This window comes from Kitasatospora sp. NPDC001309, assembly GCF_042896295.1.
GTDB lineage: Bacteria > Actinomycetota > Actinomycetes > Streptomycetales > Streptomycetaceae > Kitasatospora.
Window position 1 is genome coordinate 1 of sequence record NZ_JBIAXC010000031.1, and the last position, 57671, is coordinate 57671.

The 57671-nt window shown below is 74.6% G+C and carries 40 protein-coding genes and 2 pseudogenes (1 of these 42 running past the window's edge); 27 read left to right on the forward strand and 15 right to left on the reverse strand.

Annotation, left to right across the window (positions count from 1 at the left end; all coding sequences use genetic code 11):
* Positions 1 to 129: 129 nt before the first annotated feature.
* Positions 130 to 7695 carry a LamG-like jellyroll fold domain-containing protein gene (locus ACFY2K_RS27615; protein ID WP_387714926.1) on the reverse strand — a complete coding sequence of 2522 codons (7566 nt, stop codon included), beginning with the start codon at positions 7693 to 7695 and terminating at the stop codon, positions 130 to 132.
* 710 nt (positions 7696 to 8405) lie between these two features.
* Here ACFY2K_RS27615 and ACFY2K_RS27620 point away from each other — a divergent pair.
* From ACFY2K_RS27620 to ACFY2K_RS27685, 14 genes are all read left to right on the forward strand, one after another.
* Complete coding sequence (locus tag ACFY2K_RS27620) at positions 8406 to 11117, forward strand: aldehyde dehydrogenase family protein (RefSeq protein WP_387714929.1); 2712 nt, start codon at positions 8406 to 8408, stop codon at positions 11115 to 11117.
* A 5-nt stretch (positions 11118 to 11122) separates the two neighbouring features.
* Positions 11123 to 12817 (forward strand): thiamine pyrophosphate-binding protein, encoded by a 1695-nt coding sequence (locus tag ACFY2K_RS27625; RefSeq protein WP_387714932.1) that lies wholly within the window; start codon positions 11123 to 11125, stop codon positions 12815 to 12817.
* Positions 12814 to 14091 (forward strand): beta-ketoacyl-ACP synthase II, encoded by a 1278-nt coding sequence (fabF, locus tag ACFY2K_RS27630; RefSeq protein ID WP_380531719.1) that lies wholly within the window; start codon positions 12814 to 12816, stop codon positions 14089 to 14091. Before ACFY2K_RS27625 ends, fabF begins: the two co-directional genes overlap by 4 nt.
* A gap of 9 nt (positions 14092 to 14100) precedes the next feature.
* The gene (locus ACFY2K_RS27635; RefSeq protein ID WP_387714935.1) at positions 14101 to 16194 is read left to right on the forward strand and encodes a condensation domain-containing protein; all 2094 of its coding nucleotides are present in this window, start codon (positions 14101 to 14103) and stop codon (positions 16192 to 16194) included.
* Positions 16191 to 17438 (forward strand): aminotransferase class I/II-fold pyridoxal phosphate-dependent enzyme, encoded by a 1248-nt coding sequence (locus tag ACFY2K_RS27640; protein ID WP_380523300.1) that lies wholly within the window; start codon positions 16191 to 16193, stop codon positions 17436 to 17438. The genes ACFY2K_RS27635 and ACFY2K_RS27640 overlap by 4 nt, the downstream gene beginning before the upstream one ends.
* Positions 17439 to 17476: 38 nt before the next feature.
* A complete protein-coding gene (locus ACFY2K_RS27645) occupies positions 17477 to 17719 on the forward strand; it encodes an acyl carrier protein (RefSeq protein WP_380523299.1) in 243 nt (80 codons plus the stop codon).
* A complete protein-coding gene (locus ACFY2K_RS27650; RefSeq protein ID WP_380523298.1) occupies positions 17716 to 18477 on the forward strand; it encodes an SDR family NAD(P)-dependent oxidoreductase in 762 nt (253 codons plus the stop codon). The genes ACFY2K_RS27645 and ACFY2K_RS27650 overlap by 4 nt, the downstream gene beginning before the upstream one ends.
* Positions 18478 to 18503: 26 nt before the next feature.
* Positions 18504 to 19733 carry an MFS transporter gene (locus ACFY2K_RS27655; protein ID WP_387714940.1) on the forward strand — a complete coding sequence of 410 codons (1230 nt, stop codon included), beginning with the start codon at positions 18504 to 18506 and terminating at the stop codon, positions 19731 to 19733.
* 155 nt (positions 19734 to 19888) lie between these two features.
* Positions 19889 to 20725 (forward strand): alpha/beta fold hydrolase, encoded by an 837-nt coding sequence (locus tag ACFY2K_RS27660; protein ID WP_387714943.1) that lies wholly within the window; start codon positions 19889 to 19891, stop codon positions 20723 to 20725.
* Positions 20726 to 21023: 298 nt separating this feature from the next.
* Positions 21024 to 22886 (forward strand): amidohydrolase, encoded by a 1863-nt coding sequence (locus ACFY2K_RS27665; RefSeq protein ID WP_387715073.1) that lies wholly within the window; start codon positions 21024 to 21026, stop codon positions 22884 to 22886.
* Positions 22887 to 22983: 97 nt separating this feature from the next.
* Positions 22984 to 23646, forward strand: a complete 663-nt coding sequence (locus ACFY2K_RS27670) for a hydrolase (protein ID WP_380523294.1) — start codon at positions 22984 to 22986, stop codon at positions 23644 to 23646.
* 58 nt (positions 23647 to 23704) lie between these two features.
* The gene (locus ACFY2K_RS27675) at positions 23705 to 24232 is read left to right on the forward strand and encodes a DoxX family protein (RefSeq protein WP_380642177.1); all 528 of its coding nucleotides are present in this window, start codon (positions 23705 to 23707) and stop codon (positions 24230 to 24232) included.
* Positions 24213 to 24950 (forward strand): YoaK family protein, encoded by a 738-nt coding sequence (locus ACFY2K_RS27680; protein ID WP_387714947.1) that lies wholly within the window; start codon positions 24213 to 24215, stop codon positions 24948 to 24950. The genes ACFY2K_RS27675 and ACFY2K_RS27680 overlap by 20 nt, the downstream gene beginning before the upstream one ends.
* A 43-nt stretch (positions 24951 to 24993) precedes the next feature.
* A complete protein-coding gene (locus ACFY2K_RS27685; RefSeq protein ID WP_380523291.1) occupies positions 24994 to 25917 on the forward strand; it encodes a VOC family protein in 924 nt (307 codons plus the stop codon).
* A 106-nt stretch (positions 25918 to 26023) separates the two neighbouring features.
* On the opposite strand, the gene ACFY2K_RS27690 is transcribed toward ACFY2K_RS27685, so the two are convergent.
* The gene (locus tag ACFY2K_RS27690; RefSeq protein ID WP_380642181.1) at positions 26024 to 28765 is read right to left on the reverse strand and encodes a BREX system ATP-binding domain-containing protein; all 2742 of its coding nucleotides are present in this window, start codon (positions 28763 to 28765) and stop codon (positions 26024 to 26026) included.
* A 343-nt stretch (positions 28766 to 29108) separates the two neighbouring features.
* On the opposite strand from ACFY2K_RS27690, the gene ACFY2K_RS27695 reads away from it, so the two are divergent.
* Positions 29109 to 29981, forward strand: a complete 873-nt coding sequence (locus tag ACFY2K_RS27695; RefSeq protein ID WP_387714951.1) for a hypothetical protein — start codon at positions 29109 to 29111, stop codon at positions 29979 to 29981.
* 71 nt (positions 29982 to 30052) lie between these two features.
* On the opposite strand, the gene ACFY2K_RS27700 is transcribed toward ACFY2K_RS27695, so the two are convergent.
* From ACFY2K_RS27700 to ACFY2K_RS27715, 4 genes are read right to left on the reverse strand one after another with little or no spacing between them, the layout of a single operon-like run.
* The gene (locus ACFY2K_RS27700) at positions 30053 to 31675 is read right to left on the reverse strand and encodes an ATP-binding cassette domain-containing protein (protein WP_380521810.1); all 1623 of its coding nucleotides are present in this window, start codon (positions 31673 to 31675) and stop codon (positions 30053 to 30055) included.
* A complete protein-coding gene (locus ACFY2K_RS27705; RefSeq protein WP_380642185.1) occupies positions 31672 to 33408 on the reverse strand; it encodes an ABC transporter ATP-binding protein/permease in 1737 nt (578 codons plus the stop codon). The genes ACFY2K_RS27700 and ACFY2K_RS27705 overlap by 4 nt, the downstream gene beginning before the upstream one ends.
* Entirely contained in the window at positions 33405 to 34706 is a 1302-nt protein-coding gene (locus tag ACFY2K_RS27710) for a cytochrome d ubiquinol oxidase subunit II (protein WP_387714955.1), read from the reverse strand. The genes ACFY2K_RS27705 and ACFY2K_RS27710 overlap by 4 nt, the downstream gene beginning before the upstream one ends.
* Entirely contained in the window at positions 34699 to 36069 is a 1371-nt protein-coding gene (locus tag ACFY2K_RS27715; protein ID WP_380642189.1) for a cytochrome ubiquinol oxidase subunit I, read from the reverse strand. The genes ACFY2K_RS27710 and ACFY2K_RS27715 overlap by 8 nt, the downstream gene beginning before the upstream one ends.
* 361 nt (positions 36070 to 36430) lie before the next feature.
* On the opposite strand from ACFY2K_RS27715, the gene ACFY2K_RS27720 reads away from it, so the two are divergent.
* Positions 36431 to 37855, forward strand: a complete 1425-nt coding sequence (locus ACFY2K_RS27720) for a dihydrolipoyl dehydrogenase family protein (protein ID WP_387714958.1) — start codon at positions 36431 to 36433, stop codon at positions 37853 to 37855.
* A 61-nt stretch (positions 37856 to 37916) separates the two neighbouring features.
* Here ACFY2K_RS27720 and ACFY2K_RS27725 read toward each other — a convergent pair whose 3' ends face one another.
* The 7 genes and pseudogenes from ACFY2K_RS27725 to ACFY2K_RS27755 all read right to left on the reverse strand — a co-directional run bounded on the left by ACFY2K_RS27725 (position 37917) and on the right by ACFY2K_RS27755 (position 45151).
* Entirely contained in the window at positions 37917 to 38471 is a 555-nt protein-coding gene (locus ACFY2K_RS27725) for a Dps family protein (RefSeq protein ID WP_380521801.1), read from the reverse strand.
* A 14-nt stretch (positions 38472 to 38485) separates the two neighbouring features.
* Positions 38486 to 39211 (reverse strand): alpha/beta fold hydrolase, encoded by a 726-nt coding sequence (locus ACFY2K_RS27730; protein ID WP_380521799.1) that lies wholly within the window; start codon positions 39209 to 39211, stop codon positions 38486 to 38488.
* Positions 39212 to 39385: 174 nt separating this feature from the next.
* Positions 39386 to 40366, reverse strand: coding sequence for a helix-turn-helix domain-containing protein (locus ACFY2K_RS27735; RefSeq protein WP_380591962.1), 981 nt, complete (start codon positions 40364 to 40366; stop codon positions 39386 to 39388).
* Positions 40367 to 40595: 229 nt separating this feature from the next.
* Positions 40596 to 41581: pseudogene (locus ACFY2K_RS27740) on the reverse strand (alpha/beta hydrolase).
* Between the two features lie 214 nt (positions 41582 to 41795).
* Positions 41796 to 42755 (reverse strand): helix-turn-helix domain-containing protein, encoded by a 960-nt coding sequence (locus tag ACFY2K_RS27745; protein WP_387714962.1) that lies wholly within the window; start codon positions 42753 to 42755, stop codon positions 41796 to 41798.
* 131 nt (positions 42756 to 42886) lie between these two features.
* Positions 42887 to 43822 (reverse strand): MBL fold metallo-hydrolase, encoded by a 936-nt coding sequence (locus ACFY2K_RS27750; protein ID WP_387714965.1) that lies wholly within the window; start codon positions 43820 to 43822, stop codon positions 42887 to 42889.
* Between the two features lie 51 nt (positions 43823 to 43873).
* Positions 43874 to 45151: an MFS transporter gene (locus ACFY2K_RS27755; protein ID WP_387714968.1), complete on the reverse strand. Its 1278-nt coding sequence runs from the start codon at positions 45149 to 45151 to the stop codon at positions 43874 to 43876.
* A gap of 138 nt (positions 45152 to 45289) precedes the next feature.
* Between ACFY2K_RS27755 and ACFY2K_RS27760 the strand changes: the two genes are divergently transcribed.
* The 6 genes from ACFY2K_RS27760 to ACFY2K_RS27785 all read left to right on the forward strand — a co-directional run bounded on the left by ACFY2K_RS27760 (position 45290) and on the right by ACFY2K_RS27785 (position 49334).
* The gene (locus ACFY2K_RS27760; RefSeq protein WP_387714971.1) at positions 45290 to 45550 is read left to right on the forward strand and encodes a hypothetical protein; all 261 of its coding nucleotides are present in this window, start codon (positions 45290 to 45292) and stop codon (positions 45548 to 45550) included.
* Positions 45537 to 46991 (forward strand): amidase, encoded by a 1455-nt coding sequence (locus ACFY2K_RS27765; RefSeq protein ID WP_387714974.1) that lies wholly within the window; start codon positions 45537 to 45539, stop codon positions 46989 to 46991. Before ACFY2K_RS27760 ends, ACFY2K_RS27765 begins: the two co-directional genes overlap by 14 nt.
* A 179-nt stretch (positions 46992 to 47170) precedes the next feature.
* Positions 47171 to 47413, forward strand: coding sequence for a hypothetical protein (locus ACFY2K_RS27770; RefSeq protein WP_387715076.1), 243 nt, complete (start codon positions 47171 to 47173; stop codon positions 47411 to 47413).
* Complete coding sequence (locus tag ACFY2K_RS27775; protein ID WP_380642201.1) at positions 47367 to 47630, forward strand: hypothetical protein; 264 nt, start codon at positions 47367 to 47369, stop codon at positions 47628 to 47630. Before ACFY2K_RS27770 ends, ACFY2K_RS27775 begins: the two co-directional genes overlap by 47 nt.
* 789 nt (positions 47631 to 48419) lie before the next feature.
* On the forward strand, positions 48420 to 48794 hold the full coding sequence (locus ACFY2K_RS27780) for a transposase (protein WP_380642203.1): 375 nt from the start codon (positions 48420 to 48422) through the stop codon (positions 48792 to 48794).
* Positions 48795 to 49052: 258 nt separating this feature from the next.
* Positions 49053 to 49334, forward strand: coding sequence for a hypothetical protein (locus ACFY2K_RS27785; RefSeq protein ID WP_375884166.1), 282 nt, complete (start codon positions 49053 to 49055; stop codon positions 49332 to 49334).
* 133 nt (positions 49335 to 49467) lie between these two features.
* Here ACFY2K_RS27785 and ACFY2K_RS27790 read toward each other — a convergent pair.
* Positions 49468 to 49582, reverse strand: a pseudogene (locus ACFY2K_RS27790) (IS5/IS1182 family transposase); the annotation flags it as partial.
* Positions 49583 to 49718: 136 nt separating this feature from the next.
* Here ACFY2K_RS27790 and ACFY2K_RS27795 point away from each other — a divergent pair.
* The 3 genes from ACFY2K_RS27795 (at position 49719) to ACFY2K_RS27805 (ending at position 52087) form a co-directional block, all read left to right on the forward strand.
* The gene (locus tag ACFY2K_RS27795; RefSeq protein ID WP_380521783.1) at positions 49719 to 50351 is read left to right on the forward strand and encodes a hypothetical protein; all 633 of its coding nucleotides are present in this window, start codon (positions 49719 to 49721) and stop codon (positions 50349 to 50351) included.
* Between the two features lie 147 nt (positions 50352 to 50498).
* Positions 50499 to 51068: a GNAT family N-acetyltransferase gene (locus ACFY2K_RS27800; protein ID WP_380521781.1), complete on the forward strand. Its 570-nt coding sequence runs from the start codon at positions 50499 to 50501 to the stop codon at positions 51066 to 51068.
* 458 nt (positions 51069 to 51526) lie between these two features.
* Positions 51527 to 52087 carry a TetR/AcrR family transcriptional regulator gene (locus tag ACFY2K_RS27805; protein WP_380521913.1) on the forward strand — a complete coding sequence of 187 codons (561 nt, stop codon included), beginning with the start codon at positions 51527 to 51529 and terminating at the stop codon, positions 52085 to 52087.
* A gap of 19 nt (positions 52088 to 52106) precedes the next feature.
* On the opposite strand, the gene ACFY2K_RS27810 is transcribed toward ACFY2K_RS27805, so the two are convergent.
* Complete coding sequence (locus tag ACFY2K_RS27810; RefSeq protein ID WP_380521779.1) at positions 52107 to 52562, reverse strand: tetratricopeptide repeat protein; 456 nt, start codon at positions 52560 to 52562, stop codon at positions 52107 to 52109.
* A gap of 332 nt (positions 52563 to 52894) precedes the next feature.
* On the opposite strand from ACFY2K_RS27810, the gene ACFY2K_RS27815 reads away from it, so the two are divergent.
* Positions 52895 to 54367, forward strand: a complete 1473-nt coding sequence (locus tag ACFY2K_RS27815; RefSeq protein WP_380592413.1) for a hypothetical protein — start codon at positions 52895 to 52897, stop codon at positions 54365 to 54367.
* Positions 54368 to 55004: 637 nt separating this feature from the next.
* Positions 55005 to 57671: the 5' portion of a hypothetical protein gene (locus tag ACFY2K_RS27820; protein ID WP_387714981.1), read on the forward strand. It continues 81 nt past the right edge of the window; the window shows 2667 of its 2748 coding nt (coding positions 1–2667); the start codon lies at positions 55005 to 55007; its stop codon lies off the right edge, out of view.

A 57671-nucleotide genomic window follows, 5' to 3' on the forward strand; every position in this document is an offset into this window, starting at 1 on the left:
CACCCATAAAAACACCCTCCCCCCCCCCCACCCCCGCCCGCCCGGGCCCACCCCTCCCGCCCCCCCCCCCCCCGGCCCCGGGGCGGCCCCCGGGGCGGGGCCGGCCCCGCCCGGGGCCCCCGACCGGGCTCAGGCGTCCACGCCGTAGTACTGGGCGAGGAAGCCGATCACGTCGGCGGCGTGCGGAAGCAGCTCCGGCAACTCCCGGGCCAGCGTCGCCCGGGTGGCCTCGGCCAGTTCGGGCAGGCCGGTGGCGGCGGACTTCACGTAGGGGTCGAGGCGGCGGACGAGTTCGTAGTTGCTCTCCACGTCCAGCTGCCGCATCGCCTTCTCCAGCGGGGGCGCGTCGGCCGGCGGGATGTCGGGCAGGACCCTGCTGACGAAAGTGACCCGGTGCAGCACCCGCCAGCACGGCGGCTTGCGGTCCGCCTGGCGGGCCTGGCGCAGCGCCGCCGCGTTGGGGTCGTTGCCGTTCTCCAGCCAGACCGGGTCGACGACCTTGTGGAAGAAGCTGTCGAAGTGCTCGCTGTCCTCGCCGAGGTAGAAGCTGAGGAAGCGGTAGGCGTCCACCTTGCCGGGCACCTTGACGGGGTTCCCGTCCCGGTCGAAGACCGGGTTGCGGTCGGTGTCGTAGCTCTGGAGGTTGCTGCTGGGGGCGACCTCCACCTCCAGTCCGAAGGAGCGGGTGGCCTCCTTGCCGCGGGCCCGGGTGGCGGTCATCCCGCCGCCGACGGAGGCGTCGAGCTGGGCGCCGATGCCGATGCCCGCGATCTGGAAGGAGGTGCCGATCGAGGTGCCGACCGAGCCGGAGAGCGAGTACGAGCCGGCCGTGGTCTCACTGACCACGTCGGTGGTCTCGGTGGTCTCGGCGAAGAAGCCGCCGGCGGCCGTCCAGACGTAGGTGTTGACCAGGTCCCGGCGGGAGAAGCCCTGTCCGGTGGCGCTGTCGGCGCTCTCCCGGCCGCGGGCCGGGGCGGCGTCCGCGCCGATCGCGCCGCCGAGCACCCGGCCGGCCTTCTGGGCGAGCGGGTCGGGGGCGTGGGTCTCGGTGGAGACGCTGTCGTAGTAGCTGTGCAGGCGCTGCTGGTCGCGCTGGATGCGGCGCTTGAGCGCGTACGCCTCGCGGGGCTTGAAGTAGCTGTACTCGCCCCGTTCCCGGCCGCCCCGGTAGTCGGGGTCGGCGACCTTGCCGCGTTCGTCGAAGCCGACGGTGCCGTCCAGGGTGCCCTGCTTGGTGTAGCGGGGGTTGATCGGGAACGGGACGACGTTCCAGTCCTTGGGGATGTCGGGGTTGGGCTGGATGCGGTAGGCGACCAGCGCGCAGCTGTGCGCCAGGCGCAGCGCGAAGACGTCGGCGGTCTGCGACTGCACGACGGCGAAGCCGGTGTTGGCCGGCACGTACCTGCGCCCGGCGGTGGGGTTGAGCAGTCGGCCCGGGTCCTCCCAGTGGCCGGTGAGCGAGACCTTGGTGGTCCGGGCGGTGTTCTCGCCCTGGGAGACGGAGGTGTCCTCGGCCCAGCTGTTGGAGAACTCCAGGTTGCCCCGCACGCTCGCCGAGACCCCGCCCTTGGCGATGGACTTGGCGATGCCGAATCCCAGCGGCGCGGTGATCATCCAGACGTCGACGTCCACCTCATGGGAGAGCGCGAAGCCGAAGGCGGCGTCCACGCTGCGCTCCTTGGCGGAGGACAGCGAGCGGACGACCTGTTCGGCCTCGGTGAGCTTGACCGTGGAGGCGCCCTCGAAGGTGTCGCTGCCCGGGTCGGTCAGGCCCGCGGTGAGGTTCTCCGAGGGGATCGGCGGGGCGCCCTCGACGTAGCCGATCAGCTGGGGGTCGAACTGGACCTGGCTGACCCACTCGCTGACCAGCTCGCCGACCTTGTAGCCGGTGACCAGGTGCCAGCGGCCGTCCTGGAGGTAGCTGTAGGCGCGCTTGAGGACGCCGAAGGCCTCACCGCGCGAGCCGTACTGCATGTCGGCGTACTCGGCGACCGCCGGGGCGGCCGAGACGCTCTGGTGGAACGCGTTGCGCAGGCCGGCCAGGGCGGAGCGGACCTGGGCGGCGTCGTTGGAGACCGGGGCGGTGGAGAGCACGGTGCGCGGGCGGGTGGCCTCCGGGCCGAACTCCAGGTGGTTGCCGCGCAGGCCCTCGTCGCGGACCTGGGCGGTGCCCGCCTCGGTGGAGTCCCGGTCGAACGGCCAGTAGGCGACCAGGTCCTCCTTCTCACCCTTGAGCCGGGTGAACAGGTTGTCCAGCAGCTGTTCGTGGGTGCGGGCGGTGCGCCAGATCCGCACCTCCTCCAGCACGCCTTCGAAGGCCTCGACGGGCTTGCCCCGCTTGAGCACCGCGCCCAGGGTCAGCTGGGCGTCACCGTTCTCGGCGAAGGCGGCGGTGTCGGGCAGGCCCGGCGTGCCGGCCGGGTCGCAGGCCACGGCGACGCCGTTGCGGTACAGCCGGAAGACGCTGCCGCGCGGGTCGGGGTTGCGGACCCAGCGGGCGCCGCGCAGCCGCGCCGGGTGCGAGCCGGTGGCGTCGGCGGCCGTGCTGCCCGCGTTCTCCTCGAAGCGCCAGTGCGCGACCAGGCCGCGGTCCCGGGCGGTGACGGCGCTGCCGAGCCGGGCGGCGTCCCGGGCGGCGCCCCAGATCCGGACCTCGGCGAGCACCCCGGCCAGCTGCTGGACGGTGACGCCCTCGCGGGCCCGGCCGAGCTCCAGCGGCGCGTCGTTGCCGCGCGGCCCGGCCCCCTCGTAGCGGCCGGCACCGATCTCCCGGCCGTCCAGGTGGAAGCGGATGTCCTGCCACTCGCGCACGGCCAGCGACTCGACCAGCTCGACGCTCTGGGTGACCGGCTTGCCGTCAGCGCCGGTCGCGGTGATCTGCCTGGTGCCCTTCTGCTCCTGCATCGAGCGGCCGCCCTTGCGGACCACGGCGATGCGGTGGAACTGCCCGGCCTTCACGCCCTCGGTGGAGGTGAAGCGCACGGCCCGGCCGTCGGGCTCCTCGAAGGCGAACTCCAGCCGCCCGTCCGGCAGGACGGCCAACCGGTAGGGCACGCTGCCGCCGACGCCGTCGGCGGTGCGGCCCTTGGAGAGCAGGCCCTGGGTCTCGCCGAGGCGGTCGACGCGGGCGAACACCTCCAGCGTCAGGTCGTCGGCGATGTCCAGCGCGTCGTCGTCCGGGACGTCGAGATAGGCGTCGCCGGTCAACTCGACCGCCCAGGACTGCTGGTAGGCCAGGGCGAGGTGGCTCCACTCGCGCAGCGGGAAGGTCTCCCGGCTGACCACGCGGCGGTCGCCGACGTACCCGACGACCCGGTGGCCGCCGTCGGCGATCGGCGAGCGGGCCGGGACGGGCTTCGGCATGCCGCGCAGTTCGGCGTGCCGGTTGTTCCCGGAGCGGTCGGTCAGGACGGCCTGCGCACCGGGTTCGGGCGCCGAGTACGTCCAGTAGCCGAGCAGCCCCGCCTCGTTGCCGCTCAGCCGCCGCCCCTGGCCGGCCCGCAGCTCCTCGCCGCCGCGTGCCTTGGACCAGAGCCGGACCTCGTCCAGCCGGACGGCGGCGAACTCGGTGGGCCAGCACAGCACGGTGCCCAGCGAGAGCCGGCCCTGCCCTCGGTACGGGGCGTCGGCGGTGCGCCGGGCGATCTCCTGCCCGTCCAGGTAGATCACCTGCTGGCGGGTCTCCCGCTGGAACACGCAGGCCCAGTGGTGCCACTTGGTGTCGGAGAACCGCTTGGTGGTGTCCAGGTCGTCGCCGTAGAAGGCGAAGGTGAAGAAGCCGTTCTTGCGGAAGCCGATGTGCAGGCTCTCGTTGGCGCGCCCCTCGGCACCGCTGTGCCCGAGCACCATGTGCGGCCGGCTGTCGACCTTGGTGCGCTGGGCCCAGAACTCCACCGTGAAGTCGCCGTCGCCGAAGCCGAAGGCGTCGGGCACCACGGCGGCGTCGTCCGTGCCGTCGAAGACCAGCCCGGAGGTCGCCTGGGTGCCGAGCAGGCCGAGGCCGTACGGGGTGTCCCCGGCGTTGGCGTGCAGCAGCCGCACCGGACCCTCGACCCGCTCCGGGTTGACCCAGGTCTCCAGGGTGAGGTCGCCCGGGGTCGCCGCCCGGGGCAGCTGCCCGGCGGGCAGGGCCAGGAAGCGGCCCTTGCCGTCGAAGGCGTAGGCCCGGCCCGGCATGTCGGCCCGCCAGCGCCCGCCGTGGCCGCGCGCCAGGCCGTCCGCACTGCCCAGGGGCAGTTCGGCCAGGCCCCCGGGGTCGACGGTGATCAGCCGGGAGCCCTCGGCGAGGGTGCTGCCGGGCTGCGAGGACTCGGACCAGCGGTGGTCGTAGCGCACCCGCTGCACGCTCATCCCGGGCTTCAGCAGGGCCGGCTCCGCACCCGCGCCGAGGCGCAGCGACTTCGACCCGGCGGGGTGGCTGCCCTCGAAGCGGAAGCCGTGGCCGCCGACGGTCACGAAGCCGGGGCCGGCCAGCGGGGCGAGGGTGCCCTCGGTGAACTGCACCACGTCGCCGTCGATCCGCAGGACCGAGCCGATCGTGACGGGCTGCTCGGCCGCGCCGTTGACCACGGCGGCGAAGTCCTCGGCCCGGCGGGGCAGGTGCGACCACTTCTCGGTCTGCCCGCCGTGCCGGATGGTGAGGGTGACCTGCGTCGGGCCGTCCCCGGCCTCGACGGTGATCCCGGTCCCGGTGAGGTCGGTGCCCGCGTCCCGGGCCGTGAAGGAGACCGTCCGCGCGCCGGCGGCCAGCTGCCGGGAGGAGCGCAGCACCTGGCTGTCGTAGTAGGCGGCGAAGAACTGGCCGTTGGAGCCCCGGAAGTAGAGCACGACGTTGCCGGTGGCGCTGTCCAGCAGGAAAGGGCGGTCGGCGGCGCGGGCGAAGCCCAGCAGCGCGCCGGAGCCGCTCAGGCCGGTGCGGTCGACGGTCAGCTGCGGCACCGGCAGGGCGATGTCGTCGGATCCGCGCACGCCGCCGGTGAGTCGGCCCAGTTCCTCCTGCTTGGCGGCGAGAGCGGCCTGCTGGGCGGTCAGGGCGCGGCGCTGCTGGGCGAGCCGGTCCTGCTTGGTGCCGAGGAGCTCCAGGCGCTCGGTGAGCTCGGAGATCTGCCGGCTGAGCCGGTCGGTGGTGGGGTTGGACTTCAGCGAGTTGTCGATCCGCTCCAGGATGAGGACGCCCTCGCCGGAGTCTTTCGCCGTCGCGTAGTCGTACTGGACGATGCGGTCGCCCTGGCTGTCCCGGGCCGCGACCAGCTGGTGGCTGTGCCGGGCCACCAGGCTGTAGCCGTTCCAGCCGTCGAGCGCGAAGTGGGTGGCGGCGTTGTCGGCCTCCCGGCGGTACTGGATCAGGGGGATGTCGTTGCCGGTCCGCCGGTTGTCGACGTTCATGTCGAGTCCGGAGTTGACGTTCTTGACGAAGCAGCAGGCGAAGCCGTTGATCGTGGTGCCGGTCGGCTCGAAGGTCCAGACCGTGGACGCGGCCTGCCGGTCGGCGGTGCGCACCAGCGGGGCGACGCTGTCCTTGCGGTCGCCCTGCACCGCGAGGTACTGGTCCTTGCCGTCCTTCTGCAGCTTGAACCGCAGCCGGTAGCGCCAGTAGGAGTAGTCGCTCTCCAACTCGGCGCGCACCTCGGCGCGTTGGCGCTCGACGTCGGGGATCTCGGCGGTCTCCAGCTGGAGTCGGGTGATCTCGGCCTCGGTGGCGGCGACGTCCCGGGCCAGTTTCGCCACCTGGGCGTCCACCTCCCCGGCCGCGTCGACCGTCCCGCTGGACTCCGGCGCGGCCAGCACCGGCAGCGCCAGCTCCTCCGGCACCTGGGCCAGCCGGCCGTCCCGGCCCACGCCGAGGTCCACGGTGGCGACGTAGGCCTCGTCGGTGGCCCGGCCGGTCACCGGGTCGGGCCCGCCGGTGGTGCAGGCGAGCAGCACCCTGGCCTGGCGCTTGACCGGCTTGGACGCCTGGTCGTAGCCGGCGGGCGCGGCCTCCTGCTGGTGGTGCAGCAGCGCGGACAGGCCGGAGACCACCCGGCGCCCGGTGAAGGCGAAGCTGCTGCGGCTCACCCCGGAGTCCTCGCCGACGGGGGCGTCCGAGGTGACCCAGGCGGGGCCGCCGCTCAGCGCGGCGTGCCGGGCGTGGTCGGTCTGGTCGTGCAGGGTGGTGCCGGAGCCCTCGTCGAAGCGGTAGTAGACGGCCAGCCCGGGTTCGTTGCCGATCAGCCGGCGGCCGCGGTCGGCGGCGATCTCCGCGCCGCCGCGCGGGCGGAGCCAGATCCGCACCTCGTCCAGCTCTCCGCGGCCGAAGGAGCGGGCACCGCGTCCCAGGGTGAGGCCGCCGAGGCCGGCGTACGGCATGTCCGTGGTGCGGCGGCCGACTTCGACGCCGTCGCGGTAGACGACCTGCTCGCGGGTGTCCCGGGTGAAGACGCAGGCCCAGTGGTGCCAGTCGGTGTCGGTGGTGCGCTGCGGGATGTCCAGGTCGTCGTGGAAGAAGGCGAAGGTGAAGGTGTCGTCCGGGCGGAAGCCGATGTGCAAGGTGCGCAGCCGGACGCCGCTGGAGGCGCCGTGGCCGATCAGGAAGTCCTCACGGCCGCCGGTGGCGGTGCGCCGGGCCCAGAACTCCACGGTGAAGTCGGAGTCGGCCAGGTCGAGGGCGCTGCTCGGCAGTTCGGCCAGGTCGTCGACGCCGTCGAAACGCAGCGCCGTCCCCGCCCGGCCGCCCCCGTCCTCGGCGGGGACCAGCGGACGGCCGGTGAACGGGCAGGTGCCGGGCGCGCTCTCATAGACGGCGTTCCGGTGGCGCGGGTCGGGGCTGGTCCAGGCCTGGGTGCCCCGGGTGTCGAAGAGGCCGTCCCGGCTGCGTTGGACGCTGAAGGCGTCGATCCGGCCGGTGGCGTCGTTGTGGGCGAAGACCTGCCAGCGCTCCCGGCCGTGCACGGCGGTGGGTACCAGCAGGGCGGCGAAGCGGCCCTCGGAGAGGTTGCGGACGAAGGACAGCTCCTGGGTCGGCTCGACGAACGGCCGCCCCTCCATGTCCTGGGTGCCGAGGCTGTCCTTGGCGGAGTCCGGGCGGCCCTTGTGCCGGCTCCGGCGGTAGCGGACCTCCAGCACCGGCTTCAACTCGCCGCCGGCCAGCACGAAGCGGTCGCACAACAGGGTCGCGTCGACCACCGCGACCTTGCGCCCGCCCTCCGTGGCCAGGTAGTCCGTGCGGGCGGGGTCGCCGGAGGAGCCGGTGCCGTCGGCGAGCCGGAACACCGCGTCCGGGTGGTCGGCCCGCACCGACTGGCGCAGCACGTAGACGTGGGTGCCGTCGGAGACGACGTGGAAGGGGGCGGCGGCGCCGAGCCGGGCGGTGCTGGACAGGAACCGGTCCAGCTCCTGCTCCTCCAGCCGCTCCGCCGCGTCCGCCTCCACCCGGCCTCCGCGCTTGACCACCGGCATCCGCACCGAGCCCGCCACCGCGTAGCCGACCCGGGCCACCTCGGCCGGGAAGCGCAGCGTCAGCGGGTCCTCCGACCAGTAGGCCGCGTCGGCCTCGCCCTTCGCCTCGTCGTGCCGGGACAGGTCCAGGACGCTGTAGACGAGGCGCCGTTGGTCGTCCATCGCGAACGCGACCGTGCTCCCCTGGTGCCGCACCGTCGTCGTGTGCACGTAGGCCCGGTCGCCGTAGACCTTCGCCAAGTGCTGCTGCTCCGTCAAGCCGCCACCTCACGTCCGGTGGCCGTAGGGCTACCGACGGCCGCGCGATCACCACAGAACGCATCCACGGTTTCACCGAACGTGATGATCCATCAAGTCACTTTCCCGCCGCGGCACCCCGGCGATCCGGCCACCCGCCGACCCCCGACGCCCGCGGCACCGTCCGTCCCTACCCCGGGCGCCACGCGCGAACCGGAGTCCGCAGAACCGGCTGCGACCGGGGCCGAAGTGGGGAAGACCCGTCCCCCACGGCTGGTCGGGCGCCTGGGCACCAGGCCCCTGGCGGCCTCGGCGCACGCGGCGGCGCTGCGTGCGGCCGGACTGGTGGCGACCACCCGGCGGGGACGCACCGTGCGACACACCCTCACCCCGCTCGGCGCCGACCCTCTCGACGCCAACCCCGGCCGACGCGCGCCCTATTGCCCGCCGAACTTGCGCCGCTCGTCCGAGTGGACGGTCCCCGCCGACAGCCCGGCCCTGACCCCAGACCCGAGACCGGGTCGGAACCCTGTCGAACGCGTGGCGAAGAATCCGGAAAAGGGAAATGACTGGAATCATTCCCACGCTGGAGAATCGAATCTCCACATATCCCTTTCGTCACTCGGGTATTCAGATTCCCCGTACATGCCACGGGTTTCAGAGTAGCCCTCGACACCGTTCTCCGGGTATGCGATAGTCGCTTTCGACCACCTGGTACCGAGGAGCACGAGTTGCCCATTTCCAGGCGTTTGATATCGCCCGAGGGGCGCATCTGGGAGACCGAGGAAATCCTGGCCCGGGTATTCGGTGCCACCGAACTCCTGGCCCGTCGAAATGTCCGGCCCGGCTCGCGGGTGATGATGAGCGGGGCCAATTCGCCGGAATGGGTCGTCGTGCTGCTCGCGCTCGTCCACCTCGACGCCTCGGTGGTGCTGGCCGATCACCGGGCCACCCCCGCCCAGCGGGCCCGGATCCGGCAGCTGGCCCGGGTGGTGCTCGACCTCGGCGACGGCGCGGTCGAGGCGGCGGCGCCGCGGAGCGGTGCGGCGACGGTGACTGCGCCGGCGGCCGAGCCCGATCCCGCGGGCTGGGCCCGGCGGCGGGATGCCGCGATCTCGTGGTCCTCGGGCACGACGGGCAGCCCCAAGGGCATCGTGCGCTCCGGCCGGTCGATCCTGGACAACCTCGCGCTCAGCGCGGACCGCATGGGCTACCGGCCCGACGACGTCTTCCTGCCCGTGCTGCCGTACTCGCACCAGTACGGTCTCTCGCTGGTGCTCTGCTGGTGGCTGGGCGGGGGCACGCTGGTGGTCTACGGGCCGAGCACCCGTCTGGACCACGCGCTCGCGGTCGGCGTGGAGCACGGCCTCACCGTCGTGGACGCGGCGCCGTCGACCTACTACAGCCTGCTCAACCTGCTCGACCGCCGCCCCGCGCTGGTGGGCGCGCTGGGGACGGTACGGGCCTGGTGCGTGGGCGGCGCGCCGCTGGGCCGCAGCCTGGCGGCCCGCTTCCACGCCCGTACGGGCCGGCACCTGCTCGACGGCTACGGGGCGACGGAGCTGGGGAACGTCGCGCTGGCGCCGCCCGCCGATCCGGTCGGCTGCGGCACCCCGCTGCCGGGGGTGGTCGTCGAGGTCCACGACGAGCACGGCAGGCCGCTCCCCTGCGGTCGGCTCGGCGAGCTCGTGGTCCGCAGCGCGGGCCTGATGACGGGTCTGCTCGGCGAGGACGGCGAGATCGTCCCGGTCCCGGGTGCGGTGCACCGCACCGGGGACATCGGGCTGCTCGACGACGCCGGCCGGGTCTTCCCGATCGGGCGCAAGCACGCCGTGCACCGGGAGGGGCACACGCTCTACCCCGACCACCTCGCCGAGCGGGCCGGGGCGGCCGGGGCGCGGACGGAGGTCGTCGCCGTGCCCGACGCCCGCCTGGGCTGCCGCCTGGTGTTCGTGGTCGAGGACCCGGACGGCCACCAACCCGCCCACTGGAAAGGGCTGTTGCGTCCGCTGCTGGCCCGCTACGAGCAGCCCGACCAGGTCGTGGTGCTTCCCTCGCTGCCGCTCACCAACACGGGAAAGCCCGACCGGGCCGTTCTGGAGAAGATCGCCATGACCTCGCTGCCCGCGTCGCACCGGACGACGACCCCCGACACCACGGCCCCGCCCACCACCCCGGACGACTACCGCATCCCCTTCCCCGACCGGGTCGACGCGCTGCGCGCGGTGCGCCGGTACGTGGCCGACCACGAGGACGCGGTGCTGCGGATCCTCACCGAGGTCTCGCCCCACCGCACCGCCGCCACCGAGATCCGCTCCTTCCTCGCCGCCCTCGACGGCGCGGAGCAGGAGGTCCGCCGCGTCCGGCCCGGCCACGTGCCCCGGGCGGCGGTCTTCACGCCCTCCAACATCCCGCTCTATTCCTATGCGCTCTACATGCTGGTGGCGTCCCTCTACAGCGAGAGAATAACCTTCCGGCCGTCCTCCGAAATCCGGGGCCAGATGCAGCGCCTGCACGATCTGCTGGCACCGGTCCACGGCCTGCCGATCACCCTTTCCGGGCTCAGCCAGCGCAAGTTCGTGACGGGACCGGTGCGCGAGGCCGACCTGATCGTCTTCACCGGTGACTACGCCAATGCCGAGACCATTCGGGAAGGCCTGGCGGAGGACCAGCTGTTCCTCTTCTTCGGCCACGGCATCAACCCCTTCGTGATCGCGCCCGACGCCGATCTCGCACTCGCCGTGCACGACGTCATGCGGATCCGGCTCTACAATTCGGGCCAGGACTGCTTCGGTCCCGACGTCGTGTTCGCCCCGAAGGGCCGCACCGAGGAGTTCGTCGACCGGCTGTCCGCCGAGCTCGCGTCCCTGCGCTTCGGTCCGAACGGCGACCCGGCCGCCGACTACGGCCCGCTCTTCTACGACTCTGCGCTGATCGACTGCTCGGACTACCTGGTGCGGCACGCCCGCCGCATCCGGCACGGCGGGCGCATCGACCTGCCGTCCCGCAAGGTCGAACCGACCGTGCTGCTCTGGGGTTTCGACGACAAGCTCCCGCTGGAGGAGATGTTCGCCCCGGTGTTCAACGTGGTGGCCTACCCCAGCGCGAGGCTGCTGCGCGAACGGCTGGCGAGCCCCTACTTCGGCGAGCGCGCACTGGGCGCGATGGTGTACGGGAACGATCCGGCGACGGTGGAGGTCCTGACCAGGCGTCACCGCACCTGCGTCAACCACACCCTGCTCGACGCCGAGGACGGCAACCGTCCGTTCGGCGGCTTCGGGCTGCGCGCCAACTACCTCTCCTACGGCGGCGAACGGCGCGCCGAGCCGCTGCTGATGTCGCAGGCCGTGGCGCGGGTCCTCCCGACGGCCGTCCCCGACACGGCCGTCCTCGCCCCAGCGGTCCCCGCCCCGGCCGTCCCCGTCACGGCGGTCGGGGAGTGAGCCGGGTGGACCGGCGGCACCCGGACGCCTGGTCGGCGATCGTCGAGCTGCTGGTGGCGCACGGGGTGGACACCTGCTTCGGACTGCCCGGCGACGACCTGGAGCTGCTGCGCGCCCTCGACGCCGCCGGCCTGGACCTCGTCCCGTGCCGCGACCAGCGCAACGCGATGTACATGGCCACCGGGTACGCGCTGCAGTCGGGTCGGCTCGCGGTCTGCGCGCTGGGCAAGGGCCCGGCCGTCACCCACGCGGCCACCGGGCTGCTGGAGGCGCGCGAGTCCGGCGCGCCCGTGCTGGTGCTCGCCGCCGGCACGCCCGAACGCCGCCGGGGCAGTGGCGGGTTCCAGGAACTCGACCAGGTCGCCGTGACGGCGCCGCTGGTCCGCTGGGCGCACCGGGTGGGGCACCCGGACCGGGTCGTCCCCGCGACGGTGACGGCCCTGACCCGGGCCGTGGGGCCGCCGGCCGGGCCGGTGTACCTGGAGGTGCCCGATGACGTCCGCACGGCCGAGGTGCTCGTCCCCGGAGCGCGGCCGAGCCTGCCGGAACCGCTGTTCGACGCCGAGCCGCTCCCCCGGACGGCGCCGGGCCCGGCCCTGGCGGCACTGCGCGCGAGCCGGCGTCCGGTGCTGCTGGTGGGCGGCGGGATGCGGCACCGCAACGGCGGCGGCGCGGTCGAGCGCTTCGCCGACCGCCTCGGCGCGGCGCTGTTCACCACCGCCTCCGGCCGGGGCGCCGTGGACGAGCACCACCCGCTGTTCTGCGGCGTGGCGGGCCTCTACGCCGGGCGCCCCGCAAGGGAGTTGTGGGCCTCCTGCGACCTGGTGGTGTCGCTCGCCGGCCGGCTGGAGGAGACGGTCGTCGAGGGCGGGGAGCCGTGGCCGCCGGTCCCGGTGGTCCAGGTCAATCTGGATCCGGCCGGGCTGTCGGCGGAGTTCCCGGGCCCGCGCGTGCTCGGCGACGCCCGGCATGCCGTGCTCGGCTGGACCCGGGCACTGGAGCAGGACGGCGGGGTCGGGCGCGCGGAGGCCGTCGGCCTCTGGGCGGACGACATCGCCGCCGCCCGCAAGGCCCTGGAGCTGGACGCGGCGGCCGAGTTGGCGCGGGCGGCGACCCTGCCAGGAATCCGCGTGGCCGAGCTGCTCGCCGCGCTCGACGCCACCGCCGACGGGCCCCGCGTGCTGGTCCAGGAGAACGGGCTGCAGGACATGTGGTCCTACGGCTTCCCCTTCCGGGTCGGCGGCGGGTCCGTGGTGCCCTCGGAGCAGACCCCGCTGGGCTTCGGCGCGGCCGCGGCCATCGGGGTCAAGCGGGCCGCCCCGGACCACGAGGTCACCGCGTTCGTCGGGGACGGCGCCTTCCTCGCGGCCCGCGCGGACATCGCCGCCACCGCCCGCAGCCACGGCGGCGTGCTGTACGTGGTGCTGTGCAACGGCGGCTACGGCTGGCTGGACGCCCAGCGCGCCCGCCTCGGCCTCGACGCCGGACGCCATGCCTTCACCCGCCCGGGCTCGCCGCCGCCCGCCGTGGACGGGCCGGACGTCCACTGCCGGGTGCTGCGCGACAAGGCCGCGCTCACCGCCGAACTCCGCACCGCACGCCGGTTCTGCGCCCGGGGCGGCACCGCCGTGCTCCTGGTGCCGGTCTCCCCCGACGACGTCCTCCCGGCCGTCCGCGACGCCGGGGCGGTGCCCCAATGACCGGCACCGGAGCGCGGGTTGACGCCGGGTACGGCCGGTACCGGCGCCGGGTGGTCGTCACCGGGTACGGGGCGGTGACCCCGCTCGGCCACAGCGCCGGGGAGACCTGGACGGCGATGCTGGCCGGGCGCAGCGGCATCGCCGCCGTGGACGCGATCGACGTGACCGGTCTGGACGTCCGGATCGGCGGGCAGGTCCGCGGCTTCGTACCCGACCGTTACATGCCGCCGGCGGTCCGCCGTCGCACCGACCCGTACGCCCAGTACGCCCTGGCCGCGGCGCTGGAGGCGTGCGGGCACGCCGGGCTGGTCGTCGACGACGGCCTGGCGCCGAGGGTCGCCGTGGTCATCGGCAGCGGCTACGGCCCGGTCGGGTCGATCTACCGGGCCGCCGACACCCTGCGCGCCCGGGGGCCGCGGGCGATCAGCCCGTTCGCCCAGGTCACGACCGCCATGGACAGCGCCGCCGGGGAGATCAGCATGCGCATCGGGGCCTGGGGACCGAGCCGGGCCCAGAGCACGGCGTGCGCCAGCGGCGCGGACGCGGTCGGCGCCGGGATGCGCATGATCGCCACCGGCGAGGCCGACGTCGTGCTGGCCGGCGGCGCGGACGCCTGTGTCACCGCCGTCGACCTCGCGGGCAGCGGCAACGCCCGCGCGCTGTCCCGGCGCAACGACGACCCGACGGCGGCCTGCCGGCCGTTCGACGCGCACCGCGACGGGTTCGTGATGAGCGAGGGAGCCGCCGTGCTGGTCCTGGAGGCCGCCGGGACGGCCGAGCGTCGGGGCGCCACGGCGCTGGCCGAACTCGCGGGCTACGGGGCGAGTTCGGACGCCCACCACTGGACCGCGCCCCACCCGCAGGGGCGGGGAGCGTGCCTCGCCGTCGAGGCGGCACTGCGCGACGCGGGGATCACCGGGGCGGACGTGGACTACGTCAACGCGCACGGCACCGGAACGCTGCTGAACGACGCCACCGAGACGGCGGTGCTGCGCCGGGTGCTGGGCGAGCGGGTCACCCGAATCCCGGTCAGCTCCACCAAGTCGATGACCGGGCACATGATCGGTGCCGCCGGGGCCGTCGAGCTGGTGGCGTCGATCCAGGTCCTGCGCACGGGCGACGTCCCGCCCACCGTCAACTGCGACGAGCCGATCGACCCGGAGATCAACTTCGTGCCGCACCGGGCGCAGCACCACGAGCGCCTGCGGATCGCGCTCAGCAACTCCTTCGGTTTCGGGGGCCACAATGCCGCCCTCGTGGTCCGAGCGGTCTGAGGGCCGGCCGTGCACCGCCGTCCGGAGACCGCCACCGCCGGCACCGCGACCGGCGCCGGCACCGTCACCCGCAGCGGGCCGCTGACCTGGGTCCAGGAGTGGCACTGGTTCGAGCGCACCGTGCCCCCGGCGCGGCGGGTGAACCCGACGCCGCTCGCCGACCACTGCCACGTCCCGCCGTCGGCCTCCCTCGCCGACGTCCACGCGGCGCTCGCCGCCCTGACCGCCCGGCACGAGGCGCTGCGCACCACCGTCGATCCGCTGTGCCCGGTCCAGCACGTGCACCGCGCGCACTGGGCGCCGCTGCCGGTCGACCACCTGGACGTGCCGGTGGTCGACGCCGCCACCCTGGAGGCCGCCACCGCGGCCCTGGCCGCCCGCCCGATCGACCCCGAGCGGAACCCGCCCTGGCTCGCCCGGGTGCTGCTGACGGCGGGGCAGCCGCGGGCGGTGCTGATCGCCGCCCACCACGTGCTGATCGACGGGTGGGGGCTGGCCGTGCTGCTCGACCAGCTGCACGATCAACTGCGCGGCACGGCGGCACCGTTGGGGACGGCCTCGCAGCCGCTCGACGCGCTCGCCACCCAGACGCCGGAGCGGGCCCGCGCGGCGGAGCGGGAGTGGCTGACGCGCCTCGCGGACAACCCCACCGGGGTTCTGGCCCCGTTCGGCGGGTCCCCGGACGGCACCGGGCGCCACCGACTCCAGCACCGCTCGGTGAGCGCCTACCGGCACCTGCGCCACATCGCCCGGCGCCACCTGGTCAGCCCCGAGGTCGTCGTGCTCGCGGCGCTGGCCCACGACGTCGCCGCGCGTACCGGCGAACTCCGCTTCCTCGCCTCGGTGGTGGTCTCCAACCGGGCCCGGGCCGCCGTGCGGGGCAGCATCGGGGTCCGGGCCCTGACCGTCCCGGTGCAGATCGACCTGCGTCCGGGCGCGGCCTTCGGCGAGGTGGTCGCCTCGGTCGCCGCCGCCTCCGCGACGGCCTACCGGTACGGCCACTGGCGGCCTGCCGAACTGGTCGCCGCCCAGGCGCGGACGGACCGCCGCCGCGGGGTCAGGACGGTGCCCGCCATCGAGTACAACTGCTACTCCTGGCCGCGCGGTTACCTCGTCCCGGGGTACCTGGCCCCGGGGTACCTCGACCCCCCGGTCCCGGTGCCTGCGCCGGTGCCTGGCACCGCGCCGGACGGGTCGGGCGACGGCTGGCTCCGCAGCGCGCCCGACGAGCCCTGCGACACGCTCTACGTCGACCTCGCCCTCGACGCGGGGGCCGTCACCCTCGACGTCACCGTCGGGGACCACCTGCTCGACGCCGGGCAGGCCGCCGCCCTGCCCGTCCGGCTGTGCGCCCTGCTGCGCGCGGCGGCCGACGGCGCCGAGTGCCCCGTCCCGGCGCGCCCGACCGCACCGGCCGCCCCCGGGTGGTGGCGCGCCCCGCAGGGCTGGGTGCGCCCGGCCGCGGTCGCGGCGGTGCTGCGCGACTGCCCCGGGGTGCTCGACGTGACGGTGGCGCCCGGCAGGGAGGTGACGGGGGCGGACGAGGAGCCGCACCTCGTCGCCCGGGCCCGCACCGCCCCCGGCGTCACCCCGGAGGACCTGCACCGCCACGTGCTGGACCACCTCGACGAGGTGCCGGGCCTGCTGGCCCCGGGCCGCTACGTACTCTCCCCGGCCGGGCCCGGCGCCACCACCACGACCCGCGCCGAAGCGCTGCGGGTCCCGCGCCGCCTGCCCGGCACGGCCGCCGAACGGGCGCTGGCCGCCGCCGTCGCCACCGCCGCCGCACCTGGTGGCCCCGGCGGACCAGGCGGACCCGGCAGCCCGGACACCGTGGACCTGAACCGCTGTCTGGCCGACCACGGCGTCACCCTGGTCGCCGTCCCCCGTCTGCTGGCGCTGCTCCGCCGGTCCGGCCTCACCGGGATCGCGTCGGACGAACTGGCCGGAACGGCCTCGCTCGGCCACCTCGCCGCCGCCCTGGAGCCCGCACCGCCCGCACCGCCCGGACTGCCCGCACAGCCCGCACCAGCAGCAGCACCAGCAGCACCGCCACCACCCCTGCCGCCCCGCGCCCACCGTGCAGGAGGGACCTCACCATGACCGCGCCCCGCAGCACCGCACCGCCCGAGGACCGCCTGGCCCCGTGGGCCTTCGCCGCCTTCGTCGAGGCCAACACCCACGACACGGCGTACCGCCCGCCGGTGGTGGACGGCCCGGTCGGGCCGACCGTCGTCCGCAACGGCCGCGAGCTGGTGAACTTCGCCAGCATCAGCTTCCTCGACCTGGAGCGCCACCTCCCGGTGCGGCGCCACTTCGCCGAGGGGGCGCTGGCCCACGGGCTGAGCACCAGCGGCTCCCGGATGACCCAGGGGATCTGCCGCCCGCACCAGGTGCTGGAGGAGACGATCGCCCGCCACACCGGCAAGGAACGCGCCATCAGTTTCGCCACCGGACTGCTGGCCAACATCGGGTTCGTGCACGCCATGAGCAGTTCCGCGCACTTCGACGACGGGATCGAGGTCCGCAACCACGACACCGTCTTCGTCGTCGACCGGGACGTCCACTGGAGCATCTGGAAGGGCCTCCAGGGGCTCGACTACGGCCGCCACGTGCACGCCTTCCGGCACAACGACGTCGCCGACCTGGCCCGGATCCTGCGCCGGGTCCGCGCCCGCAAGACGGTGGTGATCGCCGAGAGCATCTACTCGGCCGACGGCACCATGGGGCCGATCGTGGAGATCCTCGACGAGTGCGACCGGCACGGCGCCGTCAGCATGATCGACGACGCGAACGGCTTCATGGTCTACGGGCCGGAGCACCGCCCCTACGCCCGGGAGGCGGCCGCGATCCGGGAACGGGCCGACTTCGTCATGGTGTCGCTGTCGAAGGCCATCGGGCTGGAGGGCGGCGCCATCGCCGGTCCGGCGGCGGCCGTCGACGCCTTCGAACTCCTCTCCGGCACCTCGATGTTCACGGCCGCCATCCAGCCGCCGACCGCCCACGCGGCCGACCGCACGATCGCCGCCCTGGCCGCCGATCCCCGGATCGTCGACGACTACCTGGCCCATGCCGCCCGCCTGCGCCGCCGGATGCACGAGGCCGGCACGGCGACGACGCCCACCGAGTCGTACATGCTCTCGGTGCCGATCGGGAACGACGCCGCCGCCCTGCAGATGCGGGAGTGGTTCGTCGAGGACGGCTACCTCGTGCCCGTCTTCTCCTACCCGGCGGTCACCCGCAACCAGGCGCTGCTGCGCCTGTTCCCGCACGCGGGCCACACCGAGGAGCAGGTGGACGGCTTCCTGCGCACCCTCGTCGACTACCGCCGGCGCCTCGGCGTCTGACCGCCCCCTGGCACCCCCGTCCCCCTCCGGAGGAACCCGTGACGAACGACCACGACATCCTGGACGCCATCGCCGAGATCATCGAGGAGGTCCTCGGCGTCGACTCCGCCGACGTGAGCGCCGAGACCTCGTTCGCCGACGACCTCGACGTCGACTCCCTGGCCATGATGGAGATCGCGGTGGCGGTCGAGGACCGGTTCGAGGTGAAGATCCCCGACGACCGGGTCAAGGACCTGCGGACGGTCGGCGACGCGGTGGACTACGTCGCCGGGCGCCGGTGAGCGTCCTCGACCGCTTCCGGCTGGACGGCCGCGTCGCCGTGGTCACCGGCGCCTCCTCCGGCCTGGGTGTGGCCTTCGCGACCGCGCTGGCCGAGGCCGGTGCCGACCTCGTGCTCGCCGCCCGGCGCGCCGAACGCCTGGAGGCCGTGCGCGCGACCGTCGAGGCGCTCGGCCGCCGGGCCCTCGCCGTACGGACCGACGTCACCGAACCGGCCGACTGCCGCGCGCTGGTGACCGCCGCCGTACGGGCCTTCGGGCGGCTGGACATCCTCGTCAACAACGCCGGGATCAGCGGCGAACGACCTGCGGAGGAGGAGACCCCGGAGCAGTTCCGCGAGGTCGTCGACACCAACCTCAACGGCGCCTACTGGATGGCCCAGGCCGCCGGCGCGGTGATGCGGCCCGGCAGTGCCGTCGTCAACGTCTCCAGCATCCTGGCCCTGGTCACCGGCGGCCTGCCGCAGGCCGCCTACTCGGCCTCCAAGGCCGGGCTCCTCGGGCTCACCCGCGACCTCGCCCAGCAGTGGACCCCCGGCCGGGGCATCCGGGTCAACGCCCTCGCCCCCGGCCTGTTCCCCTCCCCGATGACCGACGGCTACGCCGAGGGCTACCTGGAGGCGGTGCTGCCCCGGGTGCTCTCCGGCCGCCTCGGGCGGCCCGAGGAACTCGCCGCCGCACTGGTCTTCCTCGTCTCCGACGCGTCGTCCTACGTCACCGGCACCACCCTGACCGTCGACGGCGGTACCCACATCGCCTGACCGTCCCGACCACGGAGGAGCGGAGAGTGACGATCGGCGAGCGCCACGGCCGGCTCGGCCGGTCGCACCTGCGGCGCCTGGTCGTCGGCCAGGGCCTGGCGGCCGTGACCGACGCGCTGTTCATCGTGTGGCTGACCCTCTACGTGCTCGACCTGGCGCAGCCCGGCCTCGCCACCGGGTTCGTCCTGGTGGCGGTGGCCCTGCCCCGGGCGGTGCTGCTGCCGCCCGCCGGAGTACTGGTCGACCGCCTCGGCCCCGACCGGGTGGTGGCCGCCGCCGCCTGGCTCCGGGTCGCCGTGCTGCTCACCCTCGGCGCCCTGGTCACCTTCGCCGCGCCGTCGCTGACCACCGTCGCGCTGCTCGGCGGCCTGCTCGGCGCCGCCGACGCCGCGTACTTCCCCGCGGCGCTGGCGCTGCTGCCCGCCGTCGTGCCGACCGAGCAGCTCGCCCGGGTCAACGGGCTGGTGCAGGGCGCGGAGTCGGGCGGCGACCTGGTCGGCCCGGCGGTGGCCGCCGGCTGCATCGCCGCGGCCGGCTTCCCCGCCACGCTCGGCGGGATCACGGCGATGGCCGCCCTGGCCGCCGCCGCTTTCAGCACCCTCGCCCGGGTGGTCCGACGCACCGGCGACCGCGACGACAAGGGCGACGGCGACGAGCAGCCCGGCAACCTGCGCGCCCTCACCACCGGGCTGGGGTACGCCTGGCGCGAGCCCGTGGTCCGGGGCATGCTCGCGGCCATCGCCCTGATCAACCTCGCGGTCGTCGGCCCCGTCCTGGTGGGCGGCGCCGTCCTCGCCGACCAACGCCTCGGCGGCGCGGGCGCCCTGGGCATCGTGCTCTCCGGTTTCGGCGCCGGCTCACTGGCCGGCTCCCTGGCGGCCGGTTGGCGCCCGCCCGCCCGGCGCGGCCGGACCGTGGTCGGCGGCGTCGCCGCGATCGGCGCGGGCATGCTCGGCCTCGCCGCCGTCACCCAGGTCCTCACCGCGACGGCCGTGGCCTCGCTCATCGGCCTCGGCTCCGGCTTCCTCGGCGTGGTCGTCGTGGCCACCCTCCAGGAACGGGTGCCCGAGCACCTGTTGGGCCGGGTGCTCAGCCTCGTCGTCCTGGCCACGGTGGCGTTCGACCCGTTCTCCTACGTCCTGGCCGGCGCCCTGCTCCCGTACGGCACGACCACCCTGTTCCTGACCTCCGGCACCGCCGTCCTCACCTGCGCCGCCCTGGTCGCCACCAGCCCGGCGGTCCGCTCCCTGCACTGACCGCCGGGGCCCGGGCACCTTCGGCGGCGCTCCCGGACAACACGCGGTGCGCTCAGCGGCAACCGGCCCGGCGCGAGCGGCCCTAGCGTGTCGTGCACCGCAGCCGCACCGACCGTCGGCCGCACGCTACACGCAAGAGAAAGTGAGCACCATCCATGCCGTTCATCACCGTCGCCCAGGAGAACTCCGCACCCGTCGAGCTGTACTACGAGGACCACGGCTCCGGGCAGCCGGTCGTCCTCATCCACGGGTTCCCGCTCGACGGGCACTCCTGGGAGCGGCAGAGCGCCGCGCTGCTCGCCGCCGGCCACCGGGTGATCACCTACGACCGCCGGGGCTTCGGCCGGTCCTCGCAGCCCACGACCGGCTACGACTACGACACCTTCGCCGCCGACCTCAAGACCGTGCTGGACACCCTCGACCTGCGCGAGGTCGTCCTGGTCGGCTTCTCGATGGGCACCGGCGAGGTCGCCCGCTACGTGTCCACGTACGGTTCCGCGCGCATCGCCAAGGTCGCGTTCCTGGGCTCGCTGGAGCCGTGCCTGCTCAAGACCGCCGACAACCCGGACGGCGCCGCCCCGCAGGAGTTCTTCGACGGCATCGTCGCGGCCGTGAAGGCCGACCGCTACGCCTACTTCACCGCCTTCTTCCGGGACTTCTACAACCTGGACGAGAACCTCGGGACCAGGATCAGCGAGGAGGCCGTCCGCAACAGCTGGAACACCGCGGCCGCCAGCGGCTCCCACGCCTCCGCCGCCGCGCCGTCCACCTGGTACACCGACTTCCGCGCGGACATCCCGCGCATCGACGTGCCGGCCCTGATCGTGCACGGCACCGCCGACCGCATCCTGCCGATCGACAGCACCGGCCGGCCGTTCCACCGCGCCCTGCCCTCCGCCGAGTACGTGGAGATCGAGGGTGCTCCGCACGGCCTGCTGTGGACCCACGCCGAGGAGGTCAACGAGGCACTGCTGGCCTTCCTCGCGAAGTGACCGCACGGCCGGTCCCGGCCCCGGGCCCCGGTCCCTCCCCGTCCCACCGGACGGCGGAGGGGCCGGGGCCCCGGCCGTTCCGGGGCCCGTACGGAACCGTTCCGGGGACAGCGGTGCGCGGACGGAACGGAGGCGGTGCACTGTGCGCAAACTCCTTGCCCTGCAACGAATCTAACGTTCTGTCATGTGATCGGGAACGCCGGGCCAACGCCCGGCCCGCCCGGCCGCCGCCCTCCGCCGCCCGCCCCCCGGGCGGCCACCCCAACCCCTGTGACAGGAGGCCTCCGAGGTGCCTGCAATGCCGGTCGGCGGGCTGACGCCCCGCTCCGTCGAGGACGCCGCCGACGTCGTCGTCCGCAACGCCAGGATCCACACCGGCGACGCCCGCCGCCCCCGGGCCGGCGCGCTCGCCGTCCGCGACGGCGTGATCACCGTCGTCGGGGAGGACGCGGACGTCGCCCCGGTCATCGGCCCGTCCACCACCGTGGTCGACGCGCTCGGCCGACGCGTGGTGCCCGGCCTCAACGACGCGCACCTGCACGTGATCCGGGGCGGCCTCAACTACGTGCTGGAGCTGCGCTGGGACGGCGTGCGGTCGCTGCGCCAGGCGCTCGCGATGCTCCGGGAGCAGGCCGCCCGCACCCCGAAGGGGCAGTGGGTGCGCGTCGTGGGCGGCTGGTCCGCCGAGCAGTTCGCCGAGCGGCGGCTGCCGACCCCCGCCGAGCTGAACGAGGCCGCGCCGGACACCCCGGTGTTCGTGCTGCACCTCTACCAGTCGGCGGTGCTCAACCGCGCCGCGCTCAAGGCCGCCGGCTTCACCGCGCGCACCCCGGACCCGAAGGGCGGCCAGATCGTCCGGGGTCGCGGCGGCGAGCCCAACGGCATGCTGCTGGCCGCCCCGAGCGCCCTGATCCTCTACTCGACGCTCGCCAAGGCCCCGGCCCTGGAGGGCGAGGACCGCCGCACCTCCACCCGGCACTTCCTGCGCGAGCTGAACCGCTTCGGGCTGACCTCCGCGATCGACGCCGCCGGCGGCTTCCAGAACTTCCCCGAGAACTACGGCACGGTGACCGAACTCGCCCGGGACGGACAGCTCTCGCTGCGGATCGCCTACCACCTGTTCCCGCAGACCGCCGGCCAGGAGCTCGACGACCTCACCCGCTGGATCGGGACCGTCCGGCCCGGGGACGGCGATGCGTGGCTGCGGCTGAACGGCGCCGGCGAGAACCTCACCTGGGCCGCCGCCGACTTCGAGAACTTCGCCGAGCCGCGCCCGGAACTCGGTGACTACGAGGGCGAGTTCGAGCAGGCCGTCCGGCTGCTCATGGAACACGGCTGGGGCTTCCGGCTGCACGCGACCTACGACGAGACGATCCGGCGTGACCTCGCGGTCTTCGAGAAGCTCGCCGCGGAGGGGCTGTTCCCCGCCGGCAACCGGTGGCTCTTCGACCACGCGGAGACCGTCTCCCCGGACAGCCTCGACCGGATCGCGGCGCTCGGCGGCTCGCTGTCCGTCCAGAACCGGCTCTCCTTCCAGGGCGAGGTGTTCGAGCGCCGCTACGGCCCCGGCGCCGCCGCCGAGGCCCCGCCGATCCGCGCGATGCTGGGCCGCGGCCTGACGGTGGCCGCCGGGACGGACGCCACCCGGGTCTCCTCGTACAACCCGTGGGTCGCCCTGCACTGGCTGGTCTCCGGCCGCACGGTCGGCGGCCGGGCGCTGCGGCCGGCGCAGAACCGGGTCGACCGCGCGACCGCACTCGCGATGTACACCACGGCGGGCGCCGCGCTCACCGGCGAGCAGGACGTCAAGGGCGTGCTGCGGCCCGGCTGTTACGGCGACCTGGCGGTCCTGACCGACGACTACTTCACCGTGCCCGAGCAGGACATCCCGCACATCGAGTCCGTGCTGACCGTCGTCGGCGGCCGGATCGTCCACGCCGCGGCCGAGTACGAGGGCCTGGACGAGGAACTCCCGCCGGTCAGCCCGGCCTGGAGCCCGGTGGCCCGCTTCGGCGGCTACCAGGCCTCCGGCGCGGGCGCCCGCCAGGCGGAACTGCTCGGACAGGTCGTCGCCGAGTCGGAGCTGCACCGCCACTGGCGCGTCGAACGCGGCCTGGCGGCCGAACGGCAGCAGCCCTTCGACCCCTGTTTCGTGCTCTGACCGCACCGCTCCCCCGAACCTCCGCCACGGACCACCGTGCGCAGGACCTCCCGAAACGCGCCGGACTCCTCCGGCCCGCACCGAAAGGACCACCACCATGGTCGACCTGACCCAGGTCAGCGCCACCCCGAGCCCCGACCTGCTGACCCCTGACAACGCCGTCGTGCTGTTCGTGGACCACCAGCCGCAGATGTTCTTCGGCACCGGCAGCGGCGACCGCACCGCGATCATCAACGCCACCGTCGGCCTCGCCAAGGCCGCCCGGGCCTTCGACGTCCCGGCCGTGCTCACCACCGTCGCCGCCGAGTCCTTCTCCGGTCCGCTGCTGCCGCAGCTGGGCGCGGTCTTCCCGGAGGCGAAGATCCTCGACCGCACCTCGATGAACGCCTGGGAGGACGAGGCGGTCGTCGAGGCGGTCAAGGCCACCGGGCGCGGCAAGGTCGTGATAGCCGGGCTGTGGACCGAGGTCTGCCTGGTCCTGCCCGTGCTGTCGATGATCGAGCAGGGCTACGAGGTCTACGTCGTCACCGACGCCTCCGGCGGCGTCTCCCCCAAGGCCCACGAGCACGCGATCCAGCGGATGACCCAGGCCGGCGCCGTGCCGGTCACCTGGGTGCAGGTGCTGCTGGAGCTCCAGCGCGACTGGGCCCGGACGGAGACCTACGGCGCCGTCATGGAGATCGTCAAGGAGCACGCCGGCGCCTACGGCCTCGGGGTCGTCTACGCCCAGGCCGTCATCGGCGAGCACGCCGCCGGCTGACCCGGCCTCAGGGACACCGGAACACAACGACCAGGAACACAGGGACCAGGAACAGGACATGACGGATACCGGACTGCTGATCCTCCGCGTGGTGGTGGGCCTGCTCATCGCCGGCCACGGGGTACAGAAGGTGAGCCACCGCCTGGGCGGTAACGGCCTGGCGGGCGGGACGGAGGAGTTCCGGCACGACGGCTTCGCCGGCGGGCGGCTGACCGCGCTCGCCGCGGGCGCCGGGCAGATCGGTTCGGGCCTGTTCCTGGCCCTGGGCGCGCTCACCCCGCTGGCGGCCATGGTCGCCATGGGCGTGATGACGGTGGCGATCACCGTCAAGCGGCCGCACGGACTGTGGGTGCAGGACGACGGCTACGAGTACCCGCTGGTGCTGGTCGTCACCGCCGGGTCGCTCGCCCTCACCGGGCCGGGCCGGTGGTCCGCCGACCACGCGGTCGGCCTCACCGGCTGGCCGCTGTGGCTGTCGCTCGCGTGCGCCGCGCTCGGCCCGGCCAGCGGGCTGCTCACCCGGGCCGTCCTGCACCGCCCGCCGACGGCGGAGGGGGTGGCGGCCGGTGCGCGAACTGCTGGCTGACGTCCGCCGGACGCTCGCCCCGCCCCGCACGGACCGGCACGGGCCGCTGCCCCCGCTGATGCTGCTGCTGACCATGGCCACCGGCGTGGTCGACGCCGTCAGCTACCTCGGCCTCGGGCACGTCTTCGTGGCGAACATGACCGGCAACGTGGTCTTCCTGGGGTTCTCGCTCGCGGGCGCCCCGGGGCTGTCCGCCCCCGCCTCGCTGGTCTCGCTGGCCGCCTTCCTGACCGGCGCGCTCGCCGGCGGGCGGCTCGGCAGCCGCCTGGCGGGCCACCGCGGGCGGCTGCTGGCCCGGGCCGCCGGAGTCCAGACGGTGCTGACGGCCGCCGCCGCCGTCACCGCAGCCCTGGCCGACAGCGGCGCGGGCGACGAAAAGAACTACGCGCTGATCGTCCTGCTCGGCCTCGGCATGGGCCTGCAGAACGCCGTGGCCAGGCGCCTGGGCGTGCCCGACCTGACCACCACCGTGCTGACCCTCACCCTGACCGGCCTCGCCGCCGACTCGGCCCCGGCCGGGGGCACGGCCCCGCGCCCGGGGCGGCGGATCCTCTCCGCCCTCGCGATGCTGCTCGGCGGACTCGCCGGCGCGGTCCTCGTCCTGCACGGGTGGCCCGCCACGGCCCTCGCCCTGGCCGCCCTGCTCCTCCTGGCCACCGCGCTGACCGCCCATCGGGTCTCCGCCCCGGACGCCCACTGGGCACCGCCGACGGCCTGACCCCGACACACCCCGACACGCCCCGACCGGAAGGATCCTCCCCATGATGAAGGGCTTCGCCCGCCGGCTGGTCCCACTGGCGGCGGCGATCGCCGCGCTGACCGCCGTTCCCACCGCCTCGGCGGCCTACGGCGACACGGCTCGCGCACCCGGCACGCACCGGCAGTTCGCCGTCGGCCCGCAGTACGACTCCACCCACGTCTACGTCGAACCGGGCACCGAGCAGGCCTTCGTGGCCAGTTGGGTCGCCACCTTCGGCGGCACCACGATCGGCCCCAACGCCACCCAGGTGACGCCGACCCCCAGCCGTACGCTCTCGGAGCTGGTGCTCTCCCCCGTCGGCACGCTCTCGGTGTTCGACTACACCACGCCCGTCCCGTACCCGTTCGGCACCGAGCGCACCGGCTGGCTGGTCACCGACCTCGACCGGGCCGTCGCCGCCGCACGGTCGGAGGGGGCGTCGGTGACGGTCGCCCCGTTCGCCGACCCGATCGGCCGGGACGCCGTCGTCCAGTTCCCCGGCGGCATCAGCGCCCAGCTCTACGTGCACACCACCCCGCCGTCCTACCCGGACCTGGCGAGCGTGCCGGAGAACCGGCTCTACCTGTCCCCCGACGCGGTCGGCTCCTTCCTGCGCAGCTACCTGGCCTTCACCGGCGGCCGGATCACCTCCGACGACCGGCGGGCCGACGGCGCCGCGATCGGACTGCCCGGGACGACGTACCGGCTGCTGCGCCTCACCTCGGGCTTCGGCACCACCACGGTCACCGTGACGGACGGCCACCTGCCGCACCCGTTCGGCCGCGAGCTGACCGGCTACGGCGTCGCCGACCTCGGCGCCACCCTGGACCGGGCGAAGGCGGCCGGCGCCTCGGTGCTGTGGGGACCGGTCACGGCGGGCGGCCGGGACAGCGCGATGGTGCGGTTCCCGGGCGGCTACCTCGCGGAGGTCCACACCGCCCGGTGACCCGCCTCCCCGGAACCGGCCCACCCCAGAACGGAGTGGGCCGGTTCCGCGGCGTCCGCCGTCCTGCGGCGGGCGGCGGGCGGCGGGCGGCGGGCGACTCGGGAGCTCAGCCGCTGCCGAGGGCGTGCGCGAGCGCGGCCCGCGAGGTGATGCCGAGCTTCGGGAAGATCTTGTAGAGGTGCGCCCCGACCGTGCGGGGCGACAGCTGGAGCTGCTGCCCGATCTCCCGGTTGGTCAGGCCGGTCGCGGCCAGCCGGGCGATCCTCAGCTCCTGGCCGGTGAGGCCGCCGGGCTCCGCGGCCGGGCCGCCCGGCGGCAGCGCCACCTGGTCTCCCGCGGCCCGCAGCTCCTCCTCGCAGTACCGCGTCCACGGGTCGGCCCGGAGGCGCCGGAACACGTGCTGCGCCACCCGCAGCACCCCTCGGGCCCCGGCCCGGTGGCGCCGCCGGAGCCACGAACCGTGGGCGAGCCGCAGCCGGGCGAGCTCGAACGCCCAACGCTCCGCCCCCGGCACGGCGTACGCGGTCCGGTAGGCCTCCTCGGCCTCGTCGTCCTCGGCTGCCAGCGCGACCGCGGCCGCGAACAGGAAGGCGTGCCGGTCGGAGATCTCCGCGGAGCGGGCCGCGCGCGCCGCCGCCAGGTGGGCCCGGGCCTCGTCCCGCCGGCCGGTGTGCACGGCCGCCGTCACCAGGTCGAGGACCAGCGCGTGGTACCAGGGCGGGCCCGCGGGCAGCAGTCCGGGCGGAGTGAGCCCGCAGAAGTGCCCGTACGCCTCCTCGTAGCGCCGGTGGGCGAGCGCGGCCAGCCCGCGCAGGTGGGTCAGCCGGTCGAGGACGTACCGCAGCCGGGCCCGGGTGGCGACGGGCCGGACGACCTCGTCGACCGCCCTCAGCCCGGCCTCGTCGCCGCGCCCGGCCAGGAAGTGGGCATGGTACTGGCGGAACATCAACGCATTGGTGTGGTAGCCCAGTTCGTCCGCGATCTCGGCCTCGCGCAGGCTGACGGCGGCCTGGTCCCAGTGCCCGAGCAGATAGTCCTGGTGGGCCTTGGCCTTCGCCACCGAGCCCTGGGTGGCGTAGCCGTGCAGCCCGGCGACGCGCTGCCAGAGGTCGCTCTCGGGGCAGTCGAGCGCCGACGCCGTCCACAGCACGAGCCAGGCGGCACCGGCCTCCTGTTCCTCCGTCATCGCCTCGGCCGCCCGCCGCAGGGCGGCGGCCGCGTCCGGCCCCGGGTCGGTCCAGGCCCGCAGGCAGAGCCGCCCCACCTCCGGGACGCCGTCCCGGTGCCGTTCCAGGGCGCGCCAGATCCGGGGGTCGTCGGTGTAGCCGGCGGCCAGCAGCAGCTTGAAGAAGACCTGCTCCGTGAGGCCCCCGAAGGTGTCGGCGCCCGGCTCGGTCAACGCGTCGAGGGCCGCGGGCAGCAGCGTGGCGGAGGACTCGAAGTCGACGTGGTGGCTCTGGTCGGCGTAGACCACCGCGTACCCGAACAGCGGGGCGACGTCCGGGGGCACCGTACTGGTCCGCAGCTCCTCCACCAGGGCCGCGGCGTGCCGCAGTTGACCACCGCGGGCCGCCATCACCGCGGCCCAGGTGAGCCGGCGGGCGCGGTCGCAGGAGCCGGGGCTGAGGCCGGCGCCGCGTTCGAGCAGGAGCGCGCCCTCCGCGTCGCCCCCGCGCCCGGCCAGCTCGCGTCCGGCCCGTTCCAGGCGGCGTGCCAGGTCCTCGTCCGGGAGCCAGGCGGCCGAGGCCTCGTGGCTCAGCCGCCGGGGGTCGTCGGGCGCGAGCACCGCGGCGAGGGTGCGGTGGGCCGCCCGGCGCTCGGCGTCCGAGGCCGCCGAGACCACCGCCGCGCGCACCAGGGGGTGCCGGAAGGCCAGTTGCCCGGCCTCGTCGAGCCGGGCCAGACCGTCCGCCTCGATCCGTGCCAGGGTCTCCCGCGCGCCGTCGTCCGCGACCGCGCGCAGCCACGCGGCCCCGCCGAACTCCGGTCCGGTGGCCAGCGCGCCCAGCAGCAGCAGGCGTCCGACCTCCGGCGTCATCGTCTCCAGCCGGTCCGTGAACAGCCGCTCCAGCTTCCGCCCCAGCGGCAGCGGCTCCGGCAGCGGCGCGAGTCCCCGCTGCTGTGCGGACGCCAGCTGGCGCGGCAGCTCCACCAGCGCCAGCGCGTTGCCGGCCGCCTCGGCGAGGACCCGCTCCCGGGTGGTCGCCGCGAGGTCGGGGTGGTGGGCGCCCAGCAGCAGCGCGGCGTCGACGGGAGGCAGCGCCCGCAGGTCGAGGGCCTCGGCCGACCAGGTCTCGGCCGACCAGGTCCGGTCGGCCGGGCCGTCCGGCCGCCCGGCCCCGACGATCACCAGCGGCAGGTCGGCGCTGCGCCGGTGCAGGAACGCGAAGACCGTCGCGCTCGACGAGTCGATCCAGTGCAGGTCGTCCAGGACGAGCAGCACCGGGGCCGTCCGCACCGCCTCGTCGAGCAGCGTGAGCGCGGCGGCACCGACGGCGAATCCGGTCGGCGTGCCGGACCGCACGCCCAACGCGCTCTCCAGCGCCTCGCGCTGGTGCGCCGACAGGGCGCCGGACCGCCGCAGCAGCGGCCAGAACACCTGGTGGAGCGCGCCGAAGGCGAGGTCCGTCTCCGCCTCCGTGCCGACCGCCCGCAGCACGGTGAACCCGCGCTCGCGCGCCGCCCGCTCGACCCAGCCGAGCAGCGTGCTCTTGCCGACCCCGGCCTCGCCCCGCAGCAGCACCGTGGAACCGCTCCGGCCGTCGACCGCCTGCACCAGCGCCGCGGTGAGCACCTCCGTCTCCCGCTGCCGCCCGACCAGGGCCCGGCCCTGCCCACCGTCCGTCACGCACTCCCCCTCAGGTCCGCCCGACCCGTCCGGCGAGCACCCGATGCTACAACCTGTCAGGCCCCCGCAACCGAATCCTCCCTGGTCAGGGCCATGAACGAGCAAGGCCCTACCGGCGCTCCGCCCACAAACGGACGCCGCACCCCTCGGCTCGCCGGTTCGCGTCGGCCCGGGCTCTCATCGGGCGAGGACGGGGGTCACCCGGTGGCCGCGGGGCGGTACGGCGGACGCCGACTTTCGGTTATCGCGCGCGGCGGCAGCGTTCTCCTGTGCAGCGGGGCCGAATCCCTTCGGCCTCGGACGGCGTCCGTTCCGACGCGCCCGCAACCGGAAGGGCCTGCCCATGACCGCTCCGCCTGCTCGTCCGTTCTCCCGGGGCTGGCTGCTCGCCTCCTGCGTGCCCGTGCTGCTCCTGCTCGGGATGGCCGCGGCCTCGCCCGCCCCGTCGGCCCCGGCCGCCACCCCCGCTCCCCCGCCGGTTGCGGCGGCGGCCACCTCCCCGGTGCCCGCCCGCGGTCTCGCCGCCGAGCAGGACGGCTACCGGCTCTCCACCGCGACCTGCGGCGTGCCCGCCGGGCGACCGACGGCCTTCCGGTTCACCGTCACCGGCCCGGGCGGTGCCCCGGTCACCGACTTCGCCGTCCACCAGACCGAGAAGCTGCACTTCTACGCGATCCGCAGCGACCTCACCGGCTTCCAGCACCTGCACCCGGAGATGGCCGAGGACGGCACCTGGACCGCCGACCTGGCGGCGCTCACCCCGGGCAGCTGGCGGCTGTACGCCGACTTCATCCCGCACACCGGCGCCCACGCCGCCGAGCTCGTCCTCAGCCGCACCGTCACGGTGCCCGGCCCTGCCGTCCCGGTGCCCCTGCCCACCCCGAGCGACACCACCACGGTCGACGGCTACACCGTCTCCCTGCACGCCCGACCGATGTCCGGCGCACACCAGTTGACGGCGACCGTGAGCCGGGACGGCCGACCGGTGACCGACCTCCAGCCGTACCTGGACGCCTACGCCCACCTCAGCGCCTTCCACGAGGGCGACCAGGCACTGGCCCACCTCCACCCGGCCGACGCGGTCGACGGTGACCACGGCGGGCCGACGCTGACGTTCCACGCCCTGCTCCCCGAGCCGGGCAACTGGCGGGTCTTCCTCCAGTTCCAGGCGGCCGGGCAGCTGCACACCGCCCAGCTCACCCTGCACGTCGACTGAGAACCCGGCCGACCTGTTCCCCCGTCCCGATCCGGAACGCCCCCGGGTCCGCGCGGGATTCCGTCGGTTCCTCAGGCCGGCTGAGGAGCCCTCGCACCGGTCAGCGGGACGGTGGTGTCCGGTCGCCACGGGAGCAGGGCGAGGTCCTGGTCCTGCACGGCGAGGACCAGGGCCGAGTCGGGCAGCGCGCGGCGCAGCTCGCGCAGCAGGGCCCGGGCGGTCGGGCGGTCGAGTCCGGCGGTGGGTTCGTCGAGCAGCAGGATGCGCGGACGCCGCAGGATCGCGCGGGCGACGGTGAGGCGGCGCCGCTGTCCTTGGGACAGGGCGCGGCCGCCGGGGCCGACCGGGGTGTCCAGGCGCAGGCCGTCGAGGCCGACCGCTGCCAGGGCGGCGCGCAGTTGCCCTCGGTCGGCGTGGGGCGCGGCCAGGCACAGGTTGGCCGAGACGGTCGTGTCGGCGAGCCAGTCGTCGGCCTCGACCAGGGTGAGCACATCGGCGACGGCCTCGGCAGGCAGGTCCGCGACGGGGGCGCCGCCCAGCCGCACCCGGCCGGAGGCGGTCGGCAGCCGTCCGGCCAACTGCCCGAGGAGGGTGGACTTCCCGCTGCCGTTGGGACCGGTGACGACGACCAGGCGGGGGGCTTCGACGGCGAACGAGAGCGGCCGTCCGCCGTCGGCAGTGGGGAGGCCTGCCACGGTGAGCACCGGAGCGCCCCCCGTGGGCGTGGGCTGTCGCCGGTCGGCGGGGGTCGCGGCGAGCGGGCCGAGGCGCGCGGCCGCGTCCTGGGCGGCGGCCAGGTCCTGGAGCAGCTGCGGAAAGCGGTCCAGCAGGTCCCACACCGCCGTGAGCAGCAGCACCTCGCCGACGACGTCGGCCACCGGCTGCGACCAGCCGCCCGCCCGCAGGGCGAGCAGCAGGGCGAGGCCCTGGCCGAGGGCGGCCAGCAGCCGCAGGCCCAGCCGGCCCGTCCGCTGCTCGGCCGCCGCGGCGGCGGTGGCCGCCTCCTCGCGCTCCAGCGCCGTCGCGACGACGCCTCGGGTCTGCGGCACCGCGTCCAGGCAGCGCAGTTCGTTGAAGGCGGCCCTGGCGGCGATCAGGTCCGTCCGGGCGCCGGTGCGGGCGTCGGCGGCGCTCGCGAGGTGGCGTCGGGCCCGGCGGCCGGTGCGGACCGCCCACCAGGTGCCGCCCGCGAACACCGCGAGCTCGGCCGCGCCGAGCAGCGGGCTCGCCCCCAGCAGCAGCGCCTCCACCAGTACCGCGGTGACGGCGCAGCCGGCGAGTGGCGCGACGACCTGGGCGGGCAGCCCGGCCACCGTCTCCGCATCGGTGGTCAGGCGGGCCAGCAGTGCCCCGTCGCGTCGGGCCCGGAGTTCGCGCGCGCTCAGGTCGCCCGCGCCCCGGACCAGGCGGCCGCGCAGCGTCACGGTCGTGGCGAGGACGACCCGGTGGCTGACCAGCCGTTCCAGGTAGCGCAGCGAGGTGCGCAGCAGGGCCAGGGCACGGACACCTCCCGACGGGTACATCCACGACCAGGTGGTGTCGGCCAGCAGCGTCACCAGCGCACAGGTCGTCAGGAACCAGCCGGACAGGCCCAGCAGCGCCGCCGCGCTCACCTCGGCCGCCGCGGCCAGCGCGATGCCGACGGCCAGGTCGCGGCGGGGAACCGCACGGCGCAGCAGGGTCCAGGCGTTCATCGGGCCCTCCCCCGGTCGAGGCGGATCGTGCGGTCCGCGAGGGGGAGCAGCGCGGGGCTGTGGGTGGCGAGCAGTACGGTCCGGCCGCGGGTCAGCGTGCGCAGGGCCGTCAGCACGCGGGCCTCCGCCACCGGGTCGAGGTGGGCGGTGGGCTCGTCGAGGCAGAGCAGCGGGGCGTCCCGGAGCAGGGCCCGTACCAGCGAGAGCTGCTGGGACTGGCCGGAGGAGAGCCCGCTGCCGCGCTCGCCGAGCGGAGTGTCGAGTCCGCCCGGCAGGTCGTCGAGCACGTCGCCGAAGCCGAGCGCGCGGAAGGCGTCGGCGAGTTCCGCGTCGGTGACCCCGGGGCGGGCGAGCAGCAGGTTGTCCCGGACGGTGCCGGGCAGCAGGTGCGCGGGCTGGCCGACCCAGGCGACGGACGCGGGTGAGGGCGGGTGGAGCGTGCCCTCCCACGCGTGGGCGACGGTTCCGGCGGTGGGCTCGGCCAGGCCTGCGGCGACGGCGAGCAGGGTCGACTTGCCCGCGCCGCTGGGGCCGGTGACGGCGAGGAGGGTGCCGGGGGCGAGGTGGAGGGTCACGTCGTCCAGTGCCGGGTCTTCACGGTCGGGGTGACGGACCGTCGCACGGTCCAGCCGTACGCCGATGGCGCCGCCGGTGCGGCGGGCCGGCACGGGCGGGTCCGGATCCGCAGCGCCGCCGGCGAGGACCCCGTCGATCAGCTCGGCTGCGGCCCGGGCCTCGGCGCGGGCGTGGTAGCCGTACGCCAGGGCGCGCGCGGGGGCGAAGTAGGCGGGGGTGAGGACCAGCACGAAGAGCGCGGTGTCCAGGTCCATCCTGCTTGGTACCAGCGGCAGTTGGAGGTAGTCGAGGAGTGCCAGGCCGCAGTAGGTCGCGACCACGGCGAGGGTGCCGGTGATCAGCAGTTCGATCCAGGCGGTGGAGAGGAAGGCGACCCGTAGCACCGCCTGGGTGCGGCGCGCCAGCTCCTCGTCGTCCTCGCGCAGCGTGCTCGCGGCGGTGTCCCGGGCGCCCAGTCCGATCAGGGTGGGCAGGCCGCGCAGCTGGTCGAGCAGGCGTGCGCCGTGGCGGCGCACCGCCGTGAGCTGCGCGTGCACGGCGACCTGCGTGCCCAGGCCGATGACCTTCAGGTTGGCGGGCAGCAACGGGGTGGCGGCGACCAGGATCAGGGCCACGAACCAGCTGCGGACCGCGATGGCGGCGAGGGTCAGGCCGCTGCCCAGGAGCATCGTGGTCCGGGCCGGGACGTATTCGGTGAGCCACTCGGTGAGCCGGGCGACCTCGCCGGTCAGGGACTCGGCGAGGGCGGCGTCGTCGACACCGGCACGGGCGGGCCCGTGCGCGGGCAGGGCCGCGGCGAGCAGCCGCTCGCGCAGGGCCGTACGCACCCGGCGGGCGCCGCGGGCGGCGGCCGCGTCGGCGGCGGACAGCAGCACGGACCGGAGCGCGAGGCCGGCCGGCACCAGCCCGGCACCGACCAGGACCTCCGCCATGACGCCCCCGCCGGGCCGGCCGGTGAGCCCGCGCTGGGCGGCCCAGGCCAGGCCCGCCGCCCAGAGCACGGTGCCCAGCGGGGCCAGCCCGCGCAGCAGTCCGGCCCGGCGCAACTCCCCGCGTCCGGGCCCGGACCAGGCGTGCAGGCGGGCCGACACCTCGTCGTCCCGGCTCCCCGCGCGCTCGTCACCGAGCCCGGCCAGCAGGGCGGCCGAGGCGCTCATGCGCCGGCCCGGGTCGCGTCCGGGTCACCCGGACCGGCCGGAGCCGCCGGGTCGACGGGGTCGAGGTCGAAGACCCCGTCCCGCTGGTCCCGCCGGTCGCCCCACAGCCAGGCGACCAGGGCCGCCGTCGAGAGCAGGGCGATGCCGACGGGGTCGATCCAGTCGGCGACCCCGCCGAAGACGTCCTGGGACACGGCCGCCAGCCCGACGCCCAGCACGGTGAGCAGTACGCGCCGGAGGACGACCATGACGCCGCCCGGCTCGGGCCGGACCGGGCGGCCCCCTCCCGTCCGCACCCGTAGCGGGGCGAGGGGCTCCTCCGGGGTCTGCGTGAACTTGCCGCGGAAGGCCCACCAGGCGTACGCGTTGTACGCGAGCACCACCGGCATGCAGAGCCCCACGCCGACCACCAGGAAGGCCTGCGAGTCGGCCGGGCTGGACGCCTGGTGGAGCGTCAGTCCGGGCGGGACGACCACCGGGGCGGTCGCGGCCACCAGCGCGAGCAGGCCGCAGGCCTGGGCCGTGACCACACCCGCGAAGGGCCGCCAGTCCGGCCGCCGTCCGAAGCCGTGCCAGGCCACCGCGCCCGCGGCCGCCGCCCCGGCGACGGCGGTCCAGAACAGCGCCGCGCGCAGCGGCTCGTCGAACCGGAACTCCTGCGGATCGGCGGCCTCCAGGCCGAACCCGAGGACCAGCGCGGCCACGGCGGTGGCCGCCAGCAGCGGGCGCCCGGCCCGCCCCGCCTGCTCGCGGGCGGCGCCCTCGGTCTTGTCCTGCAGCCAGGCGGCGCCGGCCACCAGGTAGAGCGCCACCAGGCCGAGTGCGCACAGCACGCCGTAGGAGGTCAGCCAGTCGAAGGCGCCGCCGCTGAACGACCCGTCCCGTTGCTCCAGTCCGGTCAGCACACCACCGAGCACCAGGCCCTGGCAGAGGGTCGCGGCGAGGGAGGAGGCGCCGAAGAGGAGGGCCCAGCCGCGCCGGTAGCCGGCGGCGGCGCTCTGGAACTCCAGGCCCATGCCGCGCAGGATGATCGCCAGGAGCATGCCGATCAGCGGCAGGTAGACCCCGGGCAGCACGGTCGCGTACACCCCGGGCAGCCCGGCCCACAGGGCGACGCCGGCCAGCACGAGCCAGCTCTCGTTGGCGTCCCAGGCGGTGGCGATCAGCTCGCCGTACTCGCGCCGGTCCTTCCCCTTGGCGAACAGGCTGAGCATGCCGACGCCCAGGTCGTAGCCGTCCAGGACGACGTACATGCCGAGCGAGAGCAGGACGAGCGCGTAGGTGGCGTACTCAAGCAACGGGGGTCTCCGTTCCGGGGGCGGTCACCGCGGCGGAGTCCGCGGGCAGGTCCGGGCCGGCCTTGACCGTGCGGACGATGTAGCGGATCCAGACGGCCAGCAGGGCCGCGTAGAGGAGCACGAAGGCGGCCAGGGTGGTGGCGGCCTGCGCGGTGGTCAGGTGCGACAGCGCGTCGGCCGTGCGCAGCTTGCCGTAGACCACCCAGGGCTGCCGCCCGGTCTCGGCGGTGATCCACCCGCCGGTGATGGCGATGACGCCGGCCGGTGTCATCCAGACCATCCAGCGCAGGAAGCGGCGGGAGTCGAACAGCCGCCTGCGCAGGCGCAGCACCAGTCCCGCGAGGGCGGTGGCGAACATGGCCAGGGCGGTGAAGTACATGGCGCGGAAGCCGTAGAAGGCGCTCCACATGTTGGGCCGCTGGTCGGGCGGGGTCTCCAGCAGACCGGGCACCGGGGCCTCCCCGGTGAGGTCGTGGCCGATCACCGCGCCCAGGTGGGGGACGGTGACGCGCAGGTCGTTGGTGCCCCGGTCGGTGTCGGGGACGACGACCAGGTTGTACCCGTTGTTGTCGGTGCGCCAGTTCCCCTCGAACGCCTGGAGTTTCGCGGGCTGGTGCTGCGCCATGAAGATGGCGGTGGCGTCGCCGATGTACAGCTGCACCGGCATCAGGACGGCGAGCACGCCGAGGGCGATGGACAGGCAGCGGCGCGCGAACGGCAGGGCCGCCCGGCGCTGCTTGACCAGGTACCAGGCGGAGATGCCGCCGACGAACCAGCTCGCGCTGATCAGCACGGCCAGCAGCATGTGCGGGAAGCGGTAGGTGAAGGCCGGGTTGAGCAGGATCTCGGTCCAGTCGCTCGGACGGAACTGGCCGGCCGTCTCGGTGTACCCGACCGGATCCTGCATCCAGCTGTTGGCGGACATGATCCAGGTGGTGGACAGCAGGGTGCCGAAGGCCACCATCCAGGAGGCGAAGGCCATCGTCCGGGGGCGGACCCGGCCTTCGCCGTAGAGCATGACGCCGATGAAGCCGGCCTCCAGGAAGAAGGCCGTGATGACCTCCATGCCGATGGTGACCCCGATGACCGGTCCGACGGCATGGGCGAAGACGCCCCAGTTGAGGCCGAACTCGAAGGTCATCACGGTGCCCGCGACGACACCGAGGCCGAAGCCGACCGCGAAGATCTTCTTCCAGAAGCGGAAGATCTGCTGGTAGAGCGGGTTGCCGGTGCGCACGTAGGCGGTCTGCACGACGGCGAGCAGCACGGAGAGGCCGACCGTGAGGGCCGGGAAGGACATGTGGAAGATCGCCGTGATGGCGAACTGCCACCTGGACAGGTCTACGGCGGCCGGTGGGGCCATGAGGTCTCCGGAGGGTACGCGGAACGGGCGGGTGCGGGGGAGGCAGGGGCGCGCGGTCATCCGCGGGCGGGTGCGGCTGCCTCCCGGCGAACCTAGGCGGCCCGCGGTGCCCCCGATGCCTTCGCAGCGCATCGTCGGTTGCCTCGCAGCGCACAGCGCGTCCCTCGGACAACTGCGAACCGAGGTGCCGCCGGGCACGACGGAACGCCGAGGACACTCCGTGCCTGCTGGGGACGGTGCCGAGCACGCAGAGAACACGCCGACGCGGTCGGGATGCCTAGCGTCGTCCAGGAGCCGGACCTGCTCACCACAGGGCTTCCGGCGAATGACCATCAGATGGTGTGAGGGAACGGGCGAAGAGATGAGCGGAACCGACGAGTTCGACCTCGTGGTGCTGGGCGCCGGTCCGACCGGGGAGAACCTCGCGGACCGCGCGCGGGCCGGCGGGCTGAGCGTGGCGATCGTCGAACGCGAGCTCGTGGGCGGCGAGTGCTCGTACTGGGCGTGCATGCCGAGCAAGGCGCTGCTCCGGCCGCCGGCCGCGCTGCGGGAGGCGCAGCGGCTGCCCGGTGCGAGGGCCGCTGTCACCGGCGGGCCGGACGCCGACGCGGTACTGCGGCGCCGGGACGACTTCGCCTCGCTGTGGCGGGACGACGGCCAGGTGGCCTGGCTGGACTCCGCCGGGATCACCCTGGTCCGCGGGCACGGCCGGCTGGACGGCGAACGGCGGGTGGTGGTGGACCTCCCCGGCTCCGGCCGCCGCACCCTGACCGCACGTCACGCCGTGGCCGTCTGCACCGGCACCGGTGCCGCCCTGCCCGACCTGCCGGGCATCGAGCACACGGGTGTGTGGACCAGTCGCGAGGGGACCAGCGCACCCGAGGCCCCCGGCCGGCTGGCCGTCGTCGGCGGCGGCGCGGTCGCCGTGGAACTGGCCACGGCCTGGAGTGCGCTGGGCAGCCGGGTGACCCTGCTGGTCCGGGGCGGGGCCCTCCTCCCCCGACTGGAACCCTTCGCCGGCCGGCTGGTGGCCGAGGCGCTCCGGGAGTCCGGGGTCGAGCTGCGCTTCGGGGTGTCGGTGGCCGGCCTGGCCCGGAACAACGGGGTCGTCCTGGACCTCGGCGAGCACGGTGAACTGCGGGCCGACGAGGTGCTGTTCGCCACCGGGAGGCGGCCCGCGACCGACGACCTGGGACTGGAGACGGTCGGACTGGAGCCCGGGGACTGGATCGAGGTGGACGACACCGGACTGGCCGTGGGCGTGACCGGCGGCTGGCTCTACGCGGCCGGCGACGTCAACCACCGCGCCCTGCTGACCCATCAGGGCAAGTACCAGGGACGGGTCTTCGGCGCCGTGATCGCCGACCGGGCGTCCGGGCGTGGGCTCGACCTGCTGCCCTGGGGGCGCAGCGTCGCGACCGCCGACCACGCGGCCGTGCCCCACGTGGTCTTCACGGACCCGGAGGTCGCCTCGGTCGGGCCCACCCTCGCCGAAGCAGCCGCGGCCGGCCGGCGCGTGCGGGCCGTCGACTACCGGATCGGCGACGTCGCGGGGGCCGCGCTGTACGCCGACGGGTACCGCGGGCAGGCCAGGGTCGTGGTCGACCTGGACCGCGAGACCGTGGTGGGGGCGACCTTCGTCGGGTCCGGGGTCGCGGAACTGCTCCACTCGGCGACCGTCGCCGTCGCCGGGGAGGTGCCGCTCGACCGGCTCTGGCACGCGGTCCCCGCCTACCCGACCATCAGCGAGGTCTGGCTACGCCTGCTGGAGGCCTACCGCGGCTGAGCGGGGCCGGACGGTCAGGCGTGGGCGGGGCCCGTCCTGGGGAACGGGCCCCGCCCGCTGCTCACGCCGCGGGCCCGGGGGTGACGACGAGGTGCTCGGCGAGGAACCAGACCTGGGCCTCGCCGGTGCGGATGACCTGCGAGACCAGGAGGTCCTGGGTGCCGTCGTCGCCGAGCCGCGCGGTGCGGGTGGCCGCGTCGCGGGCCTCCGCGAGGATGGCCTCGTGGGCGTCGAGGAGCCGCGAGAGCATCGCCGGTGCGTCCTCGACGCCGTCCGGCGGGCGCGGCACGCCGGTGATCTCGGCGGCGTGGCGGGGGTCGCCCACCGCGACGCCGCCCAGGCTCTGCACCCGCTCGGCCAGCTCGTCGACCAGGGCCAGCTGCTCCTGGGCGTGCTTGTCGAGAAGCAGGTGCAGCTGGTAGAAGGTCGGGCCGCGCATGCCCCAGTGGTGCTTCTTGTACAGCGCGTACAGGAACTGGGTGTCGGCGAGGACGCGGTTGAGCCGCTGGCACGAGTAGAGCCGGGCGTCGTGGGAGAGCGCGATCGGCAGCTGGGTGACGGTGCCGAAGGCCTGGATCTCGGGGGTGTGCTGGTGGAGGCGCGGCTGGCTGGTCACGGTGGTTCTCCCGGTCAGTGGGTGACGGTGCGGACGGCGGTGCGGATCAGGTCGGCGACCGGCTCGGGGTGGGCGAGCATGACCAGGTGCGAGGAGTCGACCTCGACGGTGGTCATCCCGGCCCGCCGGTAGCCGAACCGCTCGACCTCGGGGTTGATGGTCCGGTCGGCGGAGGAGACGAGCCCCCAGGACGGCTTGCTCCGCCACGCGGCGACCGGCGCGGCCTCGCCGAAGGCCGCGGCGGCGAGCGGGCGTTGCGAGACCGCGAGGACCCGGGCGAGTGCCGGGTCGACGTCGGCGGCGAAGATCGCCGGGAAGCGGTCGACCTCGACCGAGACGTCGGTGCCCCCGCCGTCCGCACCCTCCAGCGGGAAGGGCGTGTACACCAGCGCCGAGGCGAGCTCGGAGTCGGGGAAGCGGCCCTGCAGCTCGCCCAGGCTCTCCCCCTCCTCCAGGGCGTAACCGGCCAGGTACACCAGTGCCTTGACGTTCTCCTCGGCGCCGGCGACGGTGATCACGGCGCCCCCGTAGGAGTGTCCGACCAGCACAACGGGGCCGGGGATGCCCCGGACCACCGACGCGATGTAGGCGGCGTCGCCGAGCAGGCTGCGGTTGGGCACGGCCGGTGCCACCACCTCCAGTCCGTCGGCGAGCAGTTCGGGGACGACCCGGGCGAAGCTGGAGGCGTCGGCGAAGGCGCCGTGCACCAGCACGACGGTCGGGGTGTCGTGATTCGTCATTCCTGAGTCCTTGTTCCCGGGCCCCTGTTCCTGGGCCCTCTCGGTTGCGCGCTGCTGGTGGTCATCAGGCTAGGAACACGTAAGCGGGGCGCCTGTCCTGAGCGCGCACGCCCTCCTGCCGGTCCGCGCACCCCTCGCCGCTCCGGGGCCGAGGTCGTGGCCGCTGCCGTCCCCTCAGACGCCCGCGGCGGGGTGCTGGTCGGCCGGACCGGCGCCGCCGAGCTGCCAGTCGCGGGGCGTCATGCCGTACGCGGCGCGGAAGGCGCGGCTGAAATGGCTGGAGTTGGCGAAGCCCCAGCGCCTCGCGACGCCCGCCACACCCAGCTCCCCGGCCATCGGGCGCAGCAGGTCCCGGCGGCAGCGCTCCAGCCGCTGGGTCCGGATCCACCCGCCGACCGTGACCCCCTCGGGCTGGAACAGTTTGTGGAGGAAGCGGACCGACATGAAGTTCGCCGCCGCGATCCCGGCCGGTGACAGGTCCGGGTCGTAGAGGTTCCGCACGATGTGGGCCTTGACGCGCTCCAATGAGGCCGCGTTGCGCGGAGTCCGCGCCCGGGCGCGTTCGAGCCGCTCGTCGACGAGCTGGGCCACCAGGTCGAGCGCGGTGGCCGCCGCCCGGCGGCCGGCGGCTTCCTCCAACCCGCCTGCCTCGCGCGCCATTTGGGCGAGATAGGTCGCCACCAGCGCGGCGATGCCCTCGCTGCCGGTGAAGGCCGTCGCGGTCAGTGCCCGCAGGTCCCGCTCCGGCACGTCCAGGTCGGCGCGGGGGAACTGGAAGGAGGTGAAGGCGAATCCGCCGTCGAGCTTCTTGCGGAACAGGTGGGACGAATCGGTGAGGGAGAACTCGCCCGGCCTGATCAGCGCCTCCCGGCCGTCCTGCTCCTTGATCGCGCTGCCCCGCTCCTGGAGGCTGACGATGAGGGACCGCCGGTCGTCCTTGGCGATCAGGTGCTTGCCGCGCGACACCACCTGCGGCCCCGCCTGGACGCGGGAGATCCGCACCGGGCCGAGCTGGCGGCTGACGATCGTTCCGGGGGACGGCTCCTCCTCCAGCAGGTTCACCGCCATCGGCACGAAGGCACGGGACACCGCCTCGTGCCAGCACTCCGCGCGGTCGGCGGCGGACAGGGACGTGGTGGAGAGTTCGGTGGGCACGGGGTTCCTCCCGGATCGATCGGCCGTCGGAGCCGACAGTGCGGTCCCCGCCTCGCGGCCGAACTCGCGGCGGGGTTGGTCCGGGCAGCCCGGCGGCGGACGCCGACGTTAGCCGCCGCACCACGGCGTGGTGCGCTCTGCGCGTATCCGCTGTTGACTCTCCGCGCATCACCGCCCCGGCGGTCACCCCGGCCTCACAGGAACACCGGCCACACCAGGAGCACCGGCCTCAGGGACGGCGGTGCAACGCCACGTGCACGGTGTCGACGGCCTGGATCAGCGCGGCCCTGGCGGTGCCGGTGGGATGGCGCCCGTCGAGGAGGAGGAAGCCGTGCACGGCCCCCTGGTAGCGCGTCGCCACCACCGGAACGCCCGCCGAACGGAGCCTGGCCGCGTAGGCCTCGCCCTCGTCCCGCAGCACGTCGGCCTCGGCGGTGACCACGAGCGCCGGGGGAGCCCGGCGAGCTGCTCCGGGGTGGCCCGCAGCGGCGCGGCCGTGACCTCCCGCCGTCGGTCCACCTCGGGCAGGTAGTCGTCCCAGAACCGGCGCATGTGGTCACGGTGCAGGAAGTACCCCGTCGCGAACCGGCGGTAGGACGGGGTGTCGAAGTCCGCGGCGGTCACCGGGCACAGCAGTACCTGGTGCACCAGCCGGACATCCCCGCGCTGCCGGGCGAGCAGCGTCAGCGCCGCCACCAGGTTGCCCCCCGCGGAGTCGCCGACGGCGGCGATCCGGTCTTCCGCCAGGCCGACCTCACGGCCGTGCGCGTGGATCCAGCGGGCGACGGCGTAGCACTGCTCGACGGCCACCGGGTAGCGGGCCCCGGGGGCCCGGGCGTAGTCCACGTACACCACGGCGGCGTCGGTCCCCAGCGCGAACTCCCGGACCAGCCGGGCGTAGGCGGCGGCGTCGCCGAGCGACCAGCCGAGGCCGGGCAGGAACAGCACGACGGGGCTCGGCTCGGGGGCACCGACGGGTCTGGTCACCTGGACGTGCACCCGCCCGGTGGGTCCGCAGGGCAGGGCGAGCCGTTCCGTGGTGGTGCCGTACGGATCGTCCGGATCCCCGCCCGTCGCCTCCCCACCGACCGGCGCGCCGACGTCCCTCGCCTCGTCCCGCGCCTCGTCCGGGGCCAGGAGGGAGAGGTCCGGGAGCTCCGTCGCCGCCTGTCCGGCGGAGGTGTCCAGAAACTCCTGGAGCGCCCGGTCGAGCACCGGTCGTCGGAGGTGCGCGGGGGTGGTGTCGGACAACTCTTCGCTCCTGGCGTGATCGGACGGGCACGGGGTCGCGTGCCGGGCACCTGGTGGCCGCCGGGCGAGGTGCCGGCCGCGCCTCCCCGCGCCACGCGCACGCCGCCCGACCGTACGACCGCAGCGGCGGCCGTAGTGGCCTGTCCGTGCACGGATCCCGGCCGCGCCGGGCAGGTCCTCAGCCGGTGTCGGCGGTCCGGAGCGCGCGCCACTCGCGCGGTGAGACGCCGTAAGCGGCCCGGAAGGCCCGGCTGAAATGCGCCGGGTTGACGAAGCCCCAGCGTTGGGCGACCGCCGACACCGTCGGCGCGGTGCGACCCCGGCGGCCGAGCTCCCGGGCGCACGCGTCCAGCCGGCGCCGTTGGATGAGCCGGCTCACCGTCACGCCCTCGCCCTCGAACAGCCGGTGCAGGTACCGCACGGAGATGTGGTGGGCCCGTGCGATCGTCTCGGGCGACAGTTCCGTGTCGGCCAGGTTCCGGTCGATGTGCTCCCGCACCCGGCGCACCAGGTGCTCGTTCGGAGCGCCGGGCACCTCGGCCGTGTGCACGGCGGCCAGCTGGGCGACGAGCGTGCTCAGCATGTCGGCGACACTGCCGGGCAGCCGGTCACCGACCGGGGCCGGATAGGAGTGCGCGAACGCGGCAAGGGCGTTGAGGAAGGGCACCAGCACGGAGCCGTACCCCTCGGCCGGGGTGACGGCCGTACCCGCCACCTGCCGCAGCTCGTGCTCCGGCACGCCCAGCAACCGGCGCGGCAGGTGGAAGAGATGGGTGCGGAAACCCTCCGGGTAGTCGACCGAGTACGGCCGCGCCGTGTCGTACAGCACGAACCCGCCCGCCGACACCACCGCCCGCCGCCCGTCCTGCTCCAGCACGGCCCGCCCCGACACCTGCACCCCGACCCCCACCTGCGGCTCCGTCAGCGGGGCCCGGGCGATCAGCGCCGCCGTCCGGGAGACCCGCGCCGCGCCGGCCTCCAGCGTCGAGATCCGGACGTATCCGAGCCGGTGCGACGCGAGCCGGCCCGCGAGCGGCCGCCCGGCGAGCGGGACCACCTCGACCGGCACCAGTGTCCGTGACAGCTCCGCACTCCAGAGCGTCGCCGTCGCGTCCTCCGGAACCGACGCGGTCGTCACCTGCGAACCCACCTGACCGCCCTTTCGCCGAAACCCTGCCGATTCAGCCTGACCTCCGGGCCCAGGGGCCTGTTAAGTCATCTGACTGCCGAGCGGGTGCGGCACGGCGCGGGAGCCGAGCGGGCCGCCGGTCAGGCCGCCGGGACGGGCTGCAGCCGGTAGGCGTCGCCGTGGGCGACGACCCGGCCGGCGGTGGGCGGGGCGAAGTGGGTGCCCAGCAGCAGGGCGTCGGTGCCGGCCAGGGAGGCGAGCAGGGCGCGGCGGGTCGCCTCGGAGCGCTCGGGCTCGATGTCGACGCAGGCGCCGATCGCGGGGTGGGCGAGCTGCACCGGGTGGTGCACGCAGTCGCCGGTGATCAGCGCGGTCTCGCCGCGGTCGGCCAGTTCGACGGCGATGTGCCCGGGGGTGTGGCCGGGGGTGGGGATCAGCCGCAGGCCCGGGACGATCTGCACGCCCTCGGCCGGGACGTCGACCAGGTCGAGCTGTCCGGCCCGCTCGACCGGGAGGACGGAGTCGCGGAACATCTGCGCGCGGGCCTCGTCCATGTCGTACCCGGCCCAGAACTCCCGCTCGGCGCGGGCGGTGAGGTAGCGGGCGGCGGGGAAGGTCGGCACCCACGCGCCGTCCTCCCACCGGGTGTTCCAGCCGACGTGGTCGGCGTGCAGGTGGGTGAGGACCACCAGGTCGACGGTCTCCGGCGCGAACCCGGCCGCGGTGAGGCGCTCCAGGTAGTCGGTGCGCAGGTCGTGCCAGGCCGGGTTGGCGCGCTGCTTGCCGTTGCCGATGCCGGTGTCGACCAGCACCCGCAGCCCGTCCACGACGAACGCGAAGCTGTGGCTGTCGAGGTGGAGGACGCCGTCCTGGCCGGCGAAGTCGGGGCGCAGCCAGTCGTGGCCGGCCACCACCTCGGGGGTGGCGTCGGGCAGCAGCCAAGGCCCGGTCGCCGGCGGCAGCGGGACTTCGTCGATGCGGTGGACGGTGAGGTCGCCGACGGTCCAGGAGGGGGCGGTGGCGGGGGTGGCGGTGGCGGGGGTGGCGGTGGCGGGGGTGGCGGAGGGGGTCTGCACGGTCGGTCGTTTCCTTTGCGGTTCGGTGGGCTGTACGTCGGTGGGTGTTCGTCAGCGGTCGGGGTGGGCCGCGGCCGCCCGGCGCCGTGACCCGGCGAGGGCCGCGAGGGCGGCCACGGCGAGCAGGGCGGCGACGGCGGCGTAGGCGTGGGAGGTGGTCCCGAGCCCGTACTGCCGGGTGGCGGCGCCCGCGGCGATGGCGGGCAGGCTCATGGAGAGGTAGCTGAGCACGTAGTACGCGGCGAGGGTCGCGGCGCGGTCCCGTTCGGCGAGCGGGGCGAGGAGCAGGCGCAGGGTCCCCTGGGAGACGGCGCCGAAGGCCGCGCCGGCCAGGGCCGCGCCGCCGTGGACGGCGGGGGCTCCGGCGCCGTGCAGTCCGGCCAGGGCGAGGGGCGCGGCCGGCAGGACGGCGAGGCAGCCGAGGGTGACGGCGGTACGGGGGTCGGCGCGGCGCAGGGCCCACACGGTGAGGGTCGCGGTGGCGCTGAGGGTGAAGAAGACCATGCCGCGGGCCGCCTGCGGGGCCTCGGGGGCGGCCAGGCGCACCAGGCCCGGACCGAGGGAGGAGTAGAAGCCGCCCAGGGCCCAGACGGCGACGACGGCGGTGCCGGTGGTCAGCAGGGTGCGACGCGCCGCGGGCGGGAGGGCGAGTCGCGGGCGCAGCGACCGCAGCCCGCCCGGGTGGCGGCGGGCCGTCTCCGCGGTGAAGGCGACGGCGGTCGCCTGGGCCGCGAAGAGCGCCGCCAGCAGCAGGTAGACGGTGGTGGTGGGGGCCGGGGCGAAGCGGACGAGGAGGGTGGAGCCGAGGACGCCCGCCGCCATGCCGGCGACCGGGGCGATGGTGTTGGTCAGGGCGGAGCGTCCGGGGTGCCGGGGGTCCGCCAGGTCGAGGAGGCGCGCGCCGGCGGCGCTGGTGGCCACGCCGGTCGCCGCTCCTTGCAGGAGGCGGGCCGCGGTCAGGGAGCCGGCGCCGTCCGCCGAGGCCAGGAGCAGCATCGAGGCGGCCTCCGCGAGGAGTGCGCCGGCCAGTACGGGGCGCCGTCCCAGGTGGTCGGAGAGCGCGCCGGTGGTGAGCAGGGCCGACAGCAGGGCCAGGGAGTACGCGGCGAACACGACTGTGACGGCGAGCGCGGAGAGGCCCCAGCGGTCCTGGTAGAGGGGGTAGAGCGGGGTCGGGGCGCTGGAGGCGGCCAGCAGGGCCGCCAGGACGGACGCGTCGAGGGCGAAGGTCGCCGCGCGGTTCCTCCGGTGGGCGGAGGCGCGCGCCACCGGGCCGGTCAGACGGCCGGTCGGACGGCCGGTCAGGGGGCCTGACAGAAGGCCGGACATGGGACTCCCTCCCGTAAAAGCAATGTGTTTGCGTTAAGTGACGATAGAACCTACAGTCGCACTAACGCAAGCCGTTAGCTTTTAGCTTCTCGGCGGGGCGCTCCGCCGTTCCCGCCCGACCGGAAGAGGGATCCTCCAATGTCCTCGCCCGCCCTCACCCCGCCCGAGGCCGCCCGCTGGGCCACCCTGGCCGGACTCCCGCTGCCCGACGACCGCCACGCCGAGGTCGCGGCCACCGCCGAGCACATCCGCTCCGTCGTCGCCGTCCTGCGCGAACTGGACTTCGGCGACACCCCGCCCGGCAGCGCCTACCGCGCGACGCAGGAGCACGCGGGCCACCAGGAGCCGGAGCAGGAGCCGGAGCAGGAGAAGAAGGAGAAGAACGATGCAGCCGCATGAGCTGACCCTCGCCGAGGCCGCCGAGCAGATCCGGGAGCGGCGACTGTCCCCCGTCGAACTGGTCGACTCCGTCCTCGACCGCATCGAGCGGGTGGAGCCGCAGCTCGGGGCCTATGTCACGGTCACCGGGGAGCAGGCCCGCGCCGCGGCCCGCGAGGCCGAGCGGGAGATCGCCCGGGGCCACCACCGGGGGCCGCTGCACGGCGTCCCGGTCGGCCTCAAGGACCTGATCGACGTCGCCGGCCTGCCGACCACGGCCAGCTCCCGGGTCCGCGCCGACCACCGCGCGAGCGCCGACAGCACGGTCACCGCCCGGCTGCGGGCCGCCGGCGCCGTCCTGGTCGGCAAGACCCACACCCACGAGTTCGCCTACGGCCTGACCACCCCGCAGACCGGCAACGCCTGGGACGCCTCCCGGGTCGCCGGCGGCTCCAGCGGCGGGTCCGCCGTCGCGGTGGCGGCCGGGGCGGCGACCTTCGCGCTCGGCACCGACACCGGCGGCTCGATCCGGGTGCCCGCCGCGCTCAACGGCGTGGTCGGCCTCAAGCCGACGTACGGCCTGGTGCCCCGGCACGGCGTCACCTCGCTGTCCTGGTCCCTCGACCACGTCGGGCCGATCACCCGCACCGTCGAGGACGCCGCCCTCGTCCTGACCGCCCTCGCCGGGCACGACCCGCGCGACCCCGCCTCGCTGGACACCCCCGCCGTCGACCACCGGCCGCAGCGGGCCCTCGACCGGGCCGCGGACCTGACGGGCCTGCGCGTCGGCGTGCCGACCAACCACTACTTCGACCACGTCGACCCGGAGGTGGCGGATGCCGTCCACCGAGCCGTCGGCCACCTGGCGGAGCTCGGCGCCCGGCCCGTCGAGGTCGACATCCCGCTGACCCGCTACCTCCAGGCCACCCAGTGGGGCCTGATGGTGCCGGAGGCCACCGCCTACCACGCGCGCACCCTGCGCACCGTCCCCGAGCTGTACGGGGCGGACGTGCGGGTCCTACTGGAGGCCGGCGAGCTGCTCGGCGCCGGCGACTACCTGCGCGCCCAACGCGCCCGGACCCTGATGCGCGGCGAGTGGGCCCGCGTCCTGGAGGAGGTCGACGTGATCGCCGCCCCGACCGTCCCGATGACCGCGGCCCGGGTCGGCCAGGCCACCGTCACCTGGCCCGACGGCACGATCGAGGGCGTCTCCGACGCCTACGTCCGCCTCTCCGCCCCGGCGAACATCACCGGGGTGCCCGCCCTGTCCGTCCCGGCCGGCCACGACACGGCGGGCCTGCCCATCGGCCTCCAACTGCTCGGACACCCCCTCGACGAGCGGACCCTGCTGCGGGTGGGCCACGCCTACGAGCGGACGCAGCCGGAGCCGACGCAGCCGGAGCGGGCACAGCCCGCCCGGGCACTCGCGAGCCGGGCCGACCTGCCGAGCGAGCCCCGCTGACCGGGCGTTTCGTCCCTGACTTCTGGGTTCTGGCACAGATCTTGGGGAGCGGTCGCGGAACGTCACCTTGGTGTTCGATTGCGAGGGGCTGGGTCGCGTGAGACCGCGTACGCCTGGCTGCCCGGCAGCCGGAAGTGACGCTCCATCACCTCCTTTGTGGTATCTGCCGTGGTCGGCCGGTGGCGGTGATCGTGCTGGTCATGCAGACCACTGCATCGTTCTGGGACTCGCTCGTGTTCGACGGGATCGACGACTTGGACGTCGAGGCGGTGACCGCCTTGTTCGGTACGGTCGAGGTGGTGGCGCGGGGCCGGGGTGCCGGGGTGCCGGGGTGCCGGGGCGGAGTGTCCGGACTGTGGCCGCTTCTCGGACCCGGTGCACGACCGATATCGCCGCAGATTGAAGGATCTTCCGCTCGCTGAGCAGGGCTTCGTGATCCGGTTGGTGGTCCGGCGTTTCATCTGTGGGGCGGCGGACTGTCCGCGTCGGACGTTTGCTGAGCGGTTCTCGCGGCTGGCTGCCCCGTACGCACGGTTCACCACCCGGCTCAACCATGCCCTGGAGCGCGAGGGCTCGCGCTCGCCGGTCGGGCCGGCGCCCGGCTGGCAGCCCAGCTGGGCTTCGGCGCGGGAAGGATGACCTTGTTGCGCAGGGTCATGGCATTGCCCGATCCCGCGTTCAGCACGCCGCGTGTGGGCGTGGACGATTTCGCGATCCGTCGTGGCCAGACCTACTCCACCGTCTTGACCAGCGTCGAAGACCACCGCGTGGTCGATGTGCTCCCGACACGTGAGGCCGGGCCGCTGGCTGCGTGGCTGGTCCGTCACCCCGGCGTGGAGATCATCTGCCGGACCGGGGGGGCGCCTCCGCCGAAGGCGCACGGCGCGGTACCCCTGACGCTCTGCAGGTCGCTGACCGGTTCCCTCTGTGGCAGGGCCTCGGCCGGGCCGTGGAGACCTGCGTCGCCGCCCACCGCGACTGCCTGCGCAACCCATCGCCCAGCAGCATGCTGCCGGAGGCCACCGGACTTGCTTCCGGTCGACCGCAGGACGACTCGGAGCCCGTCGGCCGACGTGCCGAGAGAAACAAGGCGGCACATGCCCAGGTTCACGAGCTCCTGGCCCAAGGCCACTCACGCCGGGCGATCGCCCGACACTTGGGCTGGGGCCTCAACACCGTCCTCCGGCACGCGAACGCCGCACGCTGGCAGGACACCATCCGCGACACCGCCCCCGGCCCAGCAGACTGGACCCCTACAAGCCCTACCTGGAGCGACGCTTCGCCGCGGGATGCACCAGCGTCACCCACCTCCACAGTGAACTCGTTGCCGACAACGCGCCCGTCACCTACCAGATGGACCGCTCCCGCATCACCACCCTCCGCGGGGCTCCGGCCGGCGCGCCGCCGCGACCGCCGACGGTGCGGCAGGTGACCGGCTGGCTCACCCGACACCCCTCGACCCTGAACGAGGAGGACCGGGCCGGCCTGAAGGAGGTCCTGGCCCGCTACCCCGAACTGGACAAGGCCGCCGGACACGTCCGCGACTTCGGCGAGATCCTCACCGACCGCCTCGGCTCCACACTCCCCACCTGGATCGACGCAGTCGACGCCAGCCAGCTACCGGGCCTCACCGGCTTCGCACTCCACCTGCTCCGAGACCTCGACGCCGTGACAGCAGGGCTCACTCTCGACTGGAGCTCCGGCAGCATCGAGGGCGCCGTCAACCGCATCAAGAAGATCAAGCGGCAGCTCTACGGTCGCGCCGGCTTCGAGCTGCTCCGCAAGATGATCCTTCTCCAGTAACACTTCGCGATGTTCCCCAAGAGCCGCGCGAGAACCGGACAGCAGGAACCCCTGCCGCGGCGGGCATATAGCCAGTGCATGCAGGTACCCAGCCGTGGCAGGATGACCTCATGTTGATCCGAAAGGGCGATGCCGCGTAGGCGTCCCAAGGCCGTCCGTGCAGAGCGGTGGCGGCCACGATGGCAGTATCCGGTCCTGAGGGTCCCTGGTGTCTCCGCGCGGACTCGTGCTGCGATCCGCCGGGTCGAGGACCAGGAGATGTGGCCCAACGCGGTCGCCAAGGCAATCTGGCGTTTCGAGTGGGCGCTTAAGCAGCCCGGACGCTACCTGGACGCCTCCGCGTTTGATTCGCCGGGGGTGGGAGATGCCCGTGATGACCTGGAGTGGGCGATGCTGCACCTGCCGCCCGGAGCCAAACGGGACTTGGGCCGATTGATCGCGCGTATCGATGAGGAATTCGAGCGCCGCACCTTGCCGGAGCCCAACTACAGTGAGTGGGCGATGACGCGCTGGTGGTGGACCAGAATGCGTGAACGCTGACGGTCTCCAGGGTCGTGGCCCTCCCTGCAATCGAACGAACCTGTCACCTTCCGCGGCCGCTCCCCAAGATCTGTGCCAGAACCGAGTTCTGAGGTCAGGTTCCATGCCAGGTGGGGGTGGCTTCGCTGGTGAGTCAGCGGGTCATGAGGTTGATCATCGCCACGTGGACCATGGCTTCGGAACGGGCGGGGGAGGGCTTCGTGGTCTCGGGCCAGGCGGCGGTGGTTCATGAGCCAGCCGAAGGTGCGTTTCTGTGGAATCCACGATGTCACGTGGGCGGTGTGGGTTCTGTCAGTGGGATCGGCTTGGATGAGGCACATGTCTGTCCATGAAGTAACCCGTCAGCTGCCGGAGATCTCTACCGTTCGGGATCGCTCCCGCGCCATGGCCGTCCTGGACGCCATCCTGAGCCCGGACTGGGAGTCCCGGTTCTACTCGTTCGACTCCCGGTGGTCGCCGACCGAGGAGATGGCCTCGATGCGTGACGGGTGCGGTAACGACTACTCGATCGTCTTCTCGCCGGCGGGCGCGTATGCCCGTGGCTTCGATCATGAGTCGCCGATGAGTCCGTATCGGGTCACGCCCCCGGTCCCGTGGCCCGGGTTGTTCGACGGGGTGCCGGCGGCATTTCTCCACCACGTTGCGGAGCCTGCGTTCAGCGAAGAGGACGGGACACCGCGGGCAACCGTGTGCTTCTGGCGTGAACAGGCAGGCTCCGCGTGGAGGGCCGGGGCCATCGAGCCCCTGCCGGCGGGGGTGGAGGACGGCGGCAGCGCGGAATGGTTGTTCGACGTTCTGACCGATGGCCGTCCCGAGGCATATCAACAGTTCGCGGAGGAGTACTACGAGGTCGCGGTCGACATCGAGGCCGTTCGTCACGTCTATGCGCTGCGACCTCTCACCCAGAGCGTCGTATCCGCACTGAACCCGGATGTCGACCTCGCCGATCTCGACGATGATCTGACGCAGATCGGATATCCCGTCCCGGGGCCGGAAACGGGCCCCGGGACCTCGTGATCACGTTCGGGCAGGCCCGTGCCTCACCTCGACGACGGACAGCAGGGCCGCCGTGGCTGGCACGCCGATCTGACGCGGAACCTGACCTCCGAACCTCGGGACGAAAACTCCCTGGACCGCCCGACCCGCCTCGGCCAAGATCCTCACGTGACCACCTACCTCGAGTCCGAGCGCCTGATCCTCCGCCCCTTCGCCGCCGCCGATGCGGACCTGCTGATCGAGCTGGACAGCGACCCGGCGGTGATGCGCTACCTGAACGGCGGCACTCCAACCCCGCCGGAGGAGGTCCGCGACCTCGCCATCCCCAGCATCCTCGCCGGCTACGAGCGCTGGAATCATGACCTCGGTCTGTTCGCCGCGCACGAGAAGGACAGCGGCGCGTTCGTCGGCTGGTTCTGCCTGCGCCCGCGGCGCAGCGGCCCGCGCGAGGAGGCCGAACTCGGCTATCGGTTGCGCCAGGCGGCCTGGGGCCGGGGCTACGCCACCGAAGTCTCGCAGGCGCTGCTGGTGAAGGGGTTCGGCGAGCTCGGCATCCGCATGGTCTGGGCCGAGACGATGACCGTGAACCGCCCTTCGCGCAACGTCATGGAGAAGCTCGGGATGACGCTCGCGGAGAACATCCCCACGCCGGACTTCATGATGGCGGTCGAGGGTTCCGAGCTCGGCGGTGTGCGGTACGAGATCACGAAGGAGCAGTGGGAGCGGCGGCAGGCGTAGGCGGCGCGAGGCTGGTGCCGGCCCGAAGCATCGTCCGGTGTGCGTCGACCGGGTGCCGGCCACGCTCGCGCACCTGGGACACGCTCTTCCGCACTCGGCCCTGGCTGCGCTGTCAGGAGTGGACCGCTCCATGCTGTCCGCCGCGATCCGGCAAGGCAGTGGCGCAGCGCTAAACCGGCCGCCTCGAATACTTCGCCGAGACCCAAGCCGCCATAGCCGGCCTGGTCTCCGACCGGTCAGCCCGCCGGGCCACCCGCAGGACGAACAAAGAACTCGTCCTCGCCGCCGACGCCCGCCCGACGTCCTGCCGATCGATCCCAGGCGGATTGGGAACTGCTCAGTCACGCAGACCGTGTATCACCCGGGCCGGAACTCTCGCACTCGATTCAAGGCCCCCAATGAGACGTCCGCTAAACGCAAGAACTGTGCTTTAAAGTGGAGTCATGAGCCGCAAGCAGATGGTCCGCCCCGGCGGGCGCAGCGCCCGGGTCCAGGCCGCGGTGCACTCCGCCGTCCGCGAACTCCTAACCGAGGTGGGCCGGGACGCGCTCACCGTCCCCCTGGTTGCCCAGCGCGCCGAGGTCACCCCGTCGACGATCTACCGCCGCTGGGGCGACCTCGCCGAGCTGCTGTCGGACGTCGCCGTGGAACGTCTGCGCCCCGACGGCGCGCCGGCCGACCACGGCGACCTGCGCGCCGACCTCACCGCCTGGGCCGAACAGTTCCTCGACGAGATGGCCTCCCCCTCGGGCCGCGCCTACACCCGCGACGCCCTGCTCGGCGACCCGGACGGCAGCAACGCCGGCCAGTGCTCCGCCTACGCGGCCGAACAGCTCGACGCCGTCCTCACCCGGGCCACCGACCGCGGCGAGCCCGCCCCCGACGTCGAGACGACCATGGACCGGGTCGTCGCCCCCCTGATGTACCGCATCCTCTTCCGCCCGTCCGGCCTCGACGCCACCTACGCCCAGCGCCTGGTGACCGACCTCCTCGACACCCCCGGGGCGGACCGCACCTGACCTGCCGGGGACGGGCCGGTCAGGTGCGGTCCGGGGCCCCGGGGTCGGGGCGGTCCAGCTCCGCCCTGGTCCTCAGGAACCCGAGGTACGCGGGATCCTCCCCCTCGAAGACCTCGGCCCCGGCACCCATGTACGCCCTGATCAACTCATCCGCAGCACGGTCGTGGTCGCCCAGTTCGAAGGCGGTCTGCCCCAACCGGAGGTGGACGTACGGATTGCCGAGCCCCCCGGGGCACTGGACGGCGTTCCGGAAGCACTTGTGCGCCCGGTCGTGGACGCCCAGCCGGAAGTGCACGTCCCCGATCGCGACGTAGATCCAGGTGGCCGCCGCCCACTGCCGGTGATCGCCCGGCAACAGCCGCAGGGCCTCGACGTAACGCTGCTTGGCCTCGACCAGTTCCGCCGCCCCGAGCAGCGCATCCCCCTCCCGGCACAACCGCCCGATCTCGCCGTGGACCTCCTCGGGCAACTCCATGCCCACCCTCCCGCCTTCCCGCGCCACACTCGCGTTCACACTCGCACGCACCTCGACCGTAGATCACCGCCCCGCCGCCGGGCCCCGACGGGGGCACGGTTGGTCGACGACAACACCCCCACCAAGGTTTTCCGCCGCGTTCGCCGGCCCTCGGGGCGGGCGTCATACGACCTTCTCCGGCGATTCAACTCTCTTGCTGGAGAATAAAGTTGGCGAAATCACCACTCCTCGCCGCACCGTCGGTTGACCGCCCGCACCGCCCGGCGATTGGCTCTCCCCGGTGCCCGCCGTCCGGAAGCGGCGGGCGGTCGCCCCGGGGAGGACACTCCGTCATGCATCCCGTCAATCGCCGCTTCGCCGGCTCCGCCACCGCCCTCGCGGCCGCCACCGCGCTGGCCCTGACCGCCGCCGCACCGGCCCTGGCCACCGCCCCCGCGCAGGCCGGCCAGGAGGCGCGTCGGTCCGCCACCGTCCCGGTCAGCGTCACGCCGAACGGCGCCCAGGCGAACAGCCAGGCCCAGTCGGGGGCCGTCAGCGCCGACGGCCGCTCCGCGGTGTTCACCTCCGCGGCGACCGACCTGGTCGCCCAGCCGTCGAAGGGGGGCACCGACGCGTTCCTGCGGGACCTCGTCGACGGCCGCACCGAGCGGGTCGACCTCGCCGACGACGGCTCCGCGCTCAGCGGCGTCACCGTCGGCGTGGCGGTCTCCGCCGACGGCCGGTACGTCGCCTTCGACACCACCGCCGCGAACGTCGTCCCCGGCGCCCCCGCCCCGGGCCGGGAGAACGTCTACGTCCGCGACCGCCTGACCGGGCACACCCGGCTGGTCAGCGCCCCGCAGGGCACCCCGGACCCCGATCCCGGCCACAGCGCGTCGGCGCCGTCCATGAGCGCCGACGGCCGCTACGTCGCCTACGTCTCCGACCGCACCGACCTCGTCCCGGCCGCCGCACCCGCACCCGCACCCGCAGCGACCACGACGGACAGCGGCGAGCGGCTCCGCCTCCCGAACTACGACTCGAACGTCTACCTCACCGACCTGTGGACGCACACCACCCGGGTGGTGTCCGCCACCGCCGCCGGCGCCGCCTCCCGGGGCCAGTCCGTCAACCCGACGATCAGCGCGGACGGCCGCACCCTCGGGTTCAGCTCGAACGCCACCGACCTGGGCGTCACCGGCGCCCCCGCGCACCGGGCCGACCCGGCCCCGTCGCCGGCCTCGGGGCGGATGCGCGCGGGCACCTACTACACCTACGACGTGCGGTCGCACGCCGTCCTCCCGGTCAGCTACGACCCCACCGGGCACGTCAGCCCCGACGCGACCCTGGACGCGACGCTCAGCCCGAGCGGGCGGTACGCCGTCTACGGCCTGACCGTCCCCGTCGGCGCCCCCGGCGGCGACCGGTACCAGGACCAGCTCTTCGCCCGAGACCTCCATACGGGCGCCCTCATCCCCCTCACCGCCGGCCTGCCCGGCACGGTCTCGACCGCCACCTCCGACAGCGCCCAGGTGACCGGCGACGACCACTGGGCGTACTTCGACTCCTCCGCCACCAACCTGGTGCCCGGCGCACAGCACGAGCACTGGGACGTGTACCGCTACGACCTGCGCACCGGCCGCGTCGAGCGGGTCTCCGACGCCGCGGACGGCTCGCTCGGCAACGGCGACTCCACCACCCCGCACGTGGACGCGCACGGCGGCACCGTCCTGTTCGAGTCCACCAGCCGCAACCTGGTGGCGGGCCCGAGCGCCCCGCCCGCGCCCACGGACCACCAGGTCTTCGCCAGGCGCCCGGCGCACTGACCCCGTCGACCACCTGAGCCCGTCCCGCACCCGGCCCCACCAGCCCCCGCCCCGCCCGCCTGCCCGCCTGCCAGCCCCCGTCCCGCCCGCCGCACCCGCCGCACCCGAAAACCGTGCGACGGCAGGGGCGGCGGGCAGGTTGAATGACCGGCATGTCCAGCGCACCGCAGACTCCCGCCGAAACCGTCGACCACCTCCTCGCCGAGCTCGATCCGCTCGCCCACCCGGCCCGGATGCGGCGGCTCGCCGCCTGGACCAGGGAGCTGCGCCACGGCAACTATCCGGAGCAACTCCGCCCGCTGCTGGCCGAGTTGGACACACGCGGCGCCTACGGTCGAGGACTGGCCGGAGTCGCCGCCACGATCGCCGAGGACGCCGCCTTCGTCGCCGCCCGGCTCACCGATCCCGACCCGGCCGTCAGCCGCCAGGCCTTGAAAGCCGCGCTCCACCTGCCCGTCCCGGACGAGGCGCTGGCCGCGGCGCTGGCCGACGCGCCGGCCGTGCTGCGCCACCGGCTCACCGCCCACATCGTGTCCCGCGGCCGCACCGAGCTGGCGGAACGGCTGCTGGACTCCTTCCGGCAGTCCTGGGGGACGCGGCGGCCGCCAGGCTGCTGCCCGGCTGCGGGCCCGGCACCGTGGCCGAGCTCCTGCCCGGACTGTTCCCGGCCTTCACCAACTGGCACCAGCTGGCCCGCCGCCACCCCGACCTGCTGCTGGACGAACTGGCCCGGCAGCTCGCCGAGTTGCCCGAGTCGGCCCGTACCGCCTGGTGGTACCGCAACGGGGACGCCCTGGCAGCCGTGGCCGGGAACCGGCCGGAGCGGGTGCTGGACCTGCTGGAACGCCACTGCCCCACCCGCCTGCCACAGCCGATGCAGCAGTGCCTGGGCCGGCTGCTGACCGCCGCGCCCGGCCGGACCATCCGGCTGGTCACCGTGCCCGAGCGGGCCGCCACCGCGTCGATCTCCCGCAGCGCGCTGACCCGGGCCGCCCGGCTCGACACGCCCGAGCTGGCGGACCTGGCCCGGGCCTGGAGCACCGCCCCGATGTGGCTCGCCCGGCTGCTGCGCGCCCTGCCGCCGTCCCGCCGCGAGGCGTTCTACGACCACGCCACCGCCGACCGGGACCAGGGCCACCACGACCTGTCCGAGGCCGTGCTCGACGCGCTGCCCCGCCGTCGGGCGCAGGCCGAGGCCCGGCGGATGGCCGAACAGGCCGCCGAGCGCGGCGCCGCGTGGTCCGTCGTGCTGGCCCACGTCGCCCACCTGCCGGTGGCCGAGACCCGGCCGCGGCTGCTCGCGGCCACCCGCCGGCCCGCCGCGGAGGACCGGGCGCTGGCCTACCCGCTGCTGGTGCGCAACGCGGCCCGCTCGGGCGACGCGGCGGCGGTCGGGGAGCTGCTCGCCGAGCTGGCGCGGCTGCGCAACGAGCAGGACCCGGTCCGCTCCCCCGACCTGGTCGCGCTGGCGGCCGTCCCGCCCGCGCTCCTCACCGGCGCGGCGGCCGACGCCCTCACCCGGATCGTCACCGACGCCGTCGAGGCCCGGGACACCTCCTGGCACACCCGCCAGGCACTCTCCGAGCTCGCCCTCGGGGTGCTGCGCGAGCACGCCACGAGCGGCGAACAGGCCCTGCTGGGCTGGGCCCTGGCCGCCCTGCGGCAGCTCTCCGGGGCGCTCGGCAGTATTCCGCTGGGCCGGCTGGACACCACGCTGCGGCGCGGCCAGGAGGTCCAGGTCTTCGAGGCGCTGCGGCCGTGGCTGACGGCCGGCGCGGACAAGGTCGACCACACCCTGACCTTCGCCCTGGCCGGGGCCCTGGGCCGACGCGCCCACCGCCTGCCCGAACTGCAGGAACTCCTGTGGGAGGCCGTCCAGTTCGGCGACAACGCGACCGTCCGGCAGGCCGTCGGCCACTGGCTCGCCGACCCGGCGACCCGGGGCGAGCGGGTGGCCCGGGTCCTGGACCTGGAGCCCTCGGCCGCCGTCCTGCCACAGGTGCTCGTCGTGCTGGCCCGACAGCGCACCGACCTGCTCGACACCGTGCTCGGCGCCACCCCGCCGTACGGGCGCTTCCTGGCGGCGGGGTCCCGCTGGCTGCCGCCGACCGACGGGATCGAGTGCTGGGCGCCCCGGCAACGCGCGGCCGCCGCGCGCCTGTTGGCCGGGGCGGCGGACGACGCCTCGCTGCCCGTGCACACCCGGGCCGGGCACCTGCGCACCCTGGCGGCGATCCCCGAACTCGGTTTCGCCACCGTCCACCGGTACGCCGAGTCCCCGGACACGGTGCTCGCCGAGGCCGCGCTCGGGGCCCTGGTCCGGACGGACCGGCCCGCCGAGGCACTGCCGTTGCTGCTGGCCCACGCGGGCGACGACCGGGCCCGGGTGGCCCTGTACGCGGCCGGGCGGGCCGCCGGCTTCGTCGCGCCCTCGCGACTGGCACCCGTGCTGCGGGAGGCGCTGCTGCCCGGACCGGCCGGCAGCGCCGGGACAGCCGACAGCGCCGGGACGGCCGCCGGCGGCGGGGCGAAGGTCACCAGCCGCAAGGAACTGGTCCGCCTGGTCGCCCGCCTGCTACCGTTGGAGACCGCGCTCACGCTCCTCACCGAGGTGCACGACCGGCCCGAACAGCACCGCGACGTACGGGCGGCCGCCGTGGCCGCCGCCGTCAAGCTGCTCCCCGCGCCCGCGGCCTGGCGGATGCTCGACGGGGCCGCGGCGGGCCCGCCCGTCACCCGGACCGCGGTGCTGCGCACCCGCCCGCTGGACCTGCCTGCCGCCGACCGCCCCCGCTACGCCGCCCTGGTGAGCCGGGTGGCGGGCGGTGACGACCCGGAGACCGCCCAGGCCGCGCTCGACCGGCTGGTCTCCTGGGCGCCCTGGTACCCCGAGGCGGAGGACCTCCTGCTGGCGGGCACCGTCGACCTCGCCAACCGCTCCTCCTGGCGGGCCTCGGCGAGCGGTCTCGTGGTGCTGGCCACCGGCGGCACCGGCCGCCGACTGACCGAGGCCCTGACGGGGCTGCTGGCGGGCGAGCACACGGCGGCGGACGAGCTGGACGCGACGGCCGACCGCGACCGGCCGGCCCGGCAACGGATCGACTTCCTGGCGGCCCCACTCGGCGTGGGCGTGGGCGACCGCCCCACCGCGGCAGCCGTCGCAGCGGCCCGGGACGCAGCCGAACTCCTCACCACGGCCCCCGATTTCGCACCCCTCGCCCTGCGCCTGCGGGCCGCCGCCCTGGACCTCGACGCGCCGTACGACAGCCTGCTCGCCGAGCTCGACGCGCTGGCCACCCTCCAC

Coding starts and splice junctions, on each gene's coding strand:
- fabF (WP_380531719.1), top strand. CDS start 12,814: ATGACCGGCACCGGAGCGCGGGTTGACGCCGGGTACGGCCGGTACCGG.
- ACFY2K_RS27640 (WP_380523300.1), top strand. CDS start 16,191: ATGACCGCGCCCCGCAGCACCGCACCGCCCGAGGACCGCCTGGCCCCG.
- ACFY2K_RS27660 (WP_387714943.1), top strand. CDS start 19,889: ATGCCGTTCATCACCGTCGCCCAGGAGAACTCCGCACCCGTCGAGCTG.
- ACFY2K_RS27665 (WP_387715073.1), top strand. CDS start 21,024: ATGCCGGTCGGCGGGCTGACGCCCCGCTCCGTCGAGGACGCCGCCGAC.
- ACFY2K_RS27670 (WP_380523294.1), top strand. CDS start 22,984: ATGGTCGACCTGACCCAGGTCAGCGCCACCCCGAGCCCCGACCTGCTG.
- ACFY2K_RS27675 (WP_380642177.1), top strand. CDS start 23,705: ATGACGGATACCGGACTGCTGATCCTCCGCGTGGTGGTGGGCCTGCTC.
- ACFY2K_RS27685 (WP_380523291.1), top strand. CDS start 24,994: ATGATGAAGGGCTTCGCCCGCCGGCTGGTCCCACTGGCGGCGGCGATC.
- ACFY2K_RS27695 (WP_387714951.1), top strand. CDS start 29,109: ATGACCGCTCCGCCTGCTCGTCCGTTCTCCCGGGGCTGGCTGCTCGCC.
- ACFY2K_RS27700 (WP_380521810.1), bottom strand. CDS start 31,675: ATGAACGCCTGGACCCTGCTGCGCCGTGCGGTTCCCCGCCGCGACCTG.
- ACFY2K_RS27705 (WP_380642185.1), bottom strand. CDS start 33,408: ATGAGCGCCTCGGCCGCCCTGCTGGCCGGGCTCGGTGACGAGCGCGCG.
- ACFY2K_RS27715 (WP_380642189.1), bottom strand. CDS start 36,069: ATGGCCCCACCGGCCGCCGTAGACCTGTCCAGGTGGCAGTTCGCCATC.
- ACFY2K_RS27720 (WP_387714958.1), top strand. CDS start 36,431: ATGAGCGGAACCGACGAGTTCGACCTCGTGGTGCTGGGCGCCGGTCCG.
- ACFY2K_RS27730 (WP_380521799.1), bottom strand. CDS start 39,211: ATGACGAATCACGACACCCCGACCGTCGTGCTGGTGCACGGCGCCTTC.
- ACFY2K_RS27755 (WP_387714968.1), bottom strand. CDS start 45,151: ATGTCCGGCCTTCTGTCAGGCCCCCTGACCGGCCGTCCGACCGGCCGT.
- ACFY2K_RS27760 (WP_387714971.1), top strand. CDS start 45,290: ATGTCCTCGCCCGCCCTCACCCCGCCCGAGGCCGCCCGCTGGGCCACC.
- ACFY2K_RS27765 (WP_387714974.1), top strand. CDS start 45,537: ATGCAGCCGCATGAGCTGACCCTCGCCGAGGCCGCCGAGCAGATCCGG.
- ACFY2K_RS27785 (WP_375884166.1), top strand. CDS start 49,053: ATGTGGCCCAACGCGGTCGCCAAGGCAATCTGGCGTTTCGAGTGGGCG.
- ACFY2K_RS27795 (WP_380521783.1), top strand. CDS start 49,719: ATGGCCGTCCTGGACGCCATCCTGAGCCCGGACTGGGAGTCCCGGTTC.
- ACFY2K_RS27805 (WP_380521913.1), top strand. CDS start 51,527: ATGGTCCGCCCCGGCGGGCGCAGCGCCCGGGTCCAGGCCGCGGTGCAC.
- ACFY2K_RS27810 (WP_380521779.1), bottom strand. CDS start 52,562: ATGGAGTTGCCCGAGGAGGTCCACGGCGAGATCGGGCGGTTGTGCCGG.
- ACFY2K_RS27815 (WP_380592413.1), top strand. CDS start 52,895: ATGCATCCCGTCAATCGCCGCTTCGCCGGCTCCGCCACCGCCCTCGCG.